Below are 55663 nucleotides of genomic sequence, written 5' to 3' on the forward strand. Positions count from 1 at the left end.
CCACCACGCGATCTTCGAGTACATCGAAGGCTGGTACAACCTCCACCGCCTCCACAGCAGCCTGGGCTACCGCAGCCCCGCCGACTACGAGACCACCGCCACTGCTTGACCACCCCAACGACGGTGTCCGCCACAACGGAGAAAGCTCAGCGGGAGCGCGCCGGCAGAGTCACAGAGCCATTCAGCGGTCCGTGAAGAGGGCACATGATCGGCAGGCCGCTGCCGTCGAACCCCATCACGCTGCTGCTCCTCCGTCAGTGACGACTCGTCCATCTGTACCTGGCGAGGGGGAGAGGGACCGCGCCGCTCCCCTCGAGGAAGGACGGTGATGTCGCTGCGGCGTTGGCCAGTCGTCAGAGCAGTGTGGTCTGCCAGACCAACCAGCGATGCGGCGATCTTGGCCGTCTTCGGCATATAGGCGGCAGTTTGAGGATTCTCCAGAAATATTCGGGGCTCGCAGGTAATACTGGGCCACGTTCGGCATGGACACCTAGGAGGGGTTGAATGCGGTTTCGGGTGGATATTGCGACCGATGCGACCGTTATTCCATGGAAAGACGTTCATGGCCCGGCTCGAGCGGTCATCTATGATTTGATCCGGAGCCAGGATCCCGAGATCGCTGAGGAGCTGCACAATGTCGGCTGGAAGGGCGGCTCCTTGCGGCCGGTGGGCATTTCTCCGCCGCTGTTCCCTGATGCGCGACCAGGTCGAGGCATCTATGCGACCGCCCCGAAGGGCGCGATCTCGATGGGCTCTCCAGTACCTCGCATCGCGGCATGCCTGCTGGCAGCGGTGGCGGGGCGACGCGAGATCCGCTGGGGCTCAGTCGTCCTGTCGGTGGTCGGCGTCCAGCTGGAAAGCAGCGCGAACCATTCGGACGGAGTTGCGGTCTTCGATGCGGTTTCGCCGGTTTTGGTGAAACATGATGGCATGTACATTCTCCCGGACGACGAGAATTTTCAGAAAGGGCTGGCGCACAACATCCGGCACAAGGCGGATCTCCTCGGTCTCCCGTCCGACGTAGAAGTTGAAGTCCTGGAGTCCGGCCCGCGCCGTCGCTTTGATGTCGCGAAAGGGTTTCGCATTGGCGCCACGGCGCGCATTCGTGTGACCGCGTCACCCCAGTTGCTGGATGCGATATACGAGTGGGGGCTCGGCCTGTCCACCGTGGAAGGATTCGGGTGGATCAGGTAAGCGTCGTCCGGTCCCCGGCATCGCCGTTACGCCTCACCGAGCACCCCCTGCAGCGCTGCGGAGCATGGGCGGTGGCGACGCTCGCCGGTCGTGAACGGGTCGAGGACGTCACGGACGAACAACTCGAAGGCGTCATCAAGCGGATCGTGGACGACGCGGTCGAGTCAGCGACCGCGAGCCCGGGCATCGGCGCGTACGACTGGTGGAAGATCCTGTTCGCGCTCTACCCGAATTCCAAGCTCACCCACAACAAGCGCTCAAAGGACCGCGCGGTCTTGAGCCGCGAGGCCAACCAGCTGTTCCTTCCCGACGACGCCGAAGGACCCGGCCGGGCCTGCACGTTCTGTGGGCAGCGGTGCACCACGTTGTGGTCGAAGATGACCCTGCCGTTGTTCGACTCGAACCGGTCGCTGAACACATTGCCACCCGGGACGGCAGGCTGGCCCGTGTGCCGGGGCTGCCGCGTGGCGCTCTGGGCGCTCCCGTACGGCGCGTGGGTCACGGCGGGCTCGGCGACGGTGCTCATGTGCGACAACCCGCAGGTCGAGCGCTACTTCACCAGCCAGAACGTACGGTGCGCAGCCCGCATCCGTCAGACCGGGTTCAAGGGGTTGCCGACTGAGGCGGGGTTGGAGAGATCTGCGACGGGCTATGGAGCGTCGGAGGACGGCGGTCGGCGGGGCGGCGGCTGTCGGCCGGGTGATCTTCCGCGAGCGGGAGCAGCCGGATCGTCTGCTGAGGGCGCTACGAGCGCAGGTCAGGGGCCGGGAGAAGGTCTCACGGCACAGGTTGGCGAGGTGGCAGGCCCCTCGCCATGGTGGTCGCGTCTGTGAACGCGATTCGAGTGATCTGATCCCGGTAACGACCCTATGTCCGGATAAAACGAAGCCGGCGCCGGTTACGGCTGGTGAGCTGAGCGGTGAAGGAGTAGGCGGACCGGAGCGTGGCCAGGGGCTGCGCGGCTGCGGCCGGATGCGCAGCGTCGGCAGCCTTCGTTTGTTCACCGCAGGTTGGCGCTCGGTTTGACGCCGAGGTGGGCGAGGAGGTCGACGATCATCGCCTCGTACAGAGGCTCGGGATCGTCGAAGGCGAAGGCGAGGTGCCTATGGGTGGCCATGCAGAGGATGCCGTAGATCTGCCGCCAGCAGTAGATCATCATGTAGGCGACTCCGAGCGGCAGGCCGGGTTTGACCGACTCCCGATAGATCTTCAACTGGGGGATGAGGGCTGGAGGGATCTCGTCGTCAGCGGGGTATCTCAGCTGACCGCTCTGAGCGAAGCGGACGAAGAACTCGCCGAACAGATCGCCCAGGGACTGCAAGATCACCGTGGGCATGCCTGCCTCGGCTTCGGCTATGGCGGGGTAGTGGGCACCCATAAGGAGGCTGAAGCCGGCGGCGTTGGCGAGGGTCCAGGTCAGTACGGCCCGGGTGGCCGCGTGCATCTGCGCGGCGACGTCATCGCGATCCTGGCGCTGCACGGCTGCTTCGATCGTGTCGGCCAGGTCGGCGGTGAGGTCGTCGTAGACGGCACGTATGAGCCCCTGCCTGCCGTCGAAGTATCTGTACAGCGCTGGAGGGCTGACACCGAGGCGTCGCGCTACACCGGTAAGGGTGAGACCGTCGACCCCATGGGTGGCGATGTGCTCCCGAGCCACCGCTTTGGCATCCCTTATGAGTTGTTCACGTAGTTTCACGCGTCTTGGCATGGTTGCGGATGTCGTGTCGTTATAACGGTCTTCCACTTATCCCTCTTACGGGCTTCTGTGTTGCCGCATGGATGAAGGAGGGCTGTCCGATTCCGTCGTTCCGCTTGCGCTAACGGTAATTCATGGAGTTAATGGTCTTCACTCGATTGCGGCGGCTGGCTCTCTCGGCGTGGCCATGATGGTTCATATTGGGCTGCAATCGGCAGTCTTCGTGGTGTTTTGTCCAGTTCTGCGAGTCTGCGTTTTGTGGGAGATGCGTCTGTGGCGTGCACAGGTGAAGAGGGACAGGACCTGGTGATCGTCACGATTCCAGGTGTCCAGCGGTTCGTGGCCGAATCGCGGCGAACTGCAGACCTGTTCGCGTCCAGCGAGATCATGTCGACGTTGGCGGCGACGATGGTGAACTCGGCGCGCGAGGCCGGCGAGGTGGTGCTGCCAGGTGTTACGGGCGAAGCCGCCGGCACCCCGAACCGAGTGGTCGTCCTCACGCCCGCCGGCAGCGGCAGGACGGTCGCGCAGAAAATGGCAGATGCCGCTCATGAGCGCTGGGAACGTCTCCGAAAGAGGGCTCAAGCCGCGCCTGTCGTGGGCTTTCCCGATGTGCAGTGGGTCGTGGTGCCACCGATGGAGGAGGGTTACGACGCGCAGTGGCGTTGTGCGCAGGACCTCCTTGGACGGCGTAAGCGCATCAGGAACTTCACCTTCGCCCCCGTAACGGCCGAGCGGATCTGCTCACTCAGCGGACGCTGGCCGGCCGACCGCATCCACGCCGACGGTCATGCGAAGCCGGGGGAGTACCTCTCGAGCATCGGCTTGATCAAACGCTTCAGCGGCGGCCAGGAGAAGTTCCCGTCCACATGGTCGATCGCATCTGCGCCGTACCGGCATGCGCTGAGTGAGCTCGCCGAGACCGACGCTGAGTGTTCGAAGGAGATCGCGGAACTGCGCGAGGTGCTGGGACACCTGGACGAAGTGGTACGCCAGGCCCAGCAGGGAAGCCGAGGCCACAAGGGCTTGCCGGGTATTGCCCGGCTCGCCGGTGAGAACAACGCGGAGTGGCTGCGGTCGGTGGAAGGCGCCTGGTGTGCGCCCGAGACGTGGAACCCTGGCAGGTTAAGACGCGACTACGACTTGGCGGTGCGCCCTGACGAGACCTGGTGTGAGCTCGGACAAGACGCTGCGAATGCCCTGAAAAGGCGAGCGGAAACGCACAAGCTGCCGCCTCTCAGCCCCTATCTCGCCGTGCTGGCGCAAGACGCCGACGAAATGGGCAAGACCCTCGGCGACCGCGACCGCGCGATCGGCTCCTTCCGTGACTGGCACCAGAAGGTGTCGGCTGCCTTGGGCGAAGCGGGCAAGCAGCAGCGAACGGCGATCGAAGACTGCCGCGGAAGCGTCGTCTACGCCGGAGGCGACGACCTGCTCGCACTGGTGCCCATGGCCACAGCACTCAAGGCGGCCCAGCGTTCAGCGGAGGTGTTCGGGACCACGCTGCAGGGTGTGGTGACCGGACAGACGCCGACCGTGAGTACGGCGCTGGTGTTCTTCCACGTCTCCTTCCCCTTGCAGTCGGCGGTTGCTGCAGCCCATCAGTTGCTGGAGGAGGCCAAGGATCGTGCCCGTCCCGGGCTTGCGGTGGCGGTTCAGCGTCGCAGCGGTGAGCGGGTGCGGTGGGTAGCGCCGTGGCGGCTGAAAGACGATACGGCGCTCGCCCACGTGGACGCCCTCGTCCAGGCGATGGGCAGCGCCGGGACGCTGTCGCCTGGCCTGGCGATCGGGATGGAGCGGGATGCCGCCGAACTGGCCACGTTGACGCCTGACTGGCTGGAGCGGGAGCTGCGACGTCGTGCAATACGGCAGGGCATGCCGGAGGAGGTCGGCCCGGCGTTGCACGCCCTGTGTGTGCGACGCGGGGACCGCGTCGAGCTCCCGGTCGACGCGCTGCTGGTGGCACACTTCCTGCGCGGGGGAAACCGGTGAGCGGCGAACGCTGGCTGGTCATCGAACCGCTGGACACCATCATCATCCGCGACGGCCGCGCCTTCGACGCGGGAGTGAACACCCAGGCACGAGCCGTCCTGCCCAGCCCGACCACCATCGCGGGGGCGGTCGGCGCAGCCTACGGGGCTCCTCCCGGAGCCGGCCGTGATCCCAAGGCGCGAGGAAGCGTGCTGCCCGATCGGGTGCAGGGGCCGTTCGTCGTGTCCCCGGCCGGCGACAGTTGCTGGGAGACGCACTGGCCGCTTCCGCTGGACGTCGTCAAAGTGAGAAATCGGCTCCAGCGCCTGAAACCCCGCCACTCGCAAGCCTGCACCGATCTGGACGACGAGATCAGTGCGTACCTGGCCGACGAAGAGGACAGCGAGCCCGGGCAGGGCTGGTGGGACCGCGAGTCGCTCACGTCCTACCTGCGCCACGGCGAGGTGGACTGGCAGCCCAGCATCTTCTGGACGGACAGCGAGCGCCACACGCCGTGGAGGGTGGAACGCCGGGTCGGCCTGGCACGTACCAAGGAGAGAACGGCCGCAGAGGGGATGCTGTACACCGCTGAGCATCTGCGCCTGGCCGACGGGCACGGGCTGGCGGCGCGCTGCATCGGCGGACCGCAGGACCGGCACATCGTGGACGTGGTCAACTTCGGCGGGCGCGGACATCGCGCCCAGGTTCACGAACCGAAGCAGGTGCTCATGCCCGAATCCGCCGACACGTTCCCCGACGGACGCATGGTGTTGTACCTGGCCACACCCGCGATCTTCCCGGGCGGTGATTGGAAACCGGTGCTTCCGGGCGCGGAACTGGTGACGGCGGCGGTCGGACCGGCGCAGGTGATCACCACGGTCACCGCCTCAGGCGGGAAAATGCACGGCGGGCGGCTGATGTGGGCGGTCCCGGCCGGCAGCGTCTATTACCTGCAGTTCGCTGACGAAAACGCCGCGAAACAGGCGGCAGAGCAGCTTTATGACGAACCCCTGGAACAGGCGGAGGACTGGTTGAGGACGGCGGGATTCGGTTTCGCGTTCGCCGGGCGGTGGTCGTGGTGAGGGCACTGTTGTTCCTCTACGCGGAAACGCCGGTGCACGCGGGAGCCGACACAGGATCGGGCGTGGTGGACCTGCCGATCCAGCGCGAGGTGGCTACCGGACTGCCGATCATCAAGGGGGAAAGCCTCAAAGGCGCATTGCGCGAACGTTTCCGCGACGACGAGTTGTGCACGGAGATGTTCGGGTCCGACGTGACGCAGTCCCGTGAACAGACACGGCCTGGTGCGGTACGGGTGCACGAGGCGCAGCTGGTCGCCTTCCCGGCGCCGACGATCAAGGGCACGTTCGCCTGGGTGACATCACCCGTGGCGCAGGCCAGGCTCAACCGCAAAGCGGCCCTGGCGGGACTGTCGCTGCCGGAGGCTCCCCAGGTACCCGGCCCGAGGTGCCTGGTGACCCAGAAGCGCACGGCCAAGCTGGTGGTGGGCCCATACGTGGTCGACAGCCAGCACAGCGAAGAGCTCGGAACGTGGGCGGAGCAGATCGCCGAGCGGGCGCTGCCTGACCATGACTTCTTCCGGAAGAAGTTCGCCGGCGACATGATCAACGGCGGTGACGAACTGCTGGCCGCAGTCAGCCGGGAATGCGCGCCCGTGGTGGCCAGGGTCCAGCTGAACGGCGCAGCCGAAGAACCGACGAAGACCGTACGCCATGGACCCTTCTACAGCGAGTACCTGCCAGGCGAGAGCCTGCTGGCGGCCTTGGTGGAAGGCAGGTCCGAGCATATGGAAGTGCTGGCCAGGCTGGACGGCCAGGTGCTGCGGGTCGGCGGGGACGAGAGCATCGGCAAAGGACTGATGTGGTGCCGGCTGTGGAGGGCTGATGGCGCTGCAGCGAGTTGACCACGACCTTGCCGCTGACGCGATGCGGGCATTGAACAAGATCAGAAAGGACGCGAACGGCAACGTCTCGCCAGAGGTGCTGACGAGATTGGCGAGCCTGCCCACAATGCTCCGTACCAGCGGAGTGCTCCCGTCACTCGCCTACTACACGGCCAAGCGAGGGACCGAGAATCCGCTCGAGAAGGCGTACGACGTCGTCGGCACGGAGCTGCGCGCTCAAATCTGTGCCGTACTCGGCTGGGACGAGGCCGGGCGTCCGTCCCTCGACCTTGACTTTCTCGATCGGCTCACGCAGCACCTGAGAGGGCACCCAGCGGACACAGCCCTGCTGTCAGCGCGGTTGGAGCAGTTCGCCGTCTGGCTGAGCCGCCTGGCCGAGGCTCTCGAACGAGAGCAGAAAGCGGCCGCAGCGCAGGAGCCGCAAGATGCTTGAGCTTTTCGGCCCGTTGCGGGAGTTCTTCCCCGTTGACGCGCCCGACAGGCTGCCCGCACTGTCGTCGGCGAACGGGCGGCTGATCCTGCACCGATCAGCGGTGATCAAGACTGGTGATGCTCCCGAACTGGTCGATGACCCGCTGCACAAGGTCGCTGCGGCCTACAACCTCGGCCAGGGAGAAGAAGCGGGTCGTAAGGCATGCGAGCTCGTCGCCGCCGTGGCCCGCCGCCGGGCCGACGCCGTGGCTTCGGCCTCACAAGGCCGGTACGTGTCGATCGAACTACGCGTGCAGGGCGCTTTGGTGACAGGTACGGGCTCAGGCGGCGTCCATGACGTGGGAATCGAGCTGGACAGCACCTATGGCTGGCCCATCCTGCCCGGGAGCTCCCTCAAAGGCGTGACCCGGGAGTACGCCCGCCGGCACGGGAAACCCATGACGGACATCTTCGGTACCGACCCGGACGCCGACAAGCCTCAGCCAGGCCGGGTGACGTTCTTCGACGCGCTTCCCGGCCCTGCGGGAGTAGAGGTGGTCGAACACGTCCTCACCCCGCACACGCGGGGGTATCGCAGTAACGCTCCCGCGGACGGGCCCGTTGCTCCTGGGGAACACATCAACCCCGTCCCCGTCCCCTTTCTTGCCGTCGAACGAGGCTCTTTCATCGCCTACCTGGCCGGTCCGGAGCCACACCTGTCGGATGCGGCCTGCCTGCTCCGAGAAGCGGTCAACGACCTGGGCGTCGGGGCGAAGACCGCGTCAGGATACGGCTATCTGGAGGTCGTCACGTGACGGTATACGTTGTGCCCTGCGGGATATCCGTTCTCGGGGCATGGGACAGGAGAGACAGCCCTGCCCCTCCTGTCGGTGCGAAACTCCGGAAAATCACCGATGCGCTGGAACGGTGGGCCACCGAGACTCCGCTCACGAGCCATGAGAGGGACCGGATCCCGGACGCGGACGTCATCAGCTCCGCCATGGCCATGTGCGACAGTGCGGCCAGGGACGCGAAACTCCATGAATGGCCCGCGGAGATCTGCGCGGAGACCAGTACGCTGAGCCAGCGAGGACTGGTCCGCCTGACCAGTCGTGACCAGCGCGTCATACTGCTCGCCTCCGACACCCGCAAGGGGATCTCGGCCGCGTTCTGCGTGGCCTACGTGATCGCAGCAGGCGACGGCAAACGGATCCGATACCTCTCCGGGCCCACGTCCGAGATCGAAGCCAGCGAGTTCCGAGGCGTGATCCATCCAGGAACGGTCACGATCGTCCGGCTGCCGGGGCTTCCGCATGACCTCGATCAGGCGGTGGGAGCCATCGGCCATGTCCTGCGAGCAGCGCACCTGCTCAATGAGCCCTTGGAAGTGCACCTGACCGGCGGGTTCAAGGTAACGCTGCTGCACACCCTGGCCATGACCGAGATCGTGCACTCGATGGCCCCGGACACCACGTCCGCCTGGTACACCTTCGAAGACCACAACGGCGGTGCGACCAGGATCAACCTGCGTCGCTTCCCCGAGCCCTTCCCGAAGCTCATGCGAGCCGAACTGCTGCGGGTCAAGAAAGGCCACCCCCCGAGCAACGACCTGAATCCCTTCCATACCGGCGTCGCCTGGGAACAGGACGGCTCCGGCTGGAGGCTCAACGACTTCGGACGTGGTTACCTGGCCGTCCTCGGCGAAGAAGGAGTGTCCGGTAACAACGACGGTGCGCGATGAGCGCGCTCGCCGACCTGATTCGCCTGCCGGGCGAGACCTGGGACGATCACGAGCCCGTACCGGAGCTCGCCAGCGGCACGGATCTCAGTGACGCCTTGCTGGGCCCTTCGTCCGATCAGCGGATCGAGGCCTGGCGGAAGGTGTTCGCCGGCCAGACAGGCGGCGCTCTGTGGAGGTTCTTCGCCTTTCACCCCGGTCACGCGGCACGTGCGTTCCGTGTCCGCGACGAACCGTGGCAGATCATGGTCGAGGAGGAACCTCATCTGCTCCGCTGGCGTACGTACGTCGAAATATACGAGGCCTGGTACGCGCTCGCGATCAACAAGGAAGTACCCGTTCTCGTCGAGCGGGACGCGAAACTCGGCGCGGCCTTCCTTATACGGACCCGATGGCTTCTCCTCTCAGCTCCATTCCGTCAGAAGCTGATGGGCGAGCAACTGCTCGACTCGGGCATCGAACGAGCTCGGCAGGCGCGCGAAGAATGGCTGACGGTGCTGGAGAACATCCACGAGCACCCCAGCCTTGAGAGCCGCCTCAACGTCGAGGACGAGGCCATCGATCTCACCGCTGTGGAGATCAGTCAAGCCGCACTCGGCACTGGCCGCTCACCCGAAGACCCTCCGCGCGCCGGCATCGCCGGCACGGTCGTCACCCGCATCCTCCTGCCCCGATTCGCCTGGCACGCCGCACTGCGCGTCCTGTACCGGCTGCACGGAAAGCGTCTTGCCCTCGGCATGTGCGCTGCGGCATTCATCCTCCTGCTCGCCATCGGGGCCGTACTGACCGCTGGCTTCGGTGTCTGGATGGACGGGTACACCGCCGGCGCCCTCCTGGGCCTGTGTGCATACGGCCTCATTGCCGTCTGGTCGGCGTTCGAACCTGCCTTCAGCTGGCTATGGCTGCTCCGGCAACCGGCCAGCTCCGCCGTGGGCCTGCTCGGACTGTCCGCACTCCATCCCGACTGGTGGTCCAAGTCCTCCAACGCGACGATCATCACCGCGAGCATCCTCCTGGCGATCGGCTTCGGATACCTCCTCATCGAGGCCGGAAATCATGGTGTTCCGCGCCGTTCCCTCGCCAGCCGGGTCGGAGCCGTCAGCGCCTTCGGGTTCGGTCACGCCGCGCTGGTGAGCATCATCGGCCTCCGCTTCGTGGTACCGGCCTTCAACGAGCACGCGGAAGGGGCCGGCGGCACGACGGTGAGCATCGCATGCTGGTGGACACCGGAAAAGTGCGCCCCCCTGCTCGACCCCGTGAATCCATGGGTGATGGTGCTGACCGCCACAGCATGGAGCTTCGTCTCAGGCGTCTTCCTGCAGATCCTCTGGGACGACCGGCCCATCACCGCGCCCCTTGCCCATGTCTCCTGGCGAAAGGCCGTCTGATGACCTGGCACTCCTTGCCGTTGTCCACGGTGACCAGGGCCTTCCTGGGCCGCTATCCCCGCGTCGGCATGCGATCAGGGCAGATGATGTTCCCGATCCCCAGCTTGCGCGGCACCCTCGCGTACTGGCTGCGCGCCCTGGCCGGCCCCTACGTCGGAGACGACATCACCGAGCTCTTGCGCGCCGAGGCCGAACTCTTCGGAGCGGCCTCGGACGGTTCGTCGCGTCCCTCGCGAATCCTGCTCCGCGGCAACAGGATCAACGTCGGCGCGCCGGAAGCCAAAGGAGATCTCGCCTACCTGATGGGCCCTGGCCTCACCACCGACCCCAAACCCCGCCAACTGCCCCCATGCAGCCTGCCGCTCAAGGTCAAAAACGATGGCTCCGCCCTGCACACCGACCTGTTCCTGAGCGCACTGTGGGCGCTGCGCACGTTCGGCGGCATAGGCGCCCGCGCTCGGCGCGGATTCGGAACCCTGGCGTTCAATCAGTCGACCAGACTCGAGCTGCAGGCGTCCGCTTTCGATCGACAGTGGCTGATCCGGAACAGCCATACCGACCTTCCGCACGTGCTCGCGTGCGTCGCCGAGGCACTGAAGGAGCTGGGAATACGCAAAGGAACCTTCTCCGGCCAGCCGCATTATCCGTGCTTCGCCGAAGGGTGGTATCGCGTCGAAGACCATCCGATGAACATCCGCGGGCAGGACACGGACGCCCTTGCGTCCCTCGGAGAGCTGCTCAAAGCCTTCCGCCATCAAACAGACCCTCGCGGCAACGGAAAGCTCCCGAATACCGCCGGATACCGAGAGGTAGCCAGGCCGTATGCGAATGGGACTGCTCCAACAGGGGTGTTCAACGCCGGCGCGCTCGGTCTGCCTGTCGTCTACACCGTCCACGGCCACTCCGAGTCGGTCACCGTCGAACCCGTCACCGCCGATGGAACCCCGGCACGCCGTGCCTCACCCCTCTGGCTCCGAGTCACCAACGGCCGCGGTGGCTGGCTGCTGCGCTCCCTCGCCTTCCACGCCGAATGGCTTCCGGAGGACATGAAGCTTCGGGTCAAAAAGGGGAGCGGAGGCGTCGGCCGTCGACCTGCTCACGTTGAGAGACCAGATGAGGACGCTGTCAAAGCCGAACTTGATGACTGGTTCGCCTTCACCGCAGAGCACCTACAGAAGTCTGACAAGGTTCAGTGAGCCGCATGCAACGACCTTCGTACAGAAGCTATCGCCAACCGCCGAAAAGGGCTCGGATGGCGCATCGCATACCCGCAGGTCACAGGCTACATGTAACGCAGGGTCGCCATCCGCCACCCCTTCCGATCATTCCGATGGCTCGGCCCGCGCGATGATCTACAAACTGGCAGGTCGCCGACCTTAGAATCTGGCTGCCATCGCAAACCCCCGCCCGACTCCGAGGGCATGGCAGTGTGATCGCGCAGCGGTGTGCATACACGTAAGTTATGAGTGTCGCAGTTTCCGCCCGCTTTCAGGGGCGACACGATGGGCCTCATGTACAGTTTGAGGGGTGGAATATCAAGTGAAGGTGTTGGTGTTCCGGCTAAGAAGTGAAGAAGGTTGTGCGATAGATGCTCGCAAATTGCATGGCCTTGCATGTAACCTCTTCGAGGGAAATGGTGGTCATCGGTCTCAGGTGAAGCCTTTTGCCGTTTGGCCGTTGAGCCGGGAGGCGAAGGACCGTGATGAGACGATGACCCTTCGATGCACTTGGCTGCGTGACAGTGCGCTTCCGTTCGACCCCGCGGCACTGTCGACGGTTCGCTTGGGAGCGCGGATGTGCTCTGTGGTCGGATACGAATGCCACGAGGAGTCATTCGACTCGTTGGCCAAGAGGCCGGCGGTGGCTGACGCAGTCTTGACGTTCCTGTCGCCGGTGTTCTTTGCCGCGAACGGTCGGCGGAGTATCCTTCCGGATCCGCGACTCATCCTCGGGGGATACCGGCGGCGCTGGAATGAGGCGCTTCCCCCGGATTCGCCGTACTGGATCGAGGATGAGCTGTGGATGGCCACTCACCGGGCGACGGAGTTGCACTCGTACGATTTGCGGACAGTCAAGTGTGATGGCGGGCATGGCCACGAAGTGTCAGGTTTTGTGGGGATGGTTCGTCTTCGTGTGTTGTCGGACGAGGTCAAGGAGACCTTCGGCAGGCTTGTGCGTTTCGCGTCCTACTGCGGAACAGGGGCCCGCACCACGTACGGCTTCGGCGCCACGACGGTGACGTTCCTCGGGGGTCGGGATGGGTGAAATTACCGCCAGGGCGTTTACCGAGCAGAATCTTTTGAATGCGTGGCATGAAGTGCGGGAGTCGGCTCTTCAGGACGGGGAGGCTGGAGCGGAGGTCGAAAGGTTCGAGGCATCCGCAGCCAGAAAGATCAGTGGCCTCGCCGAACAACTCGCTGCAGGGACGTTCGAACCGAGTCCCGTCGTGAGGATTGAGATCGCCAAACCGGGGGGTGGGGTGAGAGCCCTCGGTGTGCCAAACCTGATCGACAGGATCGTAGAACGTGCGCTCCTCCCTGAGTTGAGTGCGCTCATCGATCCACTTCTGCTGCCGTGGAGTTTTGCTTATCGGCGCGGCATGGGAGTAAAAGATGCTCTCGCATGCCTGATCGAAGCGCGGGACGCCGGTGCCACATGGGTTGCTCGGGCCGATGTCAAGGACTGCTTCGATAGGATCCCGCGATGGGAGGTGCTACGTCACCTGCGAGAAATTGTGACTGATCCGGAAGCTGTTCATCTTGTCGGCAAGATGATGGATCGCCCGGTTATCGGTGAACGGAACAGGCGGAGCAACCGGGGTCTGGGTCTGCATCAAGGCAGTGTGCTCTCCCCGTTGCTCTGCAACGTTTATCTGAATAGATTCGACCAGGCGATGCTCTCCGCGGGCTTTCGAGTGATTCGGTATGCTGATGATTTCGCGATACCGGCAAAAAATCGGGTAGAGGCGGAGCGGGCGCTGACGGCGGCAAGTGATAACCTTGCGGATCTTCGCCTGGAGTTGAATCCGGAAAAGAGTCAGGTGGTTTCTTTTGACACAGGAGTTTCTTTTCTAGGCTCGACTGTCACCTCAACGACCAGTCCTGGAGTGGACGCACTGTCGCATCCCCTCGAAACGGTTGTATACGTCGATAAGGATGGTGCGCTGCTGCGAAGCAGGGGCGACAGAATGCTCGTGGAGCATCGTGGTAAAGTCCTGTTTCGGCTCAACTTCCGTAGAGTACGGCAGGTGGTTTGCACTGGCAGGGTTGGGATGACCACGCCGTTCCTGCGCAGGGCTCTGCGGTTGGGAATCGACCTGGTCATCATCTCGGATCAGGCCGGGCCGTCCGGACGGCTCACTTCACTAGACGTTACGGATCCGACCGTCCGCCGTGCCCAGTACCGCCTCGCTGGTGACCATCGCTTAGCCAGGGCGTTCGTCGATGGGAAGATCGCTAATATGCGGACAGCGCTACTTCGTGCTGCACGCCGACAATTGGATCCATTGCTCGGGGAAGTGGCCGAAAGGTTGGCGGCGATGCGCCTGCTCCTCTCTGATGCCGACTCCCTTGAGAAGGTCATGGGATACGAAGGAGCGGCCAGCCGAGAGTATTTCCGGGCCTGGCGCCATCTCTTCGGCGAAATATGGGATTTCGAGAGTCGGCAGCGCAGACCACCGCCTGATCCAGTGAATGCAATGCTATCCTTTGGCTACACTCTGCTCGTCAATGAGGCAATCGCCGCGTTGGAGATGGCCCGACTCGACCCGGCGGTAGGGTTTCTGCATCAGTCTCGCTGGGGCAGGCCCAACCTGGCTCTTGATCTCATCGAGGAGTTTCGTCCGGTGGTGGTGGACGCGGTAACGCTACGCTGTCTGAATACAGGCATCGTCAAGCCTGAGGATTTCGACGTTGCCCCGGATGCCGGTTGCCGGATGAACGATCGCGCCCGGCGCGCGTTCCTAGCGGCTTATGAACGGCGGATGCTGACGTTGTTCACCCACGAGGCCACGGCACGACGGGTTTCCTACCGCGTAGGCCTGAGCTTACAGGCGAAAGCTCTTGCCCGCACCATCTTGGACTCCAAGAGGCCGTACCGGCCCTTGAGATGGAAATGAATTGCACTACCTGATCTGCTATGACATAGCTGACGACAGCCGCCGCGATGATGTCGCGACGCTCCTATCGGGATACGGACCACGCGTCCAGCTGAGCGTCTTTGAGTGCGAGGCAGGCTCCAAAGCGGTCATGGCTGAACTCCGCAGCAAACTAGGCGCCTTGATCGATCCCGCCGAAGACCAGATCCGCATGTATCCCCTCGGAGATCGCTCAGCCCGCGGCCTCTTGGTGATCGGCGCCCGTACGATAGAGGAACGCCAAGACTTCTGGATCATCACATGAGCGGTACAGAGCCCGCAAAAAGCGCGCCAGGAGGGCTCGGTTGGCGCATCACAAACTCCCAGCTCACAGCCCTTAGTTCTCTTAAGGTGCCCTACAAGGGGGCACGCAGAGGATCGCGCGGACGAGGTCCGCGCATTGATCTTCATATGCCCAGGTCACCACCCCTAACTAATCCGAACCCTGACAAGCCGCCGCCCGATACCGAGGGCATGGAAACCTCGACAGGCAAAGTTATGCCCGAAATATCTACATACTGACAAGCCGCCGCCCGATACCGAGGGCATGGAAACGCTTGTCGCCGCTCCCGCGGCAAATATGAGCAGGTCTGACAAGCCGCCGCCCGATACCGAGGGCATGGAAACGAACGAACCCGCGGCCTGAGTGCATGAGGCACACCAGAAAATTGCTGACAAGCCGCCGCCCGATACCGAGGGCATAGAAGGCGAACCGGTCACACTCGGCATAGCGGCCTCAGCCGACGGCAGCGGCGTGGACACCGAGACCTACCACCCCATCGCTGCCGATGGCTCCAACCCGGCCATCGCGGGACGGGTGGCGGCACGCAAGGGCGGCATGACCATCAGAAACCGGCCGTTCCTGCTCGGCGTACACCTGACCCTCGGGATCCCCGTCCCCGACGGCGAGAGGATCGCCGCGGCCCTGCGCCGCCCGGTTTGGGGCCTGTGACTGAGACGATCCCAGGACCTCGTCCACGTCATCACGATCCGCGACGTCACCCTTGAGCCGGCCGGAGAACACGCCGTACACGGGGCCTACCGGGACGGCGACCAGGCGGTCTGGCTGCACTCACCGACCGCCTCCGACGAGCAGAACCAGCAGCTGTCCCAGGTCCTGGCCAAGTCCGCCAGCGGATCAGGACTCGGCAGACCGGAACTGCTGACCGAGCACAGCAGCACCGTACGCGACGCCGCACGGACCATCGCCGACCGCATCGGCTCACCCGGCGTCCTGGCCGCCCAGCCGAGCTTCTGGTCCTGGGTGGAGACCGCCGCGCTGCTGCACGACGCCGGCAAGGTGGCCGAAGGCTTCCAACGCCAGGTCCGCCCCGGAGGAGAAAAGTGGGGCGAACGCCACGAAGTGCTCTCCCTCGCCTACGCAGACCTGCTCACCCGCCACCTGGACCCGCACGACCGCAAGATGATCGCCGCCGGGGTCGCCTTCCACCACCGGCCGCTGACCTCGCACCGCGGTAGCGACCTGCGCTCGATGTACCCGCCGGTGGCCGATGGGGAGCGCAAGTTCGGCCGCGACCCTGCCCCCGTGCCGGGCCGTCCCCGCATCCAGATCCCGGTCCCTCCCCACCGAGCCTGGCTGGCCTGGCTGGCACGACAGCTCGCCACACCCGTACCAGAGAACGACGGTTGCCTGTGGGAGCTCGCCCGCGACGCCTTCGCCCGCCTCACCACCGACTGGACCAACCCGGTCAGCGACGAGGACGGCCTGGTCGCCGTACTGCTGCAAGGCGCCGTCACCCTCGCCGACCACTCCGGCTCCGCGCACGTCCCCCTGCAGACGCACATGCCCCTGCCACGCGACTACCTGAACCGGCTGCCCACGCCCTACCCACACCAGAAACAGGCCGCCGACGTCGCACAGCACCTCATCCTCGTCTCACCCACCGGCAGCGGAAAAACGGAGGCCGGCCTGGCATGGGCCTCCCGCCGGCTCGGCGACATGCCCGGCCGGCCACGCCTGGTCTGGCTCCTGCCGTACCGGGCCTCCATCGACGCCGCCCGCGACCGCTTCACCCACCACCTCGACCCGGCCCCCGGCCAGAAGCAGCCGGACATCGGCGTGCTGCACGCCACCGCAGCACGCACGCTGCTGGCCCGAGCCGTCGCAGACGACTGCACACCAGGTGCCCACGACGCCCGCCGAGCCCGCGCCCGCGCCGGAGCGATGCGGCTGTGTTCAGCCGGCGCGTCCGAGTCGCCACACCCCACCAGCTCCTGCGTGCCGCCATCGCCGGACCCCGCTACTCGAGCGTCCTGCTCGAACAGGCCAACGCCCTCATGGTGCTGGACGAACTGCACGCCTGCGACCCGAAGACCTTCGGCCGCATCTGCGCCTGCATGCGGCTATGGCAGCAGCTCGGCAGCCGGGTGGCGGTCCTGTCCGCCACCCTCGCCCAACCCATGATCAACTTGATTGAGGACACCCTCGGATCCGTCGAGATCCGCCGCGCACCCTCAGGCACCGCGCCCACCCGGCACCGCCTCGTCCTCGACGACGACCCCATCGACTCTCAGACCAGCTTGCGGCGCGTCGGCCAATGGCTCGACGAGGGCCACAGCGTCCTAGTGATCACCAACACCGTCAACGCCGCCCAGCAGGTCTTCGATCGGCTCCACCACCCCGACAAGATGCTGCTGCACTCACGCTTCCGCGCCCGTGACCGCGCCGAGATCGAACGCCGCCTCCTCCGGCGGCATCCGGAACGCAAACCGGGAGAGACCACGCCCCGCGGCGGACTGGTCGTGGCCACCCAAGCCGTGGAGGTCTCACTCTGCCTGGACTTCGACCGCGGCATCACCGAACTGGCCCCGATCGAAGCAATCGCCCAACGCGCCGGCCGTATCAACCGGCGCGGACGCCACCCGGACAGCCCGGTCGAGTTCCGCGTCCACACCCACGTCACTCCCAACCGCCCGTACGGAGAAGGCGCACTGGACGCGGCACTGGCCGCCCTGCGAACCGCTCCAGGCCCCGAGCTGTCCGAAGAGACCATCGACACCTGGCTCGGCATCGCCTACGCCACCGAATGGGGCCAGAACCGGGCCGCCGGAGCCCGACGCCACCGCGACGAGTTCCACCGGGACTTCCTCACCTTCCCCGACCCCTTCCACGACCGCCGCGAGTTCGCCGACCGGCTCGACGAAGCCTTCGACACCGTCGAAGTCCTCCTCCGGCAAGACCTCGACACCTACCAGGCAGAAGCCGACAAGGACCCCCTCCTCGCGGCCGGTCTCCTCATCCCCATCCACCACAGCCGACTGGCGGCCCTCCGCACCGCAGGACGAGCCGAGTACATCCACCGCCTATGGGTCGTCGACGCCGACTACGACCCGACCCTGGGGCTGATCCTGAACCCTCAGCCCGCCGCCGCCCCGGAGACCATCCTGTGAACGACATCGGCGGCGTCCACATCAAGTACCTGCTGCACTGCCCCCGCCGGCTCTGGCTCGACATGCGCGGCTACCGGCCGGAACGACGCAGCGACGCGGTCGCCTACGGCGAAGCCGTCGACGACACCACCTACACGCGCCGCCGCGACATCGACCTCGGCGAGGCGAAAATCGACGGGGTCACCACCGGCGCCGTCATCCACGAGACCACGTCATCCCACGCCCCGGCGGAGCAACACGAGGCCCAAGTCCGCCACTACTGCCTGCTACTGGAACGACGAGGCGTCACCGTCCAGCACGGCCTCATCCATTACCCGCTCATCCGCCGCACCGTCACCGTCGCCTGGACCCCGCAGGCCCGCGCCCTCGCCGAAGACACCGAACGCGAGGCTCAGACCGTGATCGCGCAGCCGACGGCCCGCCCAGGCTGGAGCGTTCCCGCTGCCGCGGCTGCTCCTACACCGACTACTGCTGGGGAGACTCATGACCGCCGCCTCCCGCACCTACTGGCTCACCCAGCCCTGCCGCATCCGCCGCGAAGACAACAGCGTCCGCATCGAACGCGCCGACCAGACCCCCGTACGCGTCCCCATCACCGACATCCGCGACCTGGTGGCCTTCGACCACGTGGACATCAACACCTCGGCGATCTCACTGCTCAGCCGCCACGGCGTCATGGTGCACATCCTCGACCACTACGGAAACTACGCCGGCGCCATCGCCCCCGCAGAAGACACCAGTTCAGCCCACGTCCTGCGCCGCCAGATCGCCCTCACCGGCACGGACGCCACACGCCTGGAGATCGGCCGAGCCCTCATCGCAGCCACCGCAGCGAACGTCCGCTGGGCCCTGGACACCGACCTCCTCGATGCCCCGCTCACCCGCCTGACGGAACAACTCGCCACCTGCCAGACCGCAGACCAGCTCATGGGCGCCGAAGGCAACTTCCGCCGCACCGCCTGGGGCGTCCTCGACACCCTGCTGCCCGCCTGGCTCCGCCTGGAAGGACGCAGCCGCCGCCCGCCCGCCAACGCCGGCAACGCCTTCATCAGCTACGCCAACGCCATCACCTACGCCCGCGTCCTCACCGCACTCCGATGCACACCCCTGCACCCCGCCATCGGCTTCCTCCACGCCGACACCGACCGACGCCGCAACACCCTCGCACTCGCAGAACCCTTCAAACCGCTCTTTGCCGAGCGCCTGCTCAAACGCGCCGCCGCCCAGAAGACACTGCGCCCCGGCGACTTCGAAACCGACGTCGGCAACGCCTCACTCAGCCGAGACGGCCGCAAGAAAGTCTCCGAACTCATCCGCGCCGAGCTGGCCACAACCGTCCACCACCGAGCCCTGCGCCGCAAAGTCTCCTACGAAGAGCTCATCCACCTCGAAGCCCTCAAACTCGTACGCCTCTGCCTCGAAGACGCCCCCTACAAGCCCTTCCGGCCCTGGTGGTGATGATGTTCGTCATCGTCGTCTACGACACCCTCGCCGAACGCAACCCCGCCGTGCTGCGTACCTGCCGCCAGTACCTGCACTGGGTACAACGCAGCGTCTTCCAAGGCGAGCTGTCCAACGCCCAACATCGCAAATTCGTCAGCGCGCTCAAATCCCAGATCGACTCTGGCTACGACAGCATCCTCATCTACCGCACCCAGGGACCCCACAACATCCAGACCGACCTCATCGGCCAAGCCCTCGGCAACACCGACCCCGTCCTGTGACCACCCTTCTGACCTGGGCTCTTGCACTACCGCCGGACTGCTGCAGAATGGTCGCCAAAGAATCCACCCAACATGCCTCTGACCTGGGACTTTACCCTCGGGTCGCTCATCACCCCTGGAGGGATCGCAACATCCAGGTGCCCGGCGTGTTCTGCGACGTCGACGACGAGTCGCTCATCACCCCTGGAGGGATGAGCGAAACGATGGTGGTCAGCCAAGTAACAGCGCATCCTAACCAGAGCCGGTGAGCGGCTTGCTGGCGTTCACGTTCTACTGAACGGCGATCTACTCTCGGTCGGAAACGAACGCATCCCTAAGTCGAATGCCAACCGCCGCCGTTATTCTCGCCGAGCTTGGATCAGCATGTGGTCTTGCAAACGTCGAACGTTCGCAATGCGGAATCCTGCTGGAGGCAGCGGCCCACCTTGCGAGGAGGCGGCTCGGTCGGACAGTCGAACAAGCAGTTCATCAACTAGGCCGGCAGACGAGTACCGTTCGGCGGCTCCTCGTTCACCGAGCACGAGCAGGGATCGGACCCCCGAGGAGTAGAGAATCCGGAGCGTCTTCTCGGGTTCGTCCTGCGGCAGCTTGTCAGGCAGTACGAAGGTGTCGCCGTGCCCGCCCGGAACACCCTCCCGCAACCGCCCATCCTCACCGAGCACGGCGTCGTAACAGCGCACCTCAACGGGCGACTCCTCGCGGCCGTCCTCGGTATCGGCGCTATACGCCCATGTCACGTACGGAGTGCCTCGTCTCAGCGCGGTGAGCCAGGGGCGCAGCACCCGCTCGGCCTCGTCCTGCAGAACCCCCACTTCCACGTCCACTCCGGCTCGGCGCAGTTCGGCCACGCCACCTGCGCCGCGCGAAGTCGGATCGATCAAGGCGACCACCACCCGGGCGATCCCGGCCTCGATCAGCAGCGCTCGGCAGGCAGGGGCGAGACCTACATGGTTGCAGGGTTCCAGCGTCACAACCGCCGTACCGCCACGCGCCGCCGGCCCCGCTGCGGCCAAGGCATTGCCCTCTGCGTGTGCCTCGCCCTTGCGACGGTGAAAACCTTCGCCGGCCACATGGCCGCCTGCGTCGAGGATCACGCAGCCCACAGGTGGATTGGGGCTCGTGGTGCCGAGGCCCAGCGCCGCCAGGGCGATCGCACGTCGCATGGCGGCGACCTCTGTTTCGGAGGCCATCAGACCGCAGTCGTAGCGTTGAGCTCAGTTGAAAATTCCGCAGCCGGCTCCAGCTGAGCCTGGCGTGCAAGCTGAGGCGCGACCGAAGTGACCATGGAGAGAATTCTGGTCGATCCGTTGTCTTGAGCAACAGTCAGCGCTTGGATGGCCGTGTACGACTGCTGCTTCGGGTTCGTTTCTGCGGTCAGCGCGACCGGCAGCCCGGCATGTGCCAGACCGCCTCGGCGAGGCTGACCACTTTGGCGCCGTTGCCCTCTGACCGCGCCTGCTGGCTGCGCCGGAACAAGGTCCACGTCACCATTGGACGATCATCGGCCTCAGGGCCCACTCCATCGCGTGTCCCGTCCATAGACGGCTCGCCGCCAGATTTCCCGCGTCTTCGTACAGCCACGCCGCGGACTCGACGTACAACGCAGCGAGACGAAGAGCCTCATCGCGAAGTGGAGGACGGACATAGCGGAGGAACACCGTCAAGATGGTGATTTGCGTGCACACGTCGCCGAGAGCATGCCTCGGCCCAAGGAGGTCGTCCGTCCTGACGAGGGCGTGCCACTGCTCACCGAGATGGGAGAGCAGTTCCTCGGTGTGGCTGGCGGAGAGGCGTTGCACGCGGTGGTCCACCAACGGGTCGACAACCGGTACGGGCAGCTCCGGAGTGCTCACCGCTCTGGCCTGACCCCGAGCTGAAGATCCTGCTCCAGGCCGCTGCCCCGAGCGTTCTGGTACGAGCTGGACGAGTTCGCCGGCGGCGCCCAATGCGGGTTCCAGTTGGTGTGCCAGGGGGCAGGGAAGCATCTTCTCACCGAAGGTCGTCATCGCCTGCCCGCACGTTTCAGAACCGTGTTGACTCTTCACCGCAGATTGCTTGGGCGCTGAACGGGCGAGAAAAGGCGGGACGATAAGGCTTGGGCGGCAGTTGGATGGGGTTACGGAAGGCTGGTGGCTACACTGCCACTGGTCCTCGTCTCGAGTGCTGCCCAAGACCAAAGTGCTGTCCGTGGCGGGGAGGAACACCGCGTGGGCCCTTCTGACCTGCGCATCTGCACTACCGGCGGATTGCTGCAGAATCCATCCTCAAAGCGTGTCAGTCGAACCATCTGACCTGCAGCTTTACCCTGGGGTCGCTCATCACCCTGGAGGGATCGCAACAAGTGCGCCACGGCCTGGGTGTCATCCGGGCGAGGTCGCTCATCACCTGGAGCGATTGCCTTTATGGGGTCGGGGACAGTTGTGCTGCTGGGGTGGGGCGGATGCGACCGACGATCGGTGAGCACGGGAGATCCTGCGGTGCGAGCTGCCGCGTCTGGTGCGGGTGTCCTGGCTGTTCGGGCCGGACGCCGATGAGTGGCCGGAACGAGCGAGGTCGGGGTGCGGCTGACCTCGGGAGTTGCCGGGGGCACCGAGTTCGGATTGGTCCAGGCGGCGGTTGTCGGGAGCCTGTGTCCCGACCTACGGCCCGGCTGCCGGCGGTAGGGCACCGTTGCTGCCGCATTGGAGTCGGCGTGGTGTGAACGTTCCGGTGGCAGGTTGCGTTCGCTGCGGTCCTCGGCGGGCGTAGGGGTAGGGCTGCCCGGCTGGAGGCATGGGCGGCGGTCGCACTCAGGCTGTGGCGTCGGCTCGGCGAGCGTTTGATGCGTTGCCAGGCGATCATCGCGTTGGGCAGGCTGGTGCGCGCTGTGAACGTTCCGCACCGGCAGATCCGGCCCGTTTTCACCGAGCGATCCATCACCGTCTACCAGGCCTGCAACGCGTCCATCGCCACCCCCGCCGTCGCCGCGCAGCGCTTTGTGGCGCCGTTCAAGCGGGAGCGGATGACGTGGATCAAGCCGTCGTTCCTGGATGATGTACCGCTGTGGTTACGTCACGAAGCCCGGTCAGGAGCGGGTGCCGGCGATCGAGGTGAGCCGTGAGGGCTTCGAGTGGGCGCTGGCCGACTCCTGCCTCAGCCACGACGACGGGCGGCCGGGGTGGGCGGAGCGGCTGCGCCGGAGCCCGGTGCGCATCCAGTGGGATCCCGAGCGCGGGCTGCGGCATGAGGCTTTGCCGTACCGGTCGATCCAGGTGGGGCTGAGCGGGGTGGCGGTGCGGCGGTACGTGGAGGAGTGGACGCTGGGGTTCACCGATATCACGGACTTGGTCGGTGAGGTGCGTGCGGCGGTGCAGGGCGGTGTGGACGCTCGTGAGCTGCTGCCGGTCGAGCGGCCGTACCCGTTGTCGTGTGAGCCGGCGGAGACGATAGGCGCGAGCGTGGAGTGAGGGGGCGGCGGCGAGGGTGGGCGTGTGCCCGGCCGCCGTGTCCTCGCCGCTCATCCCGGTTCAGTGCACCGCCGGCCGTTGCACTCCCCGCACGAGGCGTTGCGCGATCGTGGTGGAGCCGCTGGAACGCTCCCAGGGCCGCGTTTCGCAGGTGGTTCAGGGGGCGTAGTCGATTCGGGGGCTCTGTGTTCCTGTGGCGCCGCGGCGCCAGTGTGGTGGTTCGTTCTGGCGTGGGCCGGGTTCGACGGTGACCGCGGTGGTGTAGTGGCCGGGCGGCACGTCGTACGAGAACGGGCCGCAGGTGCGCGTCTGGCCTGCGGCGAGCGCGCCCAGCTCGCACGTACGGAGGGTTTTCGCCAGGGGTGTGCGTGATAGGGCGTTGTGGAGCCAGACGTAGGCGACGGCGCCTTCGGCTGTGCCGGTGGCGCGCAGGTCGAGGGAGGCGACCACCTCGCCGTCGGTCACGGCGATGCACGGCTGCACCGATATCGGTACGCGTGGTGAGGCGAGGGGTGTGCGGCACCGGGTGGGGACGTCCGGGATGGTCTGGCCCGATGCCCAGACGAACGCCGCGGTGGCGAGGAGGGCCAGCGCCGTGCCGATGATCGCCGCGGCCTTCCAGAGAGCGCGGGGGCGTTTCCCGATGACGGGTGGGCGGTGCTCGTGGTCCGCTGCGCCGGCCGGGTTCGTCTCGGTGGTCGTGTCCGGTTCGGGGCGCGCGGGTTCGCCTGCGGCGGGCTGGGTGTGCTGCTTGACCTGGTCGTTGATCTCGTGCCAGCGCCGTTCCCATTCGGCGGTGTCCGTCACGCCGCAGGCGCGTACGTAATCGAGGGTCGCCGACAGGCTGGGCAGCCGGAGGCCTTTCGCGGCTTCGGAGAGCCTGCTGGGGGAGCAGCCGACCCGGGAGCCCATGGTCCGGTACGTCGGTTGCCCGGCCGCCACGCGCAGCTGACGCAGGTCGTGCGCGAAGCGTTCGATCAACCCGCCCTCGGGATCGAGTTTCCGCTCTGGCCTGCCCATTCACCCTGCCTTGTTGATCAAAGTCGTTGATCGGTGGTGATCAATCAAAGCGTGGCAAGGATGGGCCGTGCTGAACAAGTCGGCCATCTGAGGAGGCATGAGTGAAGACGATGTTCGCGGCGGCGGTCGCGGTCGCCATGGCGTGTTGCGGGGTCGCGGCGCCCGCGCAGGCCGCTACGGGGGTGGCCTTCCGTTCGTACTCCGGCGCGAGCCCGAGCGCCCACCAGGCGAACTTCGAGCGCCTGCGCAGCCAGGGTTACCGGCCGATCTCGGTGAGCGTCTCGAGGGGGCCGAAGTACGCGGCCATCTGGGTCAAGAGCGGAGGGCCGGCGTGGATCTCCCGGAGCGGGTTGTCGGAGGCTTCGTTCAAGGCGCGGTTCGACGAGTACCTGGCGCAGGGGTATCAGCCGATATCGGTGTCGGCGACGGGGCCGGCGGGCAGCGCGACGTTCGCCGCGCTGTGGGAGAAGCGCTCCGAACGGTTCTTCTCCCGCATGGGGCTCACCGGGTCCCATTTCGCCGCTCTCAACCGGAAGGCGTTCGCGGACGGGTACGTGCCGGTATCGATTGATGTGTACGGTACGCCGTCAGATCCCCGGTACGTCGCGGTCTGGAGGAAGGGCCAGGGCGGTTGGTACTACTCGTACGGCAAGACGTTCGCCGGGCACAAGAAGTTCTTCGACCAGCGCGCGGCCGAGGGGTACCGCCCGACGACTGTTGCGGTGGGGCCGGGCGGGAAGCGGTTCTCCGCGGTGTATCGCAAGGACGGGGTCCGGCCGTGGTACCACTACATCGACAACTCCCCGGCCGCCTACCAGCGCAGGTTCGACAGCATGGTGGCGCGCGGCCTGCGGCCGGTGCAGGTGAACATCGAGGACGGTGTGTACGCCTCGATCTGGATCAGGTGATCGGGGCCCGGCTGATGTCTCGTACGGGTGAGTGATCCCCGGGAGGGCGCGCGTCTGGTCGCCGGGGCTTGAGCCGCCTGGCGACCGGACCGTCCGGCGACCGGCCGACGTGGGGCTGCCGGTCCCGGCGGGCTGGAGGACGGCGGCTCACCGCTACTGGTTCACTGCCTGCGCAGCAGGCCGATCTCCGCGGCGTTCTTGGCGAGCTCGATGTTCACCCAGGCGACCACGTGTCCCAGGGTGAGCGTTCCGTCGGCGAACCAGCCGCTCCGATCGGTGGAGTCCAGGTCCGTCCCGCTCAGAGAGTCCAGCGCGTGGCTCCACCGATCACGGCACTCGTTGAGCCACGTGACCGCCGATGCCACGTCGCCCGGCCAGGGGGTCGCCTGTGCGGCCGCGGACCAGTCGTCCGGCTCGGGCGCCGCATCGGGCTTGTCGAAGCATCGCGTATACGCGTGGGTCCACCAGAAACCGATGTGCCACATCACCCAGGCGATGGACGTCGCCGGCGCAGGATCGGGCTCCGGCATGGACCAGTCGGCGGCCCATGTTCCGTCGGGCTTCCGGCGGACACTCCAGCAGTTCGACGAGGGCTCCCGTAGGGCTTCCTCGTCGGTCAGGCCGTTGAGCTGAAAGGTCAGCAGTGACCAGGAGACGTCCAGTTGCCAACGGAGCCGCTGCAGTTCAGACATGGACGGAAGCCTAGGGCCTGCCCAACAGTGTCGATCAAGGCAATTTTCCGGTGCCGGTGACGTGATCGCTAAGGTGCGCGCGGAGTTCCCCGATGAGATCTCCGGCGTCGCGTACGCCGACGGCCGGGCGGGGGCTGGAGCGGCTTCAGTGGACAGCCCGTGCATCACGGTCGAGGCGCCGCTTTCCGCGGCATCGGTCGGGACCGTGTTTCAGCAGGCGTGGGGGAGCCGCCCGACCGCACGAGTTCCCGGTACCGTCCCGGCGTGGTGCCGAACTCCCGCTCGAAGGCGTGCGACAGCGCGTACGGGCTGCTGTATCCGACGCGCTCGGCGATGGCCGCCAGCGTGTCCTTGGTGTCGCGCAGCAGGGACGCGGCTTTGATCACCCGCCACCAGGTGAGGTACGCCATCGGCGGCCGCCCGACCAGGGCGGTGAAGCGGCGTGCCAGCGTCGGACGGGAGACGCCCGCCTCGGCGGCCAGGCGGTCGATGGTCCACGGTGCGGCCGGTCGTGCGTGCATCGCCCGCAGCGCGGCGGCCGTCACCGGATCGCCCAGCGCGCTGGGCCAGGCTCCGCTGGTGGTCTGGGACATCCAGGCCCGGATCATGTAGACGAGGAGCAGGTCGAGCAGGTGCGGCAGTGCGATGGACGAGCCGGGCCGCACCTCGTCCAGCTCGACGGCGAGCAGGTCGATCGCGGCGCGCAGCTCCAGGTGGGTGCCCACCCGGCTGGGGAGGTGGACGACCTCGGGCAGCTCGGTCATCAGCGGGTGCATGCGGCTGCAGTCGAGCCGGTATTTGCCGCAGAGCAGCTCCGTCGCGCCGTGCCGGCGCGGCTCCGCCGTGGCCGGCCACTGCTCGAACGGCACCGCATGCTCCAGGTCGCCGAGGGAGTCGGCGAGCACGTGGCCGGTGCCGTGGGGGAGCAGCACCGCGTCGCCCACGTTGAGGGACACGTCGGTGCCGTTGTCGGTGCGGAGCCGGCAGGCGCCCTTGAGGACGACGTGGAAACCCGCGCCGTCGTACGGGTCCAGCCGCACGCTCCAGCTCCCGTCGATGCCCACCCGGTCGAATAGCGGGTGTCCGAGATGAACGGCGGAGATCGCGTCACTGACCACGTCCATGCGCCCACGATATCTCCCGTGATACGAATTCGTATTTTCCTGAGCTGAACGGGCATTGAGCGGATCACCTGCCGCTTCCTAGGGTCGTTGACCATGACGAACGAGAACGCACAGCGCATGATCCTCGGGGACGTCGAGGTCCTCAGGATCGTCGAATTTCACGGGCCGTTCCGGCCCATCTCCGACTTCTTCGCCGGACCCGACACCGAGGCATGGAAGGCCAACCAGGACTGGCTGGCGCCCGACCACTGGGAGCCCGGCACCGGCCACATGGTGTGCGCCCTGCAGAGCTGGGTGCTGCGCAGCGGCGGGCGTACTGTGCTGGTCGACACCGGCGTGGGGCACGACCGCGAGCGGCCCGGCCTGGGGATGTTCCACCGGGCCCCCAGCGATTTCCTCGACCTCCTGGCGCGGGCCGGCGTGCGCCCCCAGGACGTGGACGTCGTGGTCAACACCCACCTGCACGCCGATCACGTCGGCTGGAACACCGTGGACGCGGACGGGCTGTGGATCCCGGCCTTCCCCAACGCCCGCTACCTCATCCCGGCCGCCGACGACTTCCACTTCGGGCCGGACAACGCGTACGGCGGGGGCGTGCAGGAGGCGGCCCGCTTCATCTACGAGGACAGCATCGCCCCCATCCACCGGGCGGGACAGGCCGTGCTGTGGGACGGCCACCACCGCATCGACGACCATCTCACGCTCGAGTCCGCGCCCGGCCACACCCCCGGCTCGGCGGTGCTGCGGCTGGCCTCCGGCGGCGACCGTGCGGTGTTCGCCGGGGACGTGCTGCACAGCCCGATGCAGATCCTCGACCCCTGCCTCAACAGCGCCGCCTGCCTGGACCGCGCCCAGGCCAAGGCCAGCCGCATCCGGATCCTCGAGCGGGCCGCCGACGAACGCGAACTCCTCATCCCCGCTCATTTCGGCGGCCCCGGCGCCCTGGAAGTCCGCCGAACCGGCACCACCTTCGCCCTCGGCCCCTGGGCGGCCACCTGAGACCCCTGCCCGCATCCCCCTGCCACCACGATCCAAAAGCCGGTGCCGACGCACGCCTGCCCGGCAGGACCGTCTGGGTGGTGGGCGTGGACGGCGACGCTCCGCCGAGGGGGCCGGGGCCGGGAGTCGACCGCCTGATGCGCGGTACGTCTCCGTCAGGACGGGAGGTCGGCTGCATCGGGAGCGAGGCGAGAGCGGCGGCCGAAGGCCGTGGGGAGGAGAGGTTCACCCCTTGGCTTCGGGGCCGGGCGGTTCGATGATGCCTTTGCCGCGGCGTCGGGTGGTCGAGGTGAGCTGCGGGTCTTCCGGCCGGGGGCGGTCGAACGTCGGGCGGGCCTCTTTCCAGTGGCCGCGGGTGAAGTCGGGCACCTTGACCGGGCGGAGGCGTCCGGCCTTCAGGGACTCGTGGCTGAGCGGGATCACCGAGCACCAGGCCGCCGAGTCGTACACGTCGATGTCGGGCGTCATGCCGAGCCGCATCAGTTGCACGAGCCGGAAGATGGACACGAAGTCGCCGCCGCCGTGCCCGCCGTACTGGTCGGCCAGCTCCTCAAGCAGCGGCCATAACCAGTGGTCGTACTGCTTGAGGATGGCGTCGTACGCGCTGCCGGTCCGCCAGGTGTGGTCGTCGTGGCCGAGGGATTCGAGGTAGAGGCGGGCGTTGTCGAGCTCGATCGTGCCTCGCGTGCCGGTGAGGGTGGTCTCGCGGGTGTACGGGTGCGGCGAGTTGACGTCGTGCTCGACCCGGATGAACCGGCCTTGGACGGTGGTGACGAAGCAGGTGTGGCGGTCGCCCGAGATGTACGGGCGGTCTTGCCAGGAGGAGTGGTCCGGGCCCACCCGCGGGTCCTCCTCGCGGAACAGGGCCAGCGCCTTGGGCACGGAGGCGACGGCGACGAGTTCGTCGAAGCGGTCGCCGCGGTTGATGCCCATGGCCGCCGAGACCGGGCCGAGGCCGTGCATGGGGTAGTGGAGGGCGTTCATGCGGGTCTGCCAGCGCCGCCGCCAGTGCTCGGGGTGGTAGGCGCCGCCGAACAGGTACGGCCAGCGCAGGTCGTGGACGTACCCGCCCGAACCGTGCTGCACGTCCCCGAAGAGCCCCGCCTTGGCCATGTTGAACATCTGCAGCTCCGGGCGGAAGTAGTTGACGTTCTCCAGGAGCATGCAGTGCTTGCGGGTGCGCTCGGAGGTGCGCACCAGGTCCCAGATCTCGTCCAGGTGCGGGGAGATCGGCAGTTCGACGGCGACGTGCTTGCCGTGCTCCATGGCGGCCTTGGCCTGGGGGTAGTGCCACTCCCATGGCGTGGCGATGTAGACGAGGTCGATGTCGTCGCGCCGTACGAGGTTGAGGAAGTCCTCGTCGCCCGCCGCGTAGCCGGCCGGCTCGACGTCCTGGAAGCCCTGCTGCATGATGCGGCTGATGGTGCGGGTGACCCGTTCCGGGCGGATGTCGCAGACGGCGGTGACGGTGGCGACGGCGCCCCAGCGTACGTCCTGGTCGCCGCCCCGGTTGCCGAGGCCGATGAGCCCGACGCGGACGTTCTCGAAGCCCTCGAACGGGACGTTCACCATGCTCCGTTCGCCCTGTTCGCGGGGTGGTGCCCAGGCGGCGGCCGTGCTTCCGATGGCCGCTGTGGCGCCCAGGGAGACACCGGTCTTCAGCAGGTCGCGGCGGGAAGGGGCGTAGCGGAGCGGAGGGGCCACGGCGATCACTCCAGGGTTGGGGGGTGGTGATGGTTTATGGCGTTTTCTCCTGGTATGTGCGCAGTATCGATCATCCGTTGCGGGAGAGCAAGAGCCGTCGCGGGTGGGGTTGCGGCGCAGACCTACGGCCTATGGAGTTCGGCGAGTCGAGCAGGCGACCGCGGTGAGGTGGTGTCCTCGGCAGGGGGCGGCTCGTGGTTGCTAACCCGGATTCAGGCTGCGGACGCTCAGAGCAGGGTGCGGAAACGGGCGGGTCGGCCGGGTCCCGGTCGACGACGTGGACGGGCGGCCAGGCCCACTGCCAGACGCCGATCCCCGGCACACGTCAGAACCGTATGCGCCCCCGGGCGCCCTCCACCTCGACGTCCGGCCAGGCAGCGGACACGCGTGCCCGGTCCGTACCGTACGAGCGGCACCGCCGGCGACGGATACCCGGTCAGAATCAGCAGCGCCGTCGCCCCGCTCCCGGCGACCGCGTCACACAGGGCCTGCGGGTCCAGTCCATCGAGTTCCCGTACGGTGCCGCCGCGCAGTGTGAGGTGTTCCCGCAGGATGCGGATGCCGGACTGCCAGTAGACGCTCGGCTGGGCCGCCACGGCGATGTGGCGGTGTCCCGCGCCCAGAAGGAAGTCGCCGTACATCCGCCAGCCGTGGGATTGCGCCGGCGCCACCCGCGCCACGTGCTCCGCCGGTTGCTCGGTGAGCGCGTCCAGCACCGCCGAGGAGCAGAGGAACGGCAGACCGGCCGCCTGCGCCGCGGCGGCGGCCTGTTACCCGCCCCGGCGATGGTCAGATGCCTACGCGTGACGGTGGGCAGCGCACCACCCGCAGCCGGCAGTGCGCCCGACGATGCTCGCGAGGGCGATGGTGACGAGGACGGGCGCGGCAAGACCGAGCCCGGAACCGCCGATGAAGAGCGAGGAAGCAAGCAGTCGAGGCCCAATAGCGTCGCCGTCCTGGGCGGCGAGCCACATGACGAGCCCAGTCACCGCGATCGTGGGTGAGCCGGTGATCAGCAAGGGTTCGGCCGGCTCTGACGGCGAGAGCAACGCCGGGGCCGGAGGTGATGATCGAGCCCAGCGTGTACGGAGGATCACCAGGCCGGTTTCCCAGGTGGTGCGGCTCGTTTCGGTTCTGCAGGTTGACCGAGAACGTGAGGAACTGCGCCGCGTTACCGCCGAAGAAAAGGCACCGTACCGCGAAGGCGCGAACCCCCGGCAGGGCCGAATCGAAGACAGGCTCAGCCGAGCCGCATAGACGCCGCTCGTACGCGGGGAAGGCTGGCGAGGAGAAAATAAGGTCCCCGGCAGTGCCGTAGCGATCTTCGTCAATGCTGTCGAAGCCGGCGGCGTTTCGGATACGCGCAAAGGCCGTGTTCGAGCGGTGACCGGATGGCGCCGTGGGCCGGCAGGTCGGTGGGCTGCAGAAGAGCGCGTCGGGGCGGGATCACGCCCACACCGAGCATCGGCTTCGGTCGGCGGAAGCGTGCCCGGCGGTGGTAGACGTAAGAGGGAAGTGGCCACACTGCCAGTGGGCCTCGCCTTGAGGCGGCTAGAGTGCCGTCCATGGCAGGCGGAATCAACCGCGCGGACACCCCTTCTGACCTGCGCATCCGCACTACCGGCGGACTGCTGCAGAATACGTCCCCACAGCCCGCCGGGTAACCCGCCTAACCTGCGGCTTTACCTTGGGGTCGCTCATCAACCCTGGAGGGATCGCAACCCGATGCCGTTGACCAGCGGCCGGCCCCACGGGAATCGCAACGGTAGCTGTGCGGTCTTGATGATCCCGCGGGCGATATCGAGTCGCTCATCACCCCTGGAGGGCTCAAGGCGATCACGGGGGCGAGGGGGTGCGGCTTCGAGCAGCTCACACTAGGCGAAGGCATGGCTCCACCGTAGTCATTGCACGCGCGGTGATGTCGGCTCGAAGCGCCCTTCTTTCGTGGTAGCAGCAGCCGGTACGCGTGGGCACTTGGCGGGTGCCATGGCGGCACCCGCCGGTACGCCGAACACGCTCACCCGGACGCGGTGCGCCCGGCCGTGCTCTCCCGCACGACCAGCGTGAACCCGGTGACGGTGTCGTTCACGGGCAGGTCGGTCTTGCTCTGTGCCCGGGCCAGCAGCCGGTCCACCGCGGTTTCGGCGATCTGCCGCTTGTCGGGGGAGATGGTGGTGAGGGTGGGGGTGCTGTAGCGGCCTTCGTCGATGTCGTCGAAGCCGGCGACGGCCACGTCTTCGGGGACGCGGAGCCCGTGTTCGAGGAGGGCTCGGATGGCGCCCTGGGCGACCAGGTCGGTGGCGCAGAAGACGGCGTCAGGGGGGCCTCCCGCCCGCTTGAGGAGTTTGCGCATGGCCAGGAGGCCGTCTTTGCGGTGGTAGCCGGCGGTGGGGATGATGAGGCGGGATTCGACTTTGAGGCCGGCGGACTCCAGTGCCTGACGGTAGCCGGCGGTGCGGAGCTGGGCGATCTCGGAGGTGGCCGCGCGCTGGGAGCCGATGAAGGCGATGCGGCGGCGGCCGATCTCGATGAGGTGTTCGGTGGCGGTGCGGGCGGCGGCGACGTTGTCGATGCCGACGTGGTCGACGAGGCCCTGGCTTGAGCGTTCGCCGAGCAGGACGATCGGGGTGCGGTCGCGGCGGCCTTCGAGGTCGGCGCCGCCGAGGGCGACGGGGCTGTAGATGAGCCCTTCGACGAACTGGGTGGAGGTGCCGTTGACGACGGCGAGTTCGCGGTCGCGGTCGCCGAGCGTCTGCATGATCATCACGGTGAGGCCGCGCTTCTGCGCGACTTCGACGACGAGGCGGGCGAGCTCGGAGAAGTAGGCGACGTCGAGCTCGGGGACGGCCAGGCCGATGATGCGGCTGCGTCCGCTGCGCAGGCTGCGGGCCGCGTGGTTGGGGCGGTAGTCGAGCTCTTCGATGGCGGCGAGGACGCGGGCCCGCACGTCGTCGCTGACGTGAGGGTAGTTGTTGATCACGTTGGAGACCGTCTTGCGGGCGACTCCCGCTCGGGCTGCCACGTCCGCCTGTGTGACCGTCATCCCTGCCTCTGTCTGCTCTCCGGAGTTGTGAACGAGGACAAGTGTAGCCTTTACCACGTGGCAGGCCACGTGGTAAAAACGCTCGCAATAGCCGCGAAACACTTCAGAAACCCCGATCGCGGCCTCCCGGAGGGCTCCATGCGCATCTCTCGACGGCTGATACCGATCTGCCTGACCATGTCGGCGATAACCGCCGTGACCGCCTGCTCCAACACCGCGGCGTCCTCGGGGGAGAAGTCCAACACGCTGACCATCGCGGTGTGGGGCGTCAACGAGGACATCGACAGCATCAAGGCCGCCGCCAAGGGCTTCGAGCAGGCCAACCCGGACATCAAGCTGAAGTTCAACAGGACCGACTGCGGCGCCGACTACGCTGTGTGCAAGACGCTCATCGCCGGACGCAACATGGCGGACGTGCTTGTCACCGGCACCTGGAACTTCAACCAGATGGCCAACGACGGCGTGCTGGCGGACCTGACGGACCGGATGGCCGCCGACGGCGTGAAGGAGGAGGACTTCGTCCCCGTCGTCATCGAGTCGGACAAGGCCGCCAAGGACGGGCGTTTCTACGGGCTGCCGATGGGCTACAACGTCCAGTCGCTGTTCTATAACAAGGAGATGTTCGCCAAGGCCGGGCTGAAGGAACCGCCCGCCGACGGCGACTACACCTACGACGACCTGCGCGAATGGGCGCGCAAGCTGACGCTGGACGCCAACGGCAACAACGCCGACAGCCCGGACTTCGACCCGAAGAAGATCGTCCAGTGGGGCTACTACAACCGCTTCGCCATCCCGTCGGAGCCGGGCTACTGGCCGGTGCTGTGGGCGTACGGCGGCGGCGTGCTCGGCGGCGAGAAGCGCGACCAGTGCGACCTGGAGAAGCCGGGCACCGCGCAGGCGATGCAGCTCCTGCAGGACATGATGTGGAAGGACCACAGCTCCGTCACCCCGCAGATGGAGCAGGAGACGCCCGGCTACCTGCGCTGGATCCAGGGGCATGTGGCGATGCAGCAGGGCTCGCACGAGCAGGTGACGATCGCAGCGCAGCAGAACCCGTCGCTGAAGTACGACATGGCCGCCCTGCCGAAGGGTCCCGAGGGCAACGCGACGATGATCCAGGTGCACAGCTGGGCCGCCTACGCCAAGTCCCCGAACCTGGACAACGCCTGGAAGTTCATCAAATACATGGCGACCGAGGGTGCGGGCAAGCAGATGGGGCTGATCCCGGCGTACAAGAAGGTCGCCGAAGGGCCCGCGTTCCTGAAGGCGCCCGGAGAGCCGGAGCACCTGAAGGAGGCGCAGCTCGACCCCGCGGCATGGCCGCTGGCCCGCACGAACATCGACCCGCAGGGCGTGCTCGCCACGGTGCTCGGCCAGGACGGCATCGGCCCGGCGCTGAACGACATCATCACCGGCAAGAAGCCCGCGGCCGAGGCGCTCCAGGGCACCTGCGCGAAGATCGACAAGATCCTCGCCTCCTGACGGGACGATCGTGATGGCCGAAGCCGCACCATCGCCCGCGCAGGCGCCGCGCTCCCGCGCGCGGCGCCGCGAGGCGGGCACCGCACTGCTGTTCCTGCTGCCCCAGATCTTCGGACTGGTGGCCTTCATCGGCGTCCCGCTCGGGGTGTCGCTGTACTACTCGTTCACCCACTGGGACCTGGTCGCCCCCGAGCCGACCTGGATCGGGCTGGAGAACTGGACGCACCTGCTCGAGGACGAGCGTGTGCCGAAGGTCCTGTGGAACACGATCAAGTTCATCTTCACCGGCACCCTCAGCTTCCTGCTGATGTCGCTGGTGGCCGCGCTGCTCACCTACCGGCCGCGGCGCGGGGTGGCGTTCTACCGGGCGCTGCTGTTCCTGCCGTACGTGCTGTCGCAGATCGCCGTCGGCATCGTCTGGCGGTGGATGTTCAACACCGAGTCCGGGCCGATCAACGCCGCGATCGAGCTGTTCGGCGTGGACGGCCCGCAGTGGCTGCTCGACCCGGCGACCGCGATGCCCGCCATCGCGCTGGTCACCACCTGGCAGGGGCTCGGCTACGGCATGACGCTCTACATCGCCTCCCTGCACGGAGTGCCCGAGGCCCTGCCGGAGGCGGCGAAGATCGACGGCGCGAACGCCTGGCAGCGCTTCCGCCACGTGATGCTGCCGATGATCTCCCCGACCGTGCTGTTCCTCGTGGTCACCTCGCTGATCGGCGCCCTGCAGCTGTTCGACCCGGTGGTCGCGATGACCACCTCGGGCGGCAGCATCGGCATGGCCGGCGGGCCCGACGACTCCACGCGCACGGTGGTGCTCTACATGTACAACCAGATGTTCAACTACAACGAGCGCCTGTCCGGGCTCGGGTACGCCGCGGCGATCGCCTGGGTGCTGGCCCTGCTGACCTTCGTGCTCACGCTCATCCAGTGGGCGTTCAGCAAGCGGTGGGTCTTCTACGCCGGTGAGGGCGCCGCCAAGAAGGGCGGCCAGTGATGACGATCACCGACACGATCAAGGCGGGTACGCCGCAGCGGGCCGCGCAGCCCGCGCCCGGCCTCCACCGGGCGCGCAGGCGGGCCAGGACCGGCTTCTACCACGCCGGGATGACGGTGCTGGTGGTGCTGTACATCCTGCCGGTGCTGTGGGCGGCGTCGATGTCGCTGCGTACCGACGCGAACATGTTCGACGCCGACCAGCTCATCCCGCACCCGATCACTTTCGAGCACTACGCGAACCTGTTCACGATCCTGCCGGACTTCGGGCGGTACGTCGGCAACACGGTGCTGATCGCCGTCGTCGGCACGGCGGGCACGCTGCTGTCGAGCTCGCTCGCCGGGTACGCGCTGGCCCGCTTCACCTTCCCGGGCCAGCGGGCGCTGCTCATGGTGATCCTGCTGACGCTGATGGTGCCGCCGCAGGTGACGCTCATCCCGCAGTACGTCATCTTCCGCAACCTCAACTGGATCGACACCCCGCTGCCGATCATCGTGCCGATGCTGTTCGGCGGGGCGCTGCCCACGTTCTTCTTCCGGCAGTTCTTCCTCACACTGCCGCGCGAGCTGGAGGACGCCGCCGCGATCGACGGCGCGGGCCGCTGGCGCACGTTCTTCTCGGTGATGGCGCCGCTGGCCGGGCCCGCGTACCTGGCGATGGGGCTGCTGACGTTCGTGCAGCTATGGAACAGCTTCTTCGTCAACTCCATCTACCTGCAGGACCAGAACCAGTGGGTGCTCACCCAGGCGCTGCAGAGCCTCATCGGCCGCTACAACAGCCAGTACGGCGAGATCATGGCCGGCGTCACCCTCGTCTCCCTGCCGATCGTCATCGGCTACGTCTTCGTCCAGCGCTGGGTGGTGCGCGGCATCGCCTTCAGCGGCATGGCCAACTGACTCTCGCTCTCCTCCCGGAAAGGGACCCCTGTACGTGAAGATCCCCGCCACGACCGCGACCGTCCGCGTGCACCCGGCCCGCCGCGCCGACCACCCGCTGTCGAAGTCGAAGTTCGCCGTCTTCAACAGCGGCATCGTGCACGCCCCGACCTACCGCCGCGACGAGGCCGCGCTGCGCGCCGCGCATCCGGAGTCGGTCCGCATCGACATCGGCTGGGGCGCCGAGTGGATCGGCTACGAACGGCCGATCAGCACGCCCACCCCGGACGGCTTCGTCTACGACTTCTCCGAGCTGGACGAGATCGGCTCGTTCCTCAACGGCCTCGGCATCCGCCCCTACTGGTCGTACTGCTACGTGCCCGCCCCCTATCAGCCCGAGGGCGGCGACTGGCGCGACCTCGCCGACGACGCCGGCTGGGCGGAGATGGTGCGCGCCTACGTCGCCGGCGCCCGCGAGCGCGGCGTCACGGTCGGCTACCACGAGGTCTACAACGAGCCCGACCTGCGCGACGAGAAGACCGGCGAGGCCGTCTTCTACGGCGGCGACCTGGACGACTACCTGCAGCTCTACCGCACGGCCGCGCCCGCGATCCGCGAAGCCGACCCCGACACCCCGGTGGGCGGCCCGGCCCTGGCCATGGTGCTGCCGAACGAGCACTGGATCCCGGCGTTCCTCGACACCGTGCGGGCGGAGAAGCTGCCGCTGGACTTCTTCTCCTTCCACCACTACGGCACCCACAGCGTGCAGGTCGCCCTGGAGAAGGTGCTGCGCCACCTGGAGGAACGCCCCGACCTGGCGGACGTGGAGGTGCACCTCAACGAGTACAACTCCTACCCGGTGCACTATCCGCGCGGCGGCACCCAGGACGGCCACCACATGGCGGCGGCCCTGCTCGCCGACTTCGCCGCGCTGCTCGCCGCGCCGGGGCTGACGAAGGTGAACTGGGCGCAGTTCCTCGACAGCGGCCACGGCAACTACTCGGGCATGGTCACCATCGACGGCGAGCGCAAGCCGGTGCTGAGCGCGTACGAGTTCTACCAGAACATGCCGACCGACCGCTGCGTGCTGGAGATCGACGGCCCGCCCGGGGTCGGCGGCCTAGCCGGAGTCGAGCCCGGCCGCCTGTGCGTGGCCGTGTGGAACCGGTCGCCGCGCGCCGTACGGGTCCGCCTCGACCTGGGCGAGCACGCGTACGAGAGCGTCGCGCTGCGCAGGATCGACGACGGCCACGACGGCGCCGAGGCCGAGCACCTGCCCGCCGAGCGGTACTGGGATCTGGAGCTGCCCCGCGGCGGCGTCGCCCTGCTGGAGGCGACCGACACCGCCGCGCGGACCGCCCCGCCCGCCCCCGCCGGCACCGTCCGCCGGGTCCGCCACCGCTACACCGCCCGCACCACGACCGCCTGGGCCGACCTGGACGAGGCCACCACCACCTTCCGCCTCGGCACCGCGACCGACCCGCACGCCGTGCCCGTCATCACCGCCGACCTGGAGGGCTGCGGCGAGACGATCACCGTCGCCGGGCGGCTCACCGACGCCGGCGGCGCGCAGATCAGCGGCGGGCGGCTCGTCGTCCGCATCGACGGCGGCCTCGGGCAGAGCCGCGAGCTCTACCTGGACGAGCAGGGCCTGCAGACCGTGGACCTCACCGGGCTCGCCGCCGAACCCGGCCGGGCGCGCGTCACGGTCGCGCTGCGCGACGCGCCCGAGCACGCCTTCGCCGTCGTCACCCTCACCTGACCACCTTCACCAGCGCATCATCGGGGACCTTAAGGAGTACCGTGCCCACGCCCTTGCACGACCATCATCCGCGCCCGCTGCTGGCCCGCGCCGGCTGGCGGGACCTCGGCGGCGACTGGCGGTTCGCCTACGACGACGGCGACGTCGGCCTCGCCGAGCACTGGCAGCGCCGCGATGACGTGTTCGACCAGACGATCACGGTCCCCTATCCGCCGGAGTCCCCGGCCAGCGGCATCGGTGACACCGGCTACCACCCGGTGCTGTGGTACCGCCGCACCGTCGAGCTGGAGCCGCCGCAGGCGGGCCGGCGGGTGATGCTGCGCTTCGGCGCCGTCGACTACCGGGCCGACGTGTGGGTGAACGGCGAGCACGTCGCCTCCCACGAGGGCGGCCAGACCCCGTTCGGCGCCGACATCACCGACGCGCTGTCCGCCGGCGGGCGGCAGGTCATCGTGGTACGCGCCTTCGACGACCCGCACGACCTGGAGCAGCCGCGCGGCAAGCAGGACTGGCAGGAGCGCCCGCACGTCATCTGGTACGAGCGCACCAGCGGCATCTGGCAGCCCGTCTGGCTGGAGGAGGTGCCCGCAGACCACGTCGAGCAGCTCCGCTGGACACCCACCGGAACACCGGGGGAGGTCGATCTGGACCTGCGGCTGGCCCGCCGCACCACCGGGCCCGTTCAGGTGTCGGTACGGCTGGAGCTCGACGGCCGCGTCCTGGCCGAGGAGACGTCCACCGTCACCGGCTCCCGCCTGCGTACGCGCCTGGTCGTGCAGGACGGCGACCACGACGCCGAGCCGCACCACCTGCAGTGGACGCCCGAGCAGCCGACCCTGTGCCAGGCGACCGTCACCGTCCACGGCGCATCCACCGAGGACGTCGTGCACAGCTACGTCGGGTTCAGGACCGCCGGCACCGACGAGCGGTCGTTCCTGCTGAACGGCCTGCCGTACAAGCTGCGCATGGCCCTGTCGCAGGGGTACTGGCCGCAGTCGCACCTGGCCGCACCCGGCGCGGAGGCGCTGCGCACCGAGGTCGAGCTCATCAAGCAGCTCGGCTTCAACGGCATCCGCGTCCACCAGAAGGCCGAAGACCCCCGCTTCCTCTATTGGTGCGACCGGCTCGGCGTGCTGGTGTGGGCCGACGCGGCGGCGTCGTACTCCTTCAGCCCGCGCTCGCTGGCCCGCACCACGCGCGAGTGGATCGAGATCGTCGAACGGGACGCCAGCCACCCGTGCGTCGTGGCCTGGGTCGCGTTCAACGAGAGCTGGGGCGTGCCGCAGGTGGCGCGCTCGGCCGCGCAGCGCGACGCCGTACGCGGCCTGTACCACCTGATCAAGGCGCTCGACCCGAGCCGGCCGGTGATCGGCAACGACGGCTGGGAGTACGTCAGTGGCGACCTGCTCGGCGTCCACGACTACACCCACGATCCCCAGACCATCCGCGACCGCTACGCCGCCCGCCTGCAGGACACCGTCGCCGCAGGGCGGCCCGGCGGCCGGGCGCTCGCGCTCACCGGCGACGTGCCCGCCGTGCCGGTGGTGCTCAGCGAGTTCGGCGGCTTCACCTACGCCCCCGACGACCCCACCACCTGGACCGGCTACGGCGTCGCCGACTCGCCCGAGCAGCTCCTCGAACGGCTCGGCGCGCTGCTGGAGGCCGTGCACGAGGCCGGCGACCTGGCGGGATTCTGCTTCACCCAGCTCACCGACACCGGACAGGAGCGCAACGGACTGCTGACCGAGGACCGCAAACCCAAGGCCGACCCCGAGTCGATCGCCCGCATCATCCGCGGCCGGAGGTGACCGCACCCATGAGACGACCGTTAAGAACCCTCGCCACCGTCGCGACCGCCCTGCTGATCAGCACGTCGCTCGCCGCCCAGCCCGCCCACGCCGCCGACGCCACCGTCACCGCCGACTTCGCGGTCTCCGCCGACTACCCGCTCATCAAGAGCAAGTTCGGCCTGTTCAACAGCGGGTACGTGTCACTGGCCCGCTGGGAGCGCGACGCCGCCAAGATGGCGGCGCTGCGGCCGGCGCGGGTGCGCTGGGAGACCATGTGGGGCAACGAGCAGCACGACTGGACCCCCATGGTCACCGGCTCGCCCGACGACCCGCAGTACCACTTCGAGCAGATCGACCGGCTCGCCGACCTCATCAACGACGCCGGCGCCCAGCCGGTGCCCGCGCTCACGTACACGCCCGGCATCCTCAAACCGCCCGGCGGCAACTGGAACGACCCGCCGACCGACCCCTCGGTCTGGGCCACGAAGATCGTGCCGGCGCTCGCCGCCCACTGGAAGGAGACGGGGCGGCGGGTCGGCTCGTACGAGATCTGGAACGAGCCCGACCTGCCCGGCGTGTTCTGGACCGGCACCCAGGAGCAGTACCTCGACCTGTACCGTGACGCCTCCCGCGCGCTGCGCGCCGCCGACCCCGACGCCTACGTCGAAGGACCGGCGCTGTGCTGCGTGGGGTGGAAGACCGAGTTCGTCAACCGCGTGCTCGCCGACGACCTGCCGCTGGACGGTTTCTCCTTCCACGCCTACACCGACGCCACCGACGGCAGCCTGGAGAACAACTACCAGGCGGCCACCGACTCGGGCCTGACCGCGTACCGGATGGCCACCGTCGACGACAACCTCAACGAGTACAACTGGTCACACGACTTCACCGTGCCCACCGACGTGATCACCCACCGCGGGGCCGCCGAGCTGCTGAAGAGCTTCAAGGCGCTGCTGGCCAAGCCGTGGATCACCCACGTCGAATGGGCACAGTTCCAGGACCCGGTCTGCCCCACCACCTGCGACGTCATCGGGCTGCTCGACCGTGACGGGCACGTGCGGGCCTCGTACAACGCGTTCAAGCTGTACGCCGACATGCCCGTGGCCCGCAAGCAGCTCACCATCGACGGTGCCGTCGACGGCCTGGCCTCCTCCGACTCCCACAAGTCCGGCGTGCTGCTCTGGAACACCTCCGGCAGCGCCCAGGACGTCACGGCCGCGCTGGACAACGTGCCCTTCGCGAACGGCAACTTCCGCGTCTACCGCATCGACGCCGAGCACGCCAGCTACGAGGACAACCCCGCCAGTGAGACCCTCACCCCCGTCGAGCAGCAGCTCGGCGTCTCCACCGCCGGTCTCACCTGGTCCGGCACCATCCCCGACCATGGCATCGTCTACCTCGAGGCCGAGGACGGCACCGGCACCTCGTCCCTCGACCCGGTGAACGTCGGCACCGTCGTACGCGACCTGCAGTACATGCCGAACCACGGCAAGAAGAGCTACGCCAGCTTCGACCGCCGCACCTGGACCGCCGAGATCGGCATGAGCACCGAAACCTGGGCCGACGCCGCCGCCGGCGTCATCGCCACCGACCTCCCCGACACGTTGCGCATCCGCGCGGAGAGCACCGGCACCTTCCAGAACCTCGACGCCAACAGCCTGCACGGCGTACGCATCGACTTCGAGACCGCCTCCGGCTACACCAAGGGCGTGCTCCTGCACGGCGGCCTCTACGACAGCACCCGATCCGCCCCCGTGCCCTGGGGCACCAAGCGGCAGGCCGATGAGGTCATCCGCGTCACCGACTTCTCCGACTTCACCGTCAACCTGCCCGACCTCGCCCCGCCGGGCTGGACCGGACGCGTCACCATGAGCTTCCACCAGCAGAACACCGGCCCCGGCACCCGCACCACGTTCACCGTCCGGCCCGCGTAGCACTGAGATTTGCGTGCGTCCTTCCCGCCGCGCCGAGTTACGGCGGGAAGGACGCACGCATGTGTTCCGCCCGATACGCCGCTCGCGGCGAGAAGAGCGTCAAGGTGGTGCGACATCGAGCCACCACGTACACCGCCCGGCCGCACCCTACCCACCACGCGTCACCCTGACGCCCGCGAGGAACAAGAAGGCTAGAGTGCCGCCTATGGCAGGAAGGATGACCGCGAGAGACACCCCTCGTGGCCTGGGCATCTGCACTACCGGCGGACTGCTGCAAGAATCTTGCCTGAGGCCTGCCGGAGCCCCTGCCTGACCTGCGTTTACTTTGGGGCCGCTCATCACCCTGGAGGGATCGCAACCGTAGCGAGTATGAAGTGCCCCGGCGCGGCCGGAGGATCGTTACCGCACTTTGGCGTAGTGGCGGGCGGCTCGGGCGCGGTTGCCGCAGCCGGGTGAGCACCACTCGCGGCGGGTGGTGTCGCGGACGAAGTGCAGCACGCAGCCGGGGCCGGGGCAGGCGCACAACTGGTGGCGGAGCGGCCCGGCGAACAGTACGACGGCTTCCTCCGCCATCTCGGCGATGGCGGCCGCGACCGGGCGGCCCGGGCTGGGAACCGACGCCTCGCACCGCGGCGGAAACCCCGGCTTCGTCACGGTCACCGGCGGCCGCACCCTGACCTGGCCCGACTATGCCGGCAACGCGATGTACATGACCCTGGGCAACCTCGAACTCGAACCGCGCTGCGGGCTGCTGTTCCTCGGCTGGGACGACGGCCACGCCCTCCACCTGACCGGCCGCGCCCGCGTCGACTGGGACCCGGAGCGGGCGGCCTCCGTGCCAGGGGCGCAGCGGCTGATCGACTTCGAGGTCGACCAGGCGATCGAGGTGAGCGGCGCGATCCCGCAGCGGTGGTCCTTCGGCGGATACTCCCGCTTCAACCCCGCGTGAACACCATCAAGCAGACCTGAAAGAGAACCATGCGTGTCCATGTCGACATGAACCTGTGCCAGACCCACGCCCCATGCGTGTTCGCCGCGCCGGAGGTGTTCGCCCTCGACAACCACGACGAGCTGGTGTACGACGCCACGCCCGCCGATGCGCTGCGGCCCGCCGTCGAGGAGGCGGCCCACGCCTGCCCTGTACAGGCCATCATCCTCGAGGGGACCTGATCGTGCCCGGCCGCATCGCGATCGCCGGCGGCGGCCTCGCCGGGCTGTCGGCCGCGCGAGAGCTGCGCCGCCTCGGCTACGACGGCCGGATCAGCGTGGTCGGCGCCGAGCCGCACCGGCCCTACCGCCGTCCGCCCCTGTCCAAGGAGTACCTCCTCGGCGACGACACCGGCCTCGCCCTGCCCGGCGCCGGCGAACTCGGCGTGACCTGGCTGCTGGGCCAAGCCGCCACCGGCCTGGACCTCACCGCCCGCCGGCTACTGCGCGGCGCGCAGGAGCCCGTCCCGTTCGACGCCCTGGTGATCGCCACCGGAGTGCGTCCCCGCATCCTGCCGGGCATCGACGGCCTTCGCGGTGTGGTCACCTTGCGCACCCTCGACGACACCCGCACCCTGCGCGGCGCGCTCGCTGGCCGTCCCCGTGCCGCCGCCGCCGGAGACGTCGCCCGATGGCCGTCCCCCATGCTGGGAGGGCGGCTGATCCGTGTGGAGCACTACGGCAACGCCGTCGCTCAGGGCGCCCACGCCGCACGCGCGCTGCTCGGCATCGCCGGCCGCTACGAGCCGGTGCCCTCGTTCTGGTGCGACCTGTACGGCCACCGGCTCAGATCCGTCGGGCTCACCGGAGCCGGATACGAGTCGCGGCTCCTAGCTCACGAACTCGATGGCCGGGTTCTGGCCGAATACCGCCACAACGGACGGGCGGTCGGCGCTGTGACCGCCGGCTTCCTGCACCGGCTGACCACCTACCGCCACCTGCTGACCGAATCGACCAAGGAGCACGCATGACCCGTCCCCCTGTCCCGCCCTTCACCGCCGAGACGGCTCGGGCCAAAGTCCAGGCCGCCGAGGACGCGTGGAACACCCGCGACCCGCAGCGCGTGGCACTCGCGTACACGCCGGACTCGGTCTGGCGCAACCGCGACGAGTTCATCACCGGCCGCGACGAGATCATCGCCTTCCTGACCCGCAAGTGGGCGAAGGAACTCGACTACGCGCTCCGCAAGGAGCTGTGGGCGTTCACCGGCGACCGGATCGCCGTCCGCTTTCAGTACGAATGGCACGACGCCGACGGCCGGTGGTGGCGCAGCTACGGCAATGAGCTGTGGGAGTTCGACGCCGACGGGCTGATGCGGCGGCGCGAGGCCAGCATCAACGACCTCCGTATCACCGCCGGGCAACGACGCATCTTCGGCCCGCGCGGAGCCGGCGTCCAAAGCCCGTCCCTCCTGATCGCTCAGTCTTGACGGGCCCTGCGGGGAAGGGTTCGCGGATGCTGCGGGCGCCGGTCGAGATGATCACCTCACGACCTCCCACAGCCGTACCGTCGCATCTGCGCTGCCCGTGGCCAAGAGCCGGCCGTCGGGGCTGAACGCTACGGCGCCGACGACGTTGGTGTGGTCGGTGAGAGGCCCGCCGATAGGGCTGCGAGTGGCCACGTCCCACAGGCGTACGGTTTGGTCCCTGCTGCCGGTTGCCATCGGGACTGAAGGCGATGGAGAGGATGGAGCCCTCGTGACCCGCGAGATGGCCGATCATGGTGTCGTTGTCCGCACGCCACAACTGCACTACGTCGTCGGCGCCCACCGCGTCATCGACGTCCAGCTCTGCGTTGCTGGCCAAGATCGTGCCGTCAGGGCTGAAGGCCACCTCGCCCAAGGACCCGTTGTAAGAGGTGAGGGGTTCACCGATCGGGGTGCGAGTCGCCACGTTCCACAGGCGCAAGGCGTCGTCGCGAGTAGCCAGGATCTTCCCGTCAGGGCTGAACGCCACAGAGCCAACGAGGCCGGTGTGGGCGGCCAGGGGCTCGCCGATGGGGTCGCGGGTGGCCACATCCCACAGGCGCACGGTTTTGTCCCCGCTAGCGGTTGCCAGCATCGTGCCGTCAGGGCTGAACGCCACACAGTAGACGGCGTGGTCGTGGCCCCTGAAAGGCCCACCGATCGGGGAGCGGGTGGCGACGTTCCACAACCGTATGGTCTGGTCATGGCCGCCGCTTGCGAGGATCTTGCCGTCGGGGCTGAATGCCACGGAGCTGACGGCGTCGGTGTGGTCGGTGAGGGGGCGGCCGATGGGGGTGCGGAGGGCCACATTCCACAGACGTACGGTTTTGTCCTCGCCGGCGGTGGCCAGGATCTTGCCGTCGGGGCTGAACGCGACCGTGTAGACGCCGTCGGAGTGGCCGGTGAGCGGCTCGCCGAGAGGGACGGCTGGGCGGCTTCCCACGATGGCGTAGTACAGGGCCGGTACGGCGGCGGCCAGCCCCACTCCGCCCAGCCCGAACAGGAGACGGCGGCGAGTGAGAAACCGCCTTGGTGCGTTCGGCTGTTGATCTGAAGGTGACGGCGGGAGGACGGCAGTGGGGGAGGGCGCCGGTTCGGGCCCCTGCGGAGCCGGAACCTGCTCGGTCGGGAACAGTGCGGTCGATTGGGCAGGCGGCTGGTGTTGCTGCCGGCTCTGCGGCTGATTCTGGGCGAGCGGGACGAGCTGGGCACGGAGCTGCTCGGCGGTCGGGCGTTGCGCGGGGTCGCGGGTGAGCAGTGCCCTCAGCACCGGCTCCAGAGGACCGGCGTGACGAGGCGGGGCGGGCTCTTCGGTGGCGATGGCGACGAAGATCGCTGCGGCGGTCGGCGCCTGGAACGGCGGGTGGCCTTCGACCGCGGTGTAGAGGGTGGCGCCGAGCGACCAGAGGTCGGAGGCGGGTGTGGCGTCCTGACCGCGTACTTGCTCGGGCGCCATGTAGGCGGGGGTGCCCAAGATGGCCCCTGACATGGTTAGGGTCATCTCGCCTTCGACGGCTGCGATGCCGAAGTCGGTCAGGACGACGCGGTCGTTCTCCAGCAGGACGTTGGCGGGCTTGATGTCGCGATGCGTGATGTCGGCCTGGTGCGCCGCTTGCAGGGCGTCCAGCATCTGCAACCCGATCTGCGCGACCCGATGCGGCGGCAGGGCACCCTCTTTCGATAACAGATCGGCCAGGGAGTGCCCGCGTACCAGCTCCATGACGATCCAGGGGCGCCCGTCGTCGCCGGTGACCCGGTCGTGCACGGTGACGATGCCGGGATGCTTCAGCCGGGCGGCGGCGCGCGCCTCCCGGCCGAGCCGGGCGATCCAGACCTGCCGCGCAGCGTCGTCCAGCTGCTGGGGGAGGCGCAGTTCCTTGACGGCCACCTCTCGGTCGAGTTGCTCGTCGTGGGCTCGCCAGACCGCCCCCATGCCGCCTTGCCCCAGGAGGCCGATGAGACGGTACCTGCCTGCCAGCAGGCGTCCGGATGCGATGTCCGCCTCTCGGTGCGGCTCCTTCTCATGCAGCGAGTCCAAGGCGTGCCCCCTCGCAGGAACTCGTGTCCGATCGAAGATCAGATCATCTCAGAAATCTCCCAGCGTGGCGGCGAGACGCCACTGCGGGACCTGCTCGGTGATCACCTGCTGGACCTGCTGCTGGAGCGTTCACGCGACGGCTCTGGCGGGCTGCGGCCGACCGGTGAAAGCTCGGTGCTCGGCAGACCGGTCAAGGCGGTGCTGGAACGCGCGCTGGAGACCGAGCTCATCAGGCAGCAGCCGTTGAAGCTACGGGCCTCAGCGCGAGGGCCGGGCACGTGCGCGATCACCTCGTGGCGGTCGTCACCCCGCGTGCCGCGCGTGGCCGGGTCGTGAGCGCCGCCGTCAGGATGTGATGAAGGCCAGCAGGTCGGCGTTGAGCTGCTCGTGGTGGCTGGCGAAGACGCCATGGCCGGCGGTGGGGTATTCGACGTAGCGGCAGCCGGGGATGAGCTTGGCCGTACGGCGGCCGGTGACGTCGATCGGGGCGGAGAAGTCGGCGACGCCGTGCACGACGAGAGTCGGCACCGTGATCTTCGGGAGCGTGTCGCGCAGGTCGGCGGTGCGCACCACCTCCTGCCCCTTGAGCACCGCCCACGGCGACGGCCGCAGGCACAGCCCCATCATCCAGTCGATCATCGCCGGGGAGACCTGCGGGTTGAGGTGGCTGGCGAAGAACGCCTGCGCCTGGTCGGCCAGCGCCTTGGGCCGGTCGGCGCGGAACTTCGCGGCCGCCGCCTCCACCGCCTGCGCGGGCACGCCCTCCGGGTTGTCGTCCGACCGGATCAGGCACGGCAGCATCGTGGATACCAGGGCGGCGCGGACGACCCGCTGCTGCGCGTGCCGCACCAGGTAGTGGGCGACCTCGACACTGCCCAGCGAGTGCCCGACCAGCGTGGCCCCTTCCACGCCGGTGTGGCGGAGCAGGGCGGCCAGGTCGTCGGCGAAGGAGTCGAGGTCATAGCCGGTGGACGGACGGTCGGAGCGGCCGTGCCCGCGCCGGTCGAAGGCGATGCAGCGGTAGCCCCGCTCGACGAAGTAGGGGATCTGGTACTCCCACATGTCGGCGTCCAGCATGACCCCGGCCACGAAGACGATGGGCTCGCCCTCGCCGTAGTCCTCGTAGGACAGTCGCGTGCCGTCGAAGCTTTCGAAGAACATGCTCCCCCTTGAGAATCGATCAAGAATCGTACGCGGTGGCGAGGGCGTGGAAGGCCGCCTTAGGGTGCAGGCTCCTGTCCTGGTCGATGCGGACGAGCCCGTAGGAGGCCAGGTCGAGGTCGTAGCTCGGGTCCGGGTGGTGCGGATACCGGTAGCCGGCGAACGTGTACCAGAAGGCGGTGTCCACCCCCTCCTCGTCGAAGATGCGCAGGAGATCGCGCAGGTAGGCGGCCTGACCTTCCTCGTCCCGCTCGTAGGAGCCGTTGAGCCGCCACGGGTCCTGCGTACGGTCGACGACGAGGAAGCCGGTGCCGCCCCGGTCGGCGGCGCCCCGGTAGGTGCAGCAGCCGAACTCGGCGATCGCCACGGGGCGGCCGTGGCGGTGCAGCGCGCGGATCTCGTCCCGGTAGGTGGCGGCGTTGCCGGCCGCGCGGTAGGCGTCGGCGGCGACGTAGTCGAACGGCGTCCAGTCCACCCGCTCGAACGGCACCGACGCGTAGGTGACCTTGCCGCCGAACCGTTGACGGACCGTGGCGACGGCCTCGGCAAGGAAGGCGTTGATGCGCTCGGGCAGGGCCTGGAGCAGGCCGGGCAGCTCGGGACCGCGCCCGGCCACGAGCGCGATACGGGTGAGGAAGTCGTCGCCGGGCAGGAAGCCGTGCGCGAACAGGCTCAGCTCGCCTCCGGTGACCAGCACCACCTCGGCCCCGCCGCGGCGGAGCTGCTCGGCGCGGTCGGCGCAGTCGGCGAGCAGCGGCAGCAGCTCCTCGGCGGTCAAGTCGCAGGGGAACGGCGAGTACCACACCTCCAGCCCGGCCTCGGCCGCCTCGTGCGCCGCGAGCGTCAGCCGGTCGGGGTTGCTGCCGGTGACGCGTACCGCGGTGCAGTGCAGGTCGCGGGCGATGGTCCGCATGTCGCGGCGCACATCAGCCGGGTCGAACGTTTCCCGCGACCAGCCGTCCGACACGGCGGTCCCGGTGTCGTAGTGGACGCCCTCACCGCGCACGGGACACCTCCGCGACCGCCATCTAGATGCGGCGCCTGCGGTACCACATCACCCAGACGGCCAGCAGGACCACGGTGACGACGTGCAGTGCCGTGGACAGACCCGCCATGGTGTCGATGGGCAGCAGGTAGACGAGCACGACCGGTGCGACGGCGTCGAGCAGCAGCCCTGCGCCGATCACCATGCTGAGCACGAAGAAGTGGCGGCGGAAGGCGGGATCGGCGTGCCAGCGCTCCTCGAGCCGTACACGCGCGGCGTCGTCGGCCGCGTTGAGACGCCGGATGAGCGCGTACACGATCGGCTTTCCGATGAGGCAGGAGCCCACCAGCAGCAGGCCCGCCGCGCCGGCCAGAACCGACTCCCTGGCCAGCAGGATCCTGGGGTCTCCGGTGAGCAGCGACACGGCGAGCAGCAGCAGGAAAATGACGCTCACCAGGGCGGCGAGTCCGTTCAGTCGCCGCCGCACCACGGCGACGTACGCCACCCGTATCAGGGCGGCGAGCCCGCCCGCCGCCAGGGCGGGCAGCGCTTCCATGCCGAGCGCCCGGCAGAGGTAGAAGACCACGGCGGGCAGCCCGGCATCCCACAGCAGTCCCGCGACGAGCCGGCGGTTGTCCATGTGCATGACACCTCCTAGATCAGGCTGGGAACGCTAGGGGCGCCTCGTCCGGGTGTCCTCAACCCGCGGCATGAGATCGCGCATCTCCACCCTGGGGTGGAGATGCGCGGCGAGGTGCGGCGATATCGGGTTCCTGATCGGTGGGGGAACGAAATCACTATTGGGCAGGGCGGAAGCGGCTCTGCTTCGCTGCCGGAGCATCACAGCACCCGCCCGAGAAAGACGGATCCTTCGATGCCCGGCACGTCTCGCCGTCCCCTGCCGGCCGCCGCCGCCCTCACACCACCGACGGTGGGCGAGAAGGCGGCCTCGGCCGCCGTGCTAAGAACCGCGCAGGACTACTACGACCGCGCCGCCGAGCACGCGCGCGTACCTGTCCTCCGGGCGCGCCGCGGCCGCCGTGATGCGGAAGCCGGGGGGTGGACGTCGAGCTGAACAAAACAAACCACGGCGGCGCCGACTACGGCCTGGCCCGCGTGGAGCAGCTGCGGGCCGGGCCTTCATCGGCGCGGATCCCGTTCGTCATCGGCTCTCGCGAGGCGCAGCGCTTCATGATCACAGGGGCGGACAATGACGAGAACCGGCACCCGTCACTTCAGAGCAAGGTGTTGAAGCCGTAGAAGACGATGCGCTGGTCGTCGTCCAGCTCTTCCTCCAGCTCCTCGATGTACTCATCGAATTCTTCATCGTCCAGCTCCTGGCCGACGCGGCTCGCGGTACCGCGTGCGAGATCGATGAGCACACAAGCGTCTTGGGGGAGCAGCGGAGGTTCGAGCCGGGGCCAGGTGAGGTTGTCCCAGCCGATCGTGACCTGCACCTCCTCAGGCCGCTTGCTCACCAGCTCGGGATCACCGCTCCTTCAAGGTCGAGCGTGGAGAGATGCTCGTACCCGCTTCCCGGCTTGGGGAGACCGCCGAGCTTTCGCCCCTGTTCGTCGAAACGAAACTCGGTGAAGCCGGGGATCCTCACCGTCGTCAGTGGATAGACGGGCTGTTCCCAGGCACCTCACCGTGCTGGTACACGCGTAATTCGCAGGTGTCATCGGGCCCGCCGATCCAGTGGCCGTCCCTGACATAGCGAGCGGCCGCCTGCATGACAGCGGCCTGATCATTACTGACCTTGACGAACTCCCAACCGCCGCCGCCCTGTATGAACGATCCTTCGAACAAGTAGAAGCTGTGCATCACACTCCCGGGTGTCTTGTGAACCTGGCTGCCGACATCTGGGTGACATCTGTGCTCGTGCGGACCGGATCACAGTCTGACGGTTGGGAATCCGCCCGGCATCACGACGTGTCGCCGCGTGCGGATCGGGCTTGGGCTTCGGGCACCGGCGCCACCTCACCACGAACACCGGCCGGTGTCGCCGCCGATCGACATCGTTCCGAGCGGCAGCGGGTCGCTGCGCCGGCGCGTCCTGCCGATCCGGTGCGACTCGCTGCGGCAGGCGAAGGCGTTGGCGAATTGGCCGAGCACGACGGCGGCTTGGCGGTCATCTTGACGTTCCGGTGTTGGGGATGGACGAAAGCCGTCGTGGCCGCGAAAGAGGCGGTCACCCAGCTGATCACGACGGAGACGACGCCGAGCTGGACGGCGGCTCGCAGGCAGGCTGTCAGCACCGCGCGCCCGTGACCGAGACGGCCCAGCCACGCCACCAGGGCGCCTAACGCGGCGAGAGCCACCAGCGCGATGGGCAGAACAGGGGTGAGAGAGATCAAGGAAGAAGAACGCGCACCCGGAAGCGTCCCCGTCGCGGCTCTGCCGCCACGTGGTCTGCCCGGGCTCGGGACACACGTCTCCGTAGCCCGACGACCAGCCGTCCCGGCCCGCATCTCGGCGGCACGGTGCGCCTCGCTGCTACGGATCTTCAGCGCCCGATGACCATGGGCTCGCATGACTGCTGGATGGAGGTGGCCGGGGTGGGGTTCCGCTGTGCGCGAAGGCGGCGGGACCTGGCCGCGTTGTCTCCCTATCGTGTGGGGTATGGCCACCTCCATCCAGCAGCCGGCGTCCATCTCGTCGCTACGTCCCAAGGCCGATCGGGCCGCCGACAAGCCCGCTCCGGCGCGCGAGCCGCTGTGGCGGGAGGTGCTCGGTGAGTGCCTGCGGAGCCTTCGCCAGGAGCGGGGCGAGAAGCTGAGCGAGACGGCGGCGCGCGCCGGAGTCTCGCCGCAGTACCTCTCCGAGATGGAGCGCGGCGTCAAAGAGCCGTCGAGCGAGATGATCGCCGCGGTCGCAGGCGCGCTGGATGTGACGCTGGTCGATCTGACCCTCGCGGTCGCGGATCGGGTGCGGTCCACTCAGGTCGGCGAGGTGCGGTCCGCTCAGGTCAGCGCTATGCGGTCCGGCCAGGTCACCGCGGTGCGGTCCGCGAAGGTCAGCGCGCGGTACGGCGCCGTCTGCTCGGCCGCGTACGCGCTGGCGGCGTAGCGGTCGGCAGGATCACGCGGCCGGCAGGATCACGCGGCCGGCGGCCTTACGGGCGGCGTTCCCCGAAGATCTCGTCGATGAGCCCGTATTCGAGAGCCGCGGCCGCGGTGAACACGCGGTCGTGATCGGTGTCGGCGCGCAGGGTCTCGACGGTCTGTCCGGTGTGCCGTGACAGGATGGTTTCGATGTCCGCGCGGACTCGTACGACCTCGTCGGCCTGCAGGATGAGGTCGGGGATCGGCCCGCGCCCCTGAGCGGCCGGCTGGTGCAGGACCACGCGGGCGTGGGGGAGCGCGGCACGCTTCCCCTCGGCTCCCGCGGCGAGGAGAACGGCGCCGACTGCCACGGCCTGACCCACGCAGGTCGTCGAAACGCGCGGGCGGATGTGGCGCATGGTGTCGTAAATGGCGAGCATCGCGCTCGGGTCCCCGCCCTCGCAGTTGATGTAGAACTGGATTTCGGCGTCGGGATTGTCCGCCTCCAGGAAAATCAGCTGCGCGATGATGGTGTTGGCGACGCCCGCGTCGATGGCGGTGCCGAGATAAACGATCCGCTCGGTGAGCAGGTGCGAGTAGACATCCATGATCCGCTCGCCGCGCGGATTCTGCGCGATGACGTTCGGAATCGTATACGAGCTCACTTACCCGCTCCTTCGGTGATGCTGAATCCGGGCTTATGGCGATTGCGCGGGGCGATTTCGTCGAAGTTCTGCACGATGGAGTCGATGAAGCCGTAGTCGAGCGCTTCCTGCGCCGTGTACCAGCGGTCGTGCAGCGAGTCCTCGAAGATCCGCTCGAAGGGCTGGCCGGTGTCCTCGGCGATGAGGCCGAGCACCGTGTCGCGCGTGTGCCGCAGGTCGCCGGCCTGCAGCTCGATGTCGACCGCCGTGCCGCCGATGCCCGCCGAGCCCTGGTGCATCAGGACGCGCGAGTGCGGCAGAGCGCGTCGCTTGCCCTTGGTTCCCGACGACAACAGGAATTGACCGGCGCTGTAGGCGATTCCTAGGACGAGCGTGGACACGTCGCAGGGAATGAGACGCATGATGTCGCGAATCGCCAACATGGAGGGAACCGAGCCGCCGGGGGAGTGAATCCACAAAGCGATATCGGCCGACGGGTCCTGGGTGGCGAGCGCCATCATCTGCGTGGCCAGCAAAGTGCCGTTGTCGTCGTCTAGTGGGCCGTCGAGAACGAGAACTCGCTGCTCGTAAAGCTCGCGCCGCATTCGCTGGTTGAACAGCGGAACACTTGATTTTTCGCTCATGCGTCCATCATGGGCGGCGCTAAGGGGCCCGATCGACCGAATCTGCCTGGGGCAGATCTGCTCTCAGCAGCGTGGAAGGACGATCTTCGATGGCCGTTGCGACGTAGGCTCGACGGATCCCCGGATGTTCCTCCGGCGCTTCTGGCGGAGAGCGGCGCCGTCTTTGAATGTGACGGCGTGGCGCGCCCGAACGCTGGTGATCAAGCGCCACCATCGGTCCGTCGGCCCAGCCCGCCGGGGAAGGCTTCGCGGGATTCGGAGCTCACGGGTACGGGCCGCACGGCCGCCGGGTCGCCGAGGACATCGTGGAGCAGGTACGCAGGTGGGACCGCGACCACCGGAACGGGCCAGGCCCGGCGTTCTCCGTCTGGCCGATCGACGTCCCCGAGGAGGCGCTGCCCGAGGGGGCCGTCATCACGAAGCGTCACTCCCGCGTCTCGATCCTCGCTCCTGAGGTGAGCGGCCGGTCGATCATGTACGGCGGCGACACCACTGCGGCGGCGGTGAGCGGATGGCGGATGGGAGACACCGTCTGTGCCCATCCGGATGATCTGCCCGATCAGGGCTCGGTACAGGCGTGCACGCCGTGGTGCCACCATTCCATTCGACCCAGCCGGGGCACAGAATGCGCACGGCATGATGGAGATGTCGCTATCTGGACGGGCCACAGCGCAGAGAGCGGGCACCGGGGCGGGGCAATCCCGTTCCGTAGCCGCCCCGCCCCGCAGAGGCATGAGCGCGCACCTCAGCCGAATGCGGCCTCGGTGACCGGTGCCCACTCTCGCCACTCGCGCAGCCGCTCGGCGTAGATGGCTTCGATCTCGGGGAGCGTGTTGCCGAGGACGAGCCGCCGGGGCGGCTTCTCGGTGTCGGCGAGCAGGAGGATCGCGTCCGCGGTCGCCGCCGGGTCGCCGAGCACCCATTCCTTGGCGTCGGTCACCTCGTGGACGGCGGCGTAGTCGGGGTGACGCTCGGCGGTGCGCAGGCTGGTGGCGCCGGCGAAGTCGGTGGTACGGGCCGGGCTCGACCATGGTCACGTGCACGCCGAACGCGGCGACCTCCTGGGCCAGCGACTCGGACAGGCCCTCGACCGCCCACTTGGAGGCGTGGTAGGCGCCGATCGCGGGGTAGGCGCGTACGCCGCCCTCGCTCGTGATCTGCAGGATCCGGCCGGAGCGCTGGGCTCGCAGCACGGGCAGGACCGCTTGGGTGACCCAGACGGTACCGAAGAAGTTCGTCTCCATCTGGGCGCGCAGGTCGGCCTCGGTGAGCTCCTCGACCATGCCGAAGAGGCCGTAACCGGCGTTGTTGACGACGACGTCGAGCCGCCCGAACCGCTCCACGGCCCGCTCGACGGCCTCGAAGGCCGCCTTCCTGTCGGTGACGTCGAGGGGCAGTGCCAGGACGTTGTCGCCGTAGCGGCGTACGAGCGGGTCGAGCGCGGTGACGTCACGGGCGGTCGCAACGACTCGGTCGCCGCGCCGCAGCGCGGCTTCCGCACACAGGCGGCCGAAGCCGCGCGAGGCGCCGGTGACGAACCAGATCTTGGACATGATTTCCTTCCCCCAGGTTTTCCTGCTTTCAGCATGCGTACGCTTCAGTCATTCCACAAGCGAGGCTTTCGCACAGGAGGCATGCGGACTTCGCATGGCTAAGCTGGATCGCATGGCGGAGTTCACCGTTCCGGCGCTGCGGGTCGTCCACGCCGTCGTCGGCACCGGATCGTTCACGGCGGCCGCTGAGCTGCTCGGATACACGCAGTCGGCGATCTCCCGGCAGGTGGCGGCCGCGGAGTCGGCCGCGGGGACGCCGTTGTTCGTCCGGAAGGCCCGTGGGGTGGAGGCGACCAGGGCGGGCGAGGCGGTCGCGCGGCGGGCAGCGGCCGTGCTGGCCGAGCTCGACGCGCTGGGCCGGGAGCTGGCCGCGCTCGCCGACCCGCTCGCCGAGCAGGTCACGCTCGGCGCCTTCCCGACCGCGACCTGGTCGCTCGTCCCCAAGGCCGTGGCGGCGCTCCGCAGCGAGCACCCCGAGCTGGCCGTCGAGCTGCACGAGGCGTCCAGCCCGGCGCTCCTGCGCCAGGTGCGGGCGGGCGGCGTCGACGTCGCCGTGATCGCCGTCGGTCAGAGCCTGCCCGACTACGACCTGCACGACCTGCGCACCGAACGCCTGATGACCGGCGGCATGGGCATCGTCGCCGTGCCGGAGAACCACCGTCTCGCCGGACGGTCGCGCGTCTCGGTCGAGGATCTGTCCGGCGAGCCCTGGATCGTCGGTACGGGGCCGCGCGGCGACCCGCAGTTCGGTGCCTGGCCGACGTTGCCTGAGCCCCGCATCGCCCACCGCATCCGCGACTGGAACGCCAGGCTCGGCTTCGTCGCCGCCGGGCTCGGAATCACGACCGTCCCCCGGATCGCCGTCTCCGGCCTGCCCGCCGGGATCGCCGTCGTCGAGGTGGACGACCCCGCCTATGCCGGGCGTACCACCCTGGCCGTGACCAGGCCAGAGCCGTCTCCAGGGCAGCGCGTCGTCATCGCGGCCCTGCGAGCCGCGGCCGAGTCCGCATGACCCCGTGCAAGCCTCCGGCCGGTCCTCACCGAGTACTGGGGTTGATCGACGAGGGGAGCAAGGCCGGTGCGTCGCAGACGGGCGCGTCGTGCCGCTGCCAGGTGGCCAGGTGGCGCAGCGTCCGGCACGGCCGGCCGTCACCACGGCGCTCCCGGCACGGCAGGGTTCGCGCCGGAGCCGCGGTGGGCAGGCCGGCCCGACGTCACCACCTCCTGCACGCCGTGCAGGTCGTCCAGCGCCTTGTGCACCGCCCCAGGCTTCATGCACCGTCACCGCGTAGTCGACCGGGGCGAGCCGGGCCGCGAACCGGCGGCCGGCTCGACCGCGGCCGGGCCGCGAACCGGCGGCCGGCTCGACCGCGGCCGGGCCGGCGGGCGGCGGCTCGCACACCACGCCGTAGCGGCCGCAGCCACGGCACCGACCCCCTCAGGCGGCGGGGGAGGCCACACGGGGTCGAGCACCGGCTCGCCGTGCGCCGCCATGACCACGCAGAACCCCCATCGCGGGCGACCCAGCCGGTCATCGCGCCGCCCCGCTCCCAGCTTGTCAGCCGCGCCGAAGCTGCGGGCGACCTGTTCGACGGTGAGGGCTGAGCACCACGTGACGCAGGCCGGTTCGGACGACCATCGAGTGACGAGGTCGCGGTAGTGGCCACGTCGTGGCCTGACGCTGGAGCGCCTGGACTTCCGCTGCTCGATCGACTTGCCCCTGACGCCAACGTCAGGTTTTAGCGTGGGGGGCCTCGGCGGTCGCCGAGCATTC

The 55663-nt window shown here is 68.2% G+C and carries 54 protein-coding genes, 5 pseudogenes and 1 CRISPR repeat array; of the genes and pseudogenes, 37 read left to right on the forward strand and 22 right to left on the reverse strand.

All coding sequences use genetic code 11. The features are described from left to right. The 3 genes from AB0K67_RS39360 to AB0K67_RS39370 form a co-directional block, all read left to right on the forward strand. Window positions 1-109 (forward strand): IS3 family transposase (locus AB0K67_RS39360; protein WP_364070623.1); only part of this gene is annotated, 109 nt, incomplete at its 5' end. 395 nt (window positions 110-504) lie between these two features. Then, a complete protein-coding gene (cas6, locus tag AB0K67_RS39365) occupies window positions 505-1194 on the forward strand; it encodes a CRISPR-associated endoribonuclease Cas6 (protein WP_364070431.1) in 690 nt (229 codons plus the stop codon). A gap of 71 nt (window positions 1195-1265) precedes the next feature. After that, a complete protein-coding gene (locus tag AB0K67_RS39370; RefSeq protein WP_364070434.1) occupies window positions 1266-2027 on the forward strand; it encodes a hypothetical protein in 762 nt (253 codons plus the stop codon). 167 nt (window positions 2028-2194) lie between these two features. Here AB0K67_RS39370 and AB0K67_RS39375 read toward each other — a convergent pair whose 3' ends face one another. Beyond that, on the reverse strand, window positions 2195-2890 hold the full coding sequence (locus AB0K67_RS39375) for a TetR/AcrR family transcriptional regulator (protein WP_364070436.1): 696 nt from the start codon (window positions 2888-2890) through the stop codon (window positions 2195-2197). A 306-nt stretch (window positions 2891-3196) separates the two neighbouring features. Between AB0K67_RS39375 and cas10 the strand changes: the two genes are divergently transcribed. From cas10 to cas2 (AB0K67_RS39460), 17 genes and pseudogenes are all read left to right on the forward strand, one after another. Next, window positions 3197-4882: a type III-B CRISPR-associated protein Cas10/Cmr2 gene (cas10, locus tag AB0K67_RS39380; protein WP_364070438.1), complete on the forward strand. Its 1686-nt coding sequence runs from the start codon at window positions 3197-3199 to the stop codon at window positions 4880-4882. After that, a complete protein-coding gene (locus AB0K67_RS39385; RefSeq protein WP_364070441.1) occupies window positions 4879-5943 on the forward strand; it encodes a type III-B CRISPR module-associated Cmr3 family protein in 1065 nt (354 codons plus the stop codon). The genes cas10 and AB0K67_RS39385 overlap by 4 nt, the downstream gene beginning before the upstream one ends. Continuing rightward, window positions 5940-6785: a type III-B CRISPR module RAMP protein Cmr4 gene (gene cmr4, locus AB0K67_RS39390; RefSeq protein ID WP_364070443.1), complete on the forward strand. Its 846-nt coding sequence runs from the start codon at window positions 5940-5942 to the stop codon at window positions 6783-6785. The genes AB0K67_RS39385 and cmr4 overlap by 4 nt, the downstream gene beginning before the upstream one ends. Continuing rightward, complete coding sequence (locus tag AB0K67_RS39395) at window positions 6766-7218, forward strand: type III-B CRISPR module-associated protein Cmr5 (RefSeq protein WP_364070446.1); 453 nt, start codon at window positions 6766-6768, stop codon at window positions 7216-7218. Before cmr4 ends, AB0K67_RS39395 begins: the two co-directional genes overlap by 20 nt. Then, window positions 7211-8011 carry a type III-B CRISPR module RAMP protein Cmr6 gene (gene cmr6, locus AB0K67_RS39400; protein WP_364070449.1) on the forward strand — a complete coding sequence of 267 codons (801 nt, stop codon included), beginning with the start codon at window positions 7211-7213 and terminating at the stop codon, window positions 8009-8011. Before AB0K67_RS39395 ends, cmr6 begins: the two co-directional genes overlap by 8 nt. Before the next feature lie 185 nt (window positions 8012-8196). Continuing rightward, window positions 8197-8937 carry a hypothetical protein gene (locus AB0K67_RS39405; protein WP_364070452.1) on the forward strand — a complete coding sequence of 247 codons (741 nt, stop codon included), beginning with the start codon at window positions 8197-8199 and terminating at the stop codon, window positions 8935-8937. Further along, on the forward strand, window positions 8934-10322 hold the full coding sequence (locus AB0K67_RS39410) for a hypothetical protein (RefSeq protein WP_364070454.1): 1389 nt from the start codon (window positions 8934-8936) through the stop codon (window positions 10320-10322). The genes AB0K67_RS39405 and AB0K67_RS39410 overlap by 4 nt, the downstream gene beginning before the upstream one ends. Further along, a complete protein-coding gene (locus AB0K67_RS39415; protein WP_364070456.1) occupies window positions 10322-11518 on the forward strand; it encodes an RAMP superfamily CRISPR-associated protein in 1197 nt (398 codons plus the stop codon). Before AB0K67_RS39410 ends, AB0K67_RS39415 begins: the two co-directional genes overlap by 1 nt. A gap of 331 nt (window positions 11519-11849) precedes the next feature. Next, the gene (cas6, locus tag AB0K67_RS39420) at window positions 11850-12587 is read left to right on the forward strand and encodes a CRISPR system precrRNA processing endoribonuclease RAMP protein Cas6 (protein WP_364070459.1); all 738 of its coding nucleotides are present in this window, start codon (window positions 11850-11852) and stop codon (window positions 12585-12587) included. Next, on the forward strand, window positions 12580-14439 hold the full coding sequence (gene cas1 / locus AB0K67_RS39425; RefSeq protein WP_364070461.1) for a CRISPR-associated endonuclease Cas1: 1860 nt from the start codon (window positions 12580-12582) through the stop codon (window positions 14437-14439). The genes cas6 (AB0K67_RS39420) and cas1 overlap by 8 nt, the downstream gene beginning before the upstream one ends. Window position 14440: 1 nt before the next feature. After that, window positions 14441-14722 (forward strand): CRISPR-associated endonuclease Cas2, encoded by a 282-nt coding sequence (gene cas2 / locus AB0K67_RS39430; RefSeq protein WP_364070463.1) that lies wholly within the window; start codon window positions 14441-14443, stop codon window positions 14720-14722. Window positions 14723-14902: 180 nt separating this feature from the next. Then, window positions 14903-15165: a CRISPR direct-repeat array (repeat unit 37 nt; unit sequence CTGACAAGCCGCCGCCCGATACCGAGGGCATGGAAAC). Window positions 15166-15211: 46 nt separating this feature from the next. Then, the gene (locus AB0K67_RS39435) at window positions 15212-15409 is read left to right on the forward strand and encodes a hypothetical protein (RefSeq protein WP_364070466.1); all 198 of its coding nucleotides are present in this window, start codon (window positions 15212-15214) and stop codon (window positions 15407-15409) included. Between the two features lie 210 nt (window positions 15410-15619). Next, a pseudogene (locus tag AB0K67_RS39440) lies at window positions 15620-16180 on the forward strand (CRISPR-associated endonuclease Cas3''); the annotation flags it as partial. A gap of 212 nt (window positions 16181-16392) precedes the next feature. Then, entirely contained in the window at window positions 16393-17868 is a 1476-nt protein-coding gene (gene cas3, locus AB0K67_RS39445; RefSeq protein ID WP_364070468.1) for a CRISPR-associated helicase Cas3', read from the forward strand. Window positions 17869-17930: 62 nt separating this feature from the next. Then, a pseudogene (locus tag AB0K67_RS39450) lies at window positions 17931-18221 on the forward strand (Dna2/Cas4 domain-containing protein); the annotation flags it as partial. A 130-nt stretch (window positions 18222-18351) separates the two neighbouring features. After that, window positions 18352-19326, forward strand: coding sequence for a type I-B CRISPR-associated endonuclease Cas1b (cas1b, locus tag AB0K67_RS39455; protein ID WP_364070470.1), 975 nt, complete (start codon window positions 18352-18354; stop codon window positions 19324-19326). Beyond that, a complete protein-coding gene (cas2, locus tag AB0K67_RS39460; protein WP_364070626.1) occupies window positions 19326-19592 on the forward strand; it encodes a CRISPR-associated endonuclease Cas2 in 267 nt (88 codons plus the stop codon). The genes cas1b and cas2 (AB0K67_RS39460) overlap by 1 nt, the downstream gene beginning before the upstream one ends. Before the next feature lie 338 nt (window positions 19593-19930). Here cas2 (AB0K67_RS39460) and ribD read toward each other — a convergent pair whose 3' ends face one another. After that, window positions 19931-20755 carry a bifunctional diaminohydroxyphosphoribosylaminopyrimidine deaminase/5-amino-6-(5-phosphoribosylamino)uracil reductase RibD gene (ribD, locus tag AB0K67_RS39465; protein WP_364070472.1) on the reverse strand — a complete coding sequence of 275 codons (825 nt, stop codon included), beginning with the start codon at window positions 20753-20755 and terminating at the stop codon, window positions 19931-19933. Window positions 20756-22413: 1658 nt separating this feature from the next. Between ribD and AB0K67_RS39470 the strand changes: the two are divergent. Next, window positions 22414-23038: pseudogene (locus AB0K67_RS39470) on the forward strand (DUF4291 domain-containing protein). 156 nt (window positions 23039-23194) lie between these two features. On the opposite strand, the gene AB0K67_RS39475 reads toward AB0K67_RS39470, so the two are convergent. Continuing rightward, the gene (locus AB0K67_RS39475; protein ID WP_364070475.1) at window positions 23195-24058 is read right to left on the reverse strand and encodes a helix-turn-helix transcriptional regulator; all 864 of its coding nucleotides are present in this window, start codon (window positions 24056-24058) and stop codon (window positions 23195-23197) included. Between the two features lie 110 nt (window positions 24059-24168). Here AB0K67_RS39475 and AB0K67_RS39480 point away from each other — a divergent pair, with 110 nt between their 5' ends. Continuing rightward, on the forward strand, window positions 24169-24966 hold the full coding sequence (locus AB0K67_RS39480) for a hypothetical protein (RefSeq protein ID WP_364070629.1): 798 nt from the start codon (window positions 24169-24171) through the stop codon (window positions 24964-24966). A gap of 161 nt (window positions 24967-25127) precedes the next feature. On the opposite strand, the gene AB0K67_RS39485 is transcribed toward AB0K67_RS39480, so the two are convergent. Together AB0K67_RS39485 and AB0K67_RS39490 are read right to left on the reverse strand one after the other, a co-directional pair. Beyond that, complete coding sequence (locus AB0K67_RS39485) at window positions 25128-25658, reverse strand: DinB family protein (RefSeq protein ID WP_364070477.1); 531 nt, start codon at window positions 25656-25658, stop codon at window positions 25128-25130. Between the two features lie 164 nt (window positions 25659-25822). Next, the gene (locus AB0K67_RS39490) at window positions 25823-26782 is read right to left on the reverse strand and encodes an AraC family transcriptional regulator (RefSeq protein ID WP_364070480.1); all 960 of its coding nucleotides are present in this window, start codon (window positions 26780-26782) and stop codon (window positions 25823-25825) included. Window positions 26783-26875: 93 nt separating this feature from the next. Between AB0K67_RS39490 and AB0K67_RS39495 the strand changes: the two genes are divergently transcribed. Further along, window positions 26876-27781, forward strand: coding sequence for an MBL fold metallo-hydrolase (locus AB0K67_RS39495; RefSeq protein WP_364070482.1), 906 nt, complete (start codon window positions 26876-26878; stop codon window positions 27779-27781). A 225-nt stretch (window positions 27782-28006) separates the two neighbouring features. Here AB0K67_RS39495 and AB0K67_RS39500 read toward each other — a convergent pair whose 3' ends face one another. The 3 genes from AB0K67_RS39500 to AB0K67_RS39510 form a co-directional block, all read right to left on the reverse strand. Beyond that, window positions 28007-29485: a Gfo/Idh/MocA family oxidoreductase gene (locus AB0K67_RS39500; protein ID WP_364070484.1), complete on the reverse strand. Its 1479-nt coding sequence runs from the start codon at window positions 29483-29485 to the stop codon at window positions 28007-28009. A gap of 227 nt (window positions 29486-29712) precedes the next feature. Further along, entirely contained in the window at window positions 29713-30201 is a 489-nt protein-coding gene (locus AB0K67_RS39505) for a hypothetical protein (RefSeq protein WP_364070487.1), read from the reverse strand. Between the two features lie 1301 nt (window positions 30202-31502). Beyond that, a complete protein-coding gene (locus AB0K67_RS39510; protein WP_364070489.1) occupies window positions 31503-32507 on the reverse strand; it encodes a LacI family DNA-binding transcriptional regulator in 1005 nt (334 codons plus the stop codon). Window positions 32508-32666: 159 nt separating this feature from the next. Between AB0K67_RS39510 and AB0K67_RS39515 the strand changes: the two genes are divergently transcribed. From AB0K67_RS39515 to AB0K67_RS39540, 6 genes are read left to right on the forward strand one after another with little or no spacing between them, the layout of a single operon-like run. Further along, entirely contained in the window at window positions 32667-34010 is a 1344-nt protein-coding gene (locus AB0K67_RS39515; RefSeq protein WP_364070492.1) for a sugar ABC transporter substrate-binding protein, read from the forward strand. Window positions 34011-34023: 13 nt separating this feature from the next. Further along, complete coding sequence (locus tag AB0K67_RS39520; RefSeq protein ID WP_364070494.1) at window positions 34024-35007, forward strand: sugar ABC transporter permease; 984 nt, start codon at window positions 34024-34026, stop codon at window positions 35005-35007. After that, window positions 35007-35903, forward strand: coding sequence for a carbohydrate ABC transporter permease (locus tag AB0K67_RS39525; protein WP_364070497.1), 897 nt, complete (start codon window positions 35007-35009; stop codon window positions 35901-35903). The genes AB0K67_RS39520 and AB0K67_RS39525 overlap by 1 nt, the downstream gene beginning before the upstream one ends. Window positions 35904-35937: 34 nt before the next feature. Next, a complete protein-coding gene (locus AB0K67_RS39530) occupies window positions 35938-37644 on the forward strand; it encodes a hypothetical protein (protein ID WP_364070500.1) in 1707 nt (568 codons plus the stop codon). Between the two features lie 41 nt (window positions 37645-37685). Continuing rightward, window positions 37686-39452: a sugar-binding domain-containing protein gene (locus AB0K67_RS39535; protein ID WP_364070503.1), complete on the forward strand. Its 1767-nt coding sequence runs from the start codon at window positions 37686-37688 to the stop codon at window positions 39450-39452. 8 nt (window positions 39453-39460) lie between these two features. After that, window positions 39461-41368: a hypothetical protein gene (locus AB0K67_RS39540; protein ID WP_364070506.1), complete on the forward strand. Its 1908-nt coding sequence runs from the start codon at window positions 39461-39463 to the stop codon at window positions 41366-41368. Between the two features lie 399 nt (window positions 41369-41767). Here AB0K67_RS39540 and AB0K67_RS39545 read toward each other — a convergent pair whose 3' ends face one another. Continuing rightward, complete coding sequence (locus AB0K67_RS39545; RefSeq protein ID WP_364070509.1) at window positions 41768-41941, reverse strand: CGNR zinc finger domain-containing protein; 174 nt, start codon at window positions 41939-41941, stop codon at window positions 41768-41770. Window positions 41942-41948: 7 nt separating this feature from the next. Here AB0K67_RS39545 and AB0K67_RS39550 point away from each other — a divergent pair, with 7 nt between their 5' ends. From AB0K67_RS39550 to AB0K67_RS39565, 4 genes are read left to right on the forward strand one after another with little or no spacing between them, the layout of a single operon-like run. After that, window positions 41949-42317, forward strand: coding sequence for a pyridoxamine 5'-phosphate oxidase family protein (locus AB0K67_RS39550; protein WP_364070512.1), 369 nt, complete (start codon window positions 41949-41951; stop codon window positions 42315-42317). Window positions 42318-42346: 29 nt separating this feature from the next. After that, the gene (locus AB0K67_RS39555) at window positions 42347-42538 is read left to right on the forward strand and encodes a ferredoxin (protein WP_364070515.1); all 192 of its coding nucleotides are present in this window, start codon (window positions 42347-42349) and stop codon (window positions 42536-42538) included. Window positions 42539-42540: 2 nt separating this feature from the next. Further along, on the forward strand, window positions 42541-43326 hold the full coding sequence (locus AB0K67_RS39560) for an FAD-dependent oxidoreductase (RefSeq protein ID WP_364070518.1): 786 nt from the start codon (window positions 42541-42543) through the stop codon (window positions 43324-43326). Further along, entirely contained in the window at window positions 43323-43784 is a 462-nt protein-coding gene (locus tag AB0K67_RS39565) for a nuclear transport factor 2 family protein (protein WP_364070520.1), read from the forward strand. Before AB0K67_RS39560 ends, AB0K67_RS39565 begins: the two co-directional genes overlap by 4 nt. Window positions 43785-43835: 51 nt before the next feature. On the opposite strand, the gene AB0K67_RS39570 is transcribed toward AB0K67_RS39565, so the two are convergent. Together AB0K67_RS39570 and AB0K67_RS39575 are read right to left on the reverse strand one after the other, a co-directional pair. Beyond that, on the reverse strand, window positions 43836-44018 hold the full coding sequence (locus AB0K67_RS39570) for a hypothetical protein (RefSeq protein WP_364070632.1): 183 nt from the start codon (window positions 44016-44018) through the stop codon (window positions 43836-43838). Window positions 44019-44259: 241 nt separating this feature from the next. After that, window positions 44260-45858, reverse strand: a pseudogene (locus AB0K67_RS39575) (protein kinase); the annotation flags it as partial. Here AB0K67_RS39575 and AB0K67_RS39580 point away from each other — a divergent pair. Continuing rightward, a complete protein-coding gene (locus AB0K67_RS39580; protein WP_364070523.1) occupies window positions 45844-46194 on the forward strand; it encodes a hypothetical protein in 351 nt (116 codons plus the stop codon). The pseudogene AB0K67_RS39575 and the gene AB0K67_RS39580 overlap by 15 nt on opposite strands. A gap of 9 nt (window positions 46195-46203) precedes the next feature. Here AB0K67_RS39580 and AB0K67_RS39585 read toward each other — a convergent pair whose 3' ends face one another. Genes AB0K67_RS39585 through AB0K67_RS39595 form a run of 3 tightly spaced genes read right to left on the reverse strand, consistent with a single transcriptional unit; the run spans window position 46204 to window position 48650 of the window. Then, window positions 46204-47019 carry an alpha/beta hydrolase gene (locus AB0K67_RS39585; RefSeq protein ID WP_364070526.1) on the reverse strand — a complete coding sequence of 272 codons (816 nt, stop codon included), beginning with the start codon at window positions 47017-47019 and terminating at the stop codon, window positions 46204-46206. Between the two features lie 19 nt (window positions 47020-47038). Next, on the reverse strand, window positions 47039-48025 hold the full coding sequence (locus AB0K67_RS39590) for a hypothetical protein (RefSeq protein ID WP_364070529.1): 987 nt from the start codon (window positions 48023-48025) through the stop codon (window positions 47039-47041). A 22-nt stretch (window positions 48026-48047) separates the two neighbouring features. Beyond that, window positions 48048-48650 (reverse strand): VC0807 family protein, encoded by a 603-nt coding sequence (locus tag AB0K67_RS39595; protein ID WP_364070532.1) that lies wholly within the window; start codon window positions 48648-48650, stop codon window positions 48048-48050. A 413-nt stretch (window positions 48651-49063) separates the two neighbouring features. Here AB0K67_RS39595 and AB0K67_RS39600 point away from each other — a divergent pair, with 413 nt between their 5' ends. Continuing rightward, window positions 49064-49264: a hypothetical protein gene (locus AB0K67_RS39600; RefSeq protein WP_364070535.1), complete on the forward strand. Its 201-nt coding sequence runs from the start codon at window positions 49064-49066 to the stop codon at window positions 49262-49264. On the opposite strand, the gene AB0K67_RS39605 is transcribed toward AB0K67_RS39600, so the two are convergent. The 3 genes from AB0K67_RS39605 to AB0K67_RS39615 form a co-directional block, all read right to left on the reverse strand. Beyond that, complete coding sequence (locus AB0K67_RS39605; protein WP_364070538.1) at window positions 49240-49482, reverse strand: hypothetical protein; 243 nt, start codon at window positions 49480-49482, stop codon at window positions 49240-49242. The genes AB0K67_RS39600 and AB0K67_RS39605 overlap by 25 nt on opposite strands. 136 nt (window positions 49483-49618) lie before the next feature. Continuing rightward, window positions 49619-49828 carry a hypothetical protein gene (locus AB0K67_RS39610; RefSeq protein WP_364070541.1) on the reverse strand — a complete coding sequence of 70 codons (210 nt, stop codon included), beginning with the start codon at window positions 49826-49828 and terminating at the stop codon, window positions 49619-49621. Window positions 49829-49984: 156 nt separating this feature from the next. Continuing rightward, window positions 49985-50119, reverse strand: a complete 135-nt coding sequence (locus AB0K67_RS39615; protein WP_364070544.1) for a hypothetical protein — start codon at window positions 50117-50119, stop codon at window positions 49985-49987. Between the two features lie 507 nt (window positions 50120-50626). On the opposite strand from AB0K67_RS39615, the gene AB0K67_RS39620 reads away from it, so the two are divergent. Then, window positions 50627-51073: a helix-turn-helix transcriptional regulator gene (locus tag AB0K67_RS39620; protein WP_364070546.1), complete on the forward strand. Its 447-nt coding sequence runs from the start codon at window positions 50627-50629 to the stop codon at window positions 51071-51073. Window positions 51074-51119: 46 nt separating this feature from the next. On the opposite strand, the gene AB0K67_RS39625 is transcribed toward AB0K67_RS39620, so the two are convergent. The 4 genes and pseudogenes from AB0K67_RS39625 to AB0K67_RS39640 form a co-directional block, all read right to left on the reverse strand. After that, window positions 51120-51713 carry an ATP-dependent Clp protease proteolytic subunit gene (locus tag AB0K67_RS39625; protein ID WP_364070548.1) on the reverse strand — a complete coding sequence of 198 codons (594 nt, stop codon included), beginning with the start codon at window positions 51711-51713 and terminating at the stop codon, window positions 51120-51122. Beyond that, window positions 51710-52336, reverse strand: coding sequence for an ATP-dependent Clp protease proteolytic subunit (locus AB0K67_RS39630; RefSeq protein WP_364070551.1), 627 nt, complete (start codon window positions 52334-52336; stop codon window positions 51710-51712). The genes AB0K67_RS39625 and AB0K67_RS39630 overlap by 4 nt, the downstream gene beginning before the upstream one ends. 745 nt (window positions 52337-53081) lie before the next feature. Beyond that, window positions 53082-53276 carry a hypothetical protein gene (locus AB0K67_RS39635; protein WP_364070635.1) on the reverse strand — a complete coding sequence of 65 codons (195 nt, stop codon included), beginning with the start codon at window positions 53274-53276 and terminating at the stop codon, window positions 53082-53084. A 103-nt stretch (window positions 53277-53379) separates the two neighbouring features. Next, window positions 53380-53889, reverse strand: a pseudogene (locus tag AB0K67_RS39640) (SDR family NAD(P)-dependent oxidoreductase); the annotation flags it as partial. A 94-nt stretch (window positions 53890-53983) separates the two neighbouring features. On the opposite strand from AB0K67_RS39640, the gene AB0K67_RS39645 reads away from it, so the two are divergent. Continuing rightward, complete coding sequence (locus AB0K67_RS39645) at window positions 53984-54901, forward strand: LysR family transcriptional regulator (RefSeq protein WP_364070554.1); 918 nt, start codon at window positions 53984-53986, stop codon at window positions 54899-54901. A 137-nt stretch (window positions 54902-55038) separates the two neighbouring features. On the opposite strand, the gene AB0K67_RS39650 is transcribed toward AB0K67_RS39645, so the two are convergent. Further along, on the reverse strand, window positions 55039-55164 hold the full coding sequence (locus AB0K67_RS39650; protein WP_364070557.1) for a hypothetical protein: 126 nt from the start codon (window positions 55162-55164) through the stop codon (window positions 55039-55041). Window positions 55165-55663: the final 499 nt, after the last annotated feature.

It is taken from the genome of Nonomuraea sp. NPDC052634 (assembly GCF_040678535.1).
In the GTDB taxonomy this organism is placed as follows: Bacteria; Actinomycetota; Actinomycetes; order Streptosporangiales; family Streptosporangiaceae; genus Nonomuraea; species Nonomuraea fastidiosa.

What these genes read in the sequence shown, in the direction of transcription:
- cas6 (WP_364070431.1), top strand. Translation starts at nt 505, where the DNA reads ATGCGGTTTCGGGTGGATATTGCGACCGATGCGACCGTTATTCCATGG.
- AB0K67_RS39395 (WP_364070446.1), top strand. Translation starts at nt 6,766, where the DNA reads ATGGCGCTGCAGCGAGTTGACCACGACCTTGCCGCTGACGCGATGCGG.
- cmr6 (WP_364070449.1), top strand. Translation starts at nt 7,211, where the DNA reads ATGCTTGAGCTTTTCGGCCCGTTGCGGGAGTTCTTCCCCGTTGACGCG.
- AB0K67_RS39405 (WP_364070452.1), top strand. Translation starts at nt 8,197, where the DNA reads ATGGCCATGTGCGACAGTGCGGCCAGGGACGCGAAACTCCATGAATGG.
- AB0K67_RS39410 (WP_364070454.1), top strand. Translation starts at nt 8,934, where the DNA reads ATGAGCGCGCTCGCCGACCTGATTCGCCTGCCGGGCGAGACCTGGGAC.
- AB0K67_RS39415 (WP_364070456.1), top strand. Translation starts at nt 10,322, where the DNA reads ATGACCTGGCACTCCTTGCCGTTGTCCACGGTGACCAGGGCCTTCCTG.
- cas1 (WP_364070461.1), top strand. Translation starts at nt 12,580, where the DNA reads ATGGGTGAAATTACCGCCAGGGCGTTTACCGAGCAGAATCTTTTGAAT.
- cas3 (WP_364070468.1), top strand. Translation starts at nt 16,393, where the DNA reads ATGGGCCTCCCGCCGGCTCGGCGACATGCCCGGCCGGCCACGCCTGGT.
- cas1b (WP_364070470.1), top strand. Translation starts at nt 18,352, where the DNA reads ATGACCGCCGCCTCCCGCACCTACTGGCTCACCCAGCCCTGCCGCATC.
- cas2 (WP_364070626.1), top strand. Translation starts at nt 19,326, where the DNA reads ATGATGTTCGTCATCGTCGTCTACGACACCCTCGCCGAACGCAACCCC.
- ribD (WP_364070472.1), bottom strand. Translation starts at nt 20,755, where the DNA reads ATGCGACGTGCGATCGCCCTGGCGGCGCTGGGCCTCGGCACCACGAGC.
- AB0K67_RS39475 (WP_364070475.1), bottom strand. Translation starts at nt 24,058, where the DNA reads ATGGGCAGGCCAGAGCGGAAACTCGATCCCGAGGGCGGGTTGATCGAA.
- AB0K67_RS39480 (WP_364070629.1), top strand. Translation starts at nt 24,169, where the DNA reads ATGTTCGCGGCGGCGGTCGCGGTCGCCATGGCGTGTTGCGGGGTCGCG.
- AB0K67_RS39485 (WP_364070477.1), bottom strand. Translation starts at nt 25,658, where the DNA reads ATGTCTGAACTGCAGCGGCTCCGTTGGCAACTGGACGTCTCCTGGTCA.
- AB0K67_RS39490 (WP_364070480.1), bottom strand. Translation starts at nt 26,782, where the DNA reads ATGGACGTGGTCAGTGACGCGATCTCCGCCGTTCATCTCGGACACCCG.
- AB0K67_RS39495 (WP_364070482.1), top strand. Translation starts at nt 26,876, where the DNA reads ATGACGAACGAGAACGCACAGCGCATGATCCTCGGGGACGTCGAGGTC.
- AB0K67_RS39515 (WP_364070492.1), top strand. Translation starts at nt 32,667, where the DNA reads ATGCGCATCTCTCGACGGCTGATACCGATCTGCCTGACCATGTCGGCG.
- AB0K67_RS39520 (WP_364070494.1), top strand. Translation starts at nt 34,024, where the DNA reads ATGGCCGAAGCCGCACCATCGCCCGCGCAGGCGCCGCGCTCCCGCGCG.
- AB0K67_RS39525 (WP_364070497.1), top strand. Translation starts at nt 35,007, where the DNA reads ATGACGATCACCGACACGATCAAGGCGGGTACGCCGCAGCGGGCCGCG.
- AB0K67_RS39540 (WP_364070506.1), top strand. Translation starts at nt 39,461, where the DNA reads ATGAGACGACCGTTAAGAACCCTCGCCACCGTCGCGACCGCCCTGCTG.
- AB0K67_RS39545 (WP_364070509.1), bottom strand. Translation starts at nt 41,941, where the DNA reads ATGGCGGAGGAAGCCGTCGTACTGTTCGCCGGGCCGCTCCGCCACCAG.
- AB0K67_RS39550 (WP_364070512.1), top strand. Translation starts at nt 41,949, where the DNA reads ATGGCGGCCGCGACCGGGCGGCCCGGGCTGGGAACCGACGCCTCGCAC.
- AB0K67_RS39555 (WP_364070515.1), top strand. Translation starts at nt 42,347, where the DNA reads ATGCGTGTCCATGTCGACATGAACCTGTGCCAGACCCACGCCCCATGC.
- AB0K67_RS39565 (WP_364070520.1), top strand. Translation starts at nt 43,323, where the DNA reads ATGACCCGTCCCCCTGTCCCGCCCTTCACCGCCGAGACGGCTCGGGCC.
- AB0K67_RS39570 (WP_364070632.1), bottom strand. Translation starts at nt 44,018, where the DNA reads ATGGCAACCGGCAGCAGGGACCAAACCGTACGCCTGTGGGACGTGGCC.
- AB0K67_RS39580 (WP_364070523.1), top strand. Translation starts at nt 45,844, where the DNA reads ATGCAGCGAGTCCAAGGCGTGCCCCCTCGCAGGAACTCGTGTCCGATC.
- AB0K67_RS39585 (WP_364070526.1), bottom strand. Translation starts at nt 47,019, where the DNA reads ATGTTCTTCGAAAGCTTCGACGGCACGCGACTGTCCTACGAGGACTAC.
- AB0K67_RS39595 (WP_364070532.1), bottom strand. Translation starts at nt 48,650, where the DNA reads ATGCACATGGACAACCGCCGGCTCGTCGCGGGACTGCTGTGGGATGCC.
- AB0K67_RS39610 (WP_364070541.1), bottom strand. Translation starts at nt 49,828, where the DNA reads ATGCACAGCTTCTACTTGTTCGAAGGATCGTTCATACAGGGCGGCGGC.
- AB0K67_RS39620 (WP_364070546.1), top strand. Translation starts at nt 50,627, where the DNA reads ATGGCCACCTCCATCCAGCAGCCGGCGTCCATCTCGTCGCTACGTCCC.
- AB0K67_RS39630 (WP_364070551.1), bottom strand. Translation starts at nt 52,336, where the DNA reads ATGAGCGAAAAATCAAGTGTTCCGCTGTTCAACCAGCGAATGCGGCGC.
- AB0K67_RS39645 (WP_364070554.1), top strand. Translation starts at nt 53,984, where the DNA reads ATGGCTAAGCTGGATCGCATGGCGGAGTTCACCGTTCCGGCGCTGCGG.
- AB0K67_RS39650 (WP_364070557.1), bottom strand. Translation starts at nt 55,164, where the DNA reads ATGAAGCCTGGGGCGGTGCACAAGGCGCTGGACGACCTGCACGGCGTG.